At 71.7% G+C, this 53881-nt stretch carries 58 protein-coding genes and 5 pseudogenes (1 of these 63 cut by a window edge); 27 read left to right on the top strand and 36 right to left on the bottom strand.

What is annotated here, in order from left to right:
* The 4 genes from ACGFIO_RS37390 to ACGFIO_RS37375 all read left to right on the top strand — a co-directional run.
* Window positions 1–270, top strand: the 3' portion of a protein-coding gene (locus tag ACGFIO_RS37390; protein WP_392834239.1) for a carboxymuconolactone decarboxylase family protein. It extends 93 nt beyond the left edge of the window; the window shows 270 of its 363 coding nt (coding positions 94–363); its start codon lies off the left edge, out of view; its stop codon occupies window positions 268–270.
* 14 nt (window positions 271–284) lie between these two features.
* Complete coding sequence (locus ACGFIO_RS37385; RefSeq protein ID WP_392834237.1) at window positions 285–761, top strand: universal stress protein; 477 nt, start codon at window positions 285–287, stop codon at window positions 759–761.
* A 408-nt stretch (window positions 762–1169) separates the two neighbouring features.
* The gene (locus tag ACGFIO_RS37380; RefSeq protein ID WP_392834235.1) at window positions 1170–1892 is read left to right on the top strand and encodes a hypothetical protein; all 723 of its coding nucleotides are present in this window, start codon (window positions 1170–1172) and stop codon (window positions 1890–1892) included.
* Between the two features lie 92 nt (window positions 1893–1984).
* On the top strand, window positions 1985–2284 hold the full coding sequence (locus ACGFIO_RS37375; protein WP_392834234.1) for a BON domain-containing protein: 300 nt from the start codon (window positions 1985–1987) through the stop codon (window positions 2282–2284).
* A gap of 415 nt (window positions 2285–2699) precedes the next feature.
* Here ACGFIO_RS37375 and ACGFIO_RS37370 read toward each other — a convergent pair whose 3' ends face one another.
* From ACGFIO_RS37370 to ACGFIO_RS37335, 8 genes and pseudogenes are all read right to left on the bottom strand, one after another.
* The gene (locus ACGFIO_RS37370) at window positions 2700–4115 is read right to left on the bottom strand and encodes an NAD(P)(+) transhydrogenase (Re/Si-specific) subunit beta (RefSeq protein WP_392834232.1); all 1416 of its coding nucleotides are present in this window, start codon (window positions 4113–4115) and stop codon (window positions 2700–2702) included.
* Window positions 4112–4393: an NAD(P) transhydrogenase subunit alpha gene (locus ACGFIO_RS37365; RefSeq protein WP_392834429.1), complete on the bottom strand. Its 282-nt coding sequence runs from the start codon at window positions 4391–4393 to the stop codon at window positions 4112–4114. Before ACGFIO_RS37365 ends, ACGFIO_RS37370 begins: the two co-directional genes overlap by 4 nt.
* Window positions 4394–4404: 11 nt before the next feature.
* The gene (locus ACGFIO_RS37360) at window positions 4405–5517 is read right to left on the bottom strand and encodes an NAD(P) transhydrogenase subunit alpha (RefSeq protein WP_392834231.1); all 1113 of its coding nucleotides are present in this window, start codon (window positions 5515–5517) and stop codon (window positions 4405–4407) included.
* The gene (locus tag ACGFIO_RS37355) at window positions 5514–6008 is read right to left on the bottom strand and encodes a WS/DGAT domain-containing protein (RefSeq protein ID WP_392834427.1); all 495 of its coding nucleotides are present in this window, start codon (window positions 6006–6008) and stop codon (window positions 5514–5516) included. Before ACGFIO_RS37355 ends, ACGFIO_RS37360 begins: the two co-directional genes overlap by 4 nt.
* On the bottom strand, window positions 5972–6526 hold the full coding sequence (locus tag ACGFIO_RS37350) for a universal stress protein (RefSeq protein WP_392834425.1): 555 nt from the start codon (window positions 6524–6526) through the stop codon (window positions 5972–5974). Before ACGFIO_RS37350 ends, ACGFIO_RS37355 begins: the two co-directional genes overlap by 37 nt.
* A 91-nt stretch (window positions 6527–6617) precedes the next feature.
* Window positions 6618–6740 (bottom strand): annotated as a pseudogene (locus tag ACGFIO_RS37345) (universal stress protein); the annotation flags it as partial.
* Between the two features lie 46 nt (window positions 6741–6786).
* The gene (gene nifJ, locus ACGFIO_RS37340) at window positions 6787–10371 is read right to left on the bottom strand and encodes a pyruvate:ferredoxin (flavodoxin) oxidoreductase (RefSeq protein ID WP_392834229.1); all 3585 of its coding nucleotides are present in this window, start codon (window positions 10369–10371) and stop codon (window positions 6787–6789) included.
* Window positions 10368–12002, bottom strand: coding sequence for an NAD(P)-binding protein (locus ACGFIO_RS37335; RefSeq protein WP_392834228.1), 1635 nt, complete (start codon window positions 12000–12002; stop codon window positions 10368–10370). The genes nifJ and ACGFIO_RS37335 overlap by 4 nt, the downstream gene beginning before the upstream one ends.
* 167 nt (window positions 12003–12169) lie before the next feature.
* Here ACGFIO_RS37335 and ACGFIO_RS37330 point away from each other — a divergent pair, with 167 nt between their 5' ends.
* Genes ACGFIO_RS37330 through ACGFIO_RS37320 form a run of 3 tightly spaced genes read left to right on the top strand, consistent with a single transcriptional unit; the run spans window position 12170 to window position 14111 of the window.
* A complete protein-coding gene (locus ACGFIO_RS37330) occupies window positions 12170–12511 on the top strand; it encodes a glycogen/starch/alpha-glucan phosphorylase (RefSeq protein WP_392834226.1) in 342 nt (113 codons plus the stop codon).
* 25 nt (window positions 12512–12536) lie between these two features.
* Window positions 12537–13646, top strand: a complete 1110-nt coding sequence (locus ACGFIO_RS37325) for a YbdK family carboxylate-amine ligase (protein ID WP_392834223.1) — start codon at window positions 12537–12539, stop codon at window positions 13644–13646.
* Window positions 13647–13658: 12 nt separating this feature from the next.
* Entirely contained in the window at window positions 13659–14111 is a 453-nt protein-coding gene (locus tag ACGFIO_RS37320) for a hypothetical protein (RefSeq protein ID WP_392834221.1), read from the top strand.
* A gap of 499 nt (window positions 14112–14610) precedes the next feature.
* Here ACGFIO_RS37320 and ACGFIO_RS37315 read toward each other — a convergent pair whose 3' ends face one another.
* From ACGFIO_RS37315 to ACGFIO_RS37295, 5 genes are all read right to left on the bottom strand, one after another.
* A complete protein-coding gene (locus ACGFIO_RS37315; protein ID WP_392834218.1) occupies window positions 14611–15288 on the bottom strand; it encodes a DUF2202 domain-containing protein in 678 nt (225 codons plus the stop codon).
* A gap of 148 nt (window positions 15289–15436) precedes the next feature.
* Window positions 15437–15604 carry a hypothetical protein gene (locus tag ACGFIO_RS37310; RefSeq protein WP_392834216.1) on the bottom strand — a complete coding sequence of 56 codons (168 nt, stop codon included), beginning with the start codon at window positions 15602–15604 and terminating at the stop codon, window positions 15437–15439.
* 192 nt (window positions 15605–15796) lie between these two features.
* Window positions 15797–16567: an oxidoreductase gene (locus ACGFIO_RS37305; RefSeq protein WP_392834214.1), complete on the bottom strand. Its 771-nt coding sequence runs from the start codon at window positions 16565–16567 to the stop codon at window positions 15797–15799.
* Complete coding sequence (locus ACGFIO_RS37300; RefSeq protein WP_392834211.1) at window positions 16567–17424, bottom strand: FAD/NAD(P)-binding protein; 858 nt, start codon at window positions 17422–17424, stop codon at window positions 16567–16569. Before ACGFIO_RS37300 ends, ACGFIO_RS37305 begins: the two co-directional genes overlap by 1 nt.
* On the bottom strand, window positions 17421–18536 hold the full coding sequence (locus ACGFIO_RS37295) for a 4Fe-4S dicluster domain-containing protein (protein WP_392834209.1): 1116 nt from the start codon (window positions 18534–18536) through the stop codon (window positions 17421–17423). The genes ACGFIO_RS37300 and ACGFIO_RS37295 overlap by 4 nt, the downstream gene beginning before the upstream one ends.
* 130 nt (window positions 18537–18666) lie before the next feature.
* On the opposite strand from ACGFIO_RS37295, the gene ACGFIO_RS37290 reads away from it, so the two are divergent.
* Genes ACGFIO_RS37290 through hypE form a run of 6 tightly spaced genes read left to right on the top strand, consistent with a single transcriptional unit; the run spans window position 18667 to window position 25156 of the window.
* Window positions 18667–19965 (top strand): Ni/Fe hydrogenase subunit alpha, encoded by a 1299-nt coding sequence (locus tag ACGFIO_RS37290; RefSeq protein ID WP_392834207.1) that lies wholly within the window; start codon window positions 18667–18669, stop codon window positions 19963–19965.
* A 23-nt stretch (window positions 19966–19988) separates the two neighbouring features.
* The gene (locus ACGFIO_RS37285) at window positions 19989–20456 is read left to right on the top strand and encodes a hydrogenase maturation protease (RefSeq protein WP_392834204.1); all 468 of its coding nucleotides are present in this window, start codon (window positions 19989–19991) and stop codon (window positions 20454–20456) included.
* The gene (gene hypF / locus ACGFIO_RS37280) at window positions 20453–22750 is read left to right on the top strand and encodes a carbamoyltransferase HypF (RefSeq protein WP_392834202.1); all 2298 of its coding nucleotides are present in this window, start codon (window positions 20453–20455) and stop codon (window positions 22748–22750) included. Before ACGFIO_RS37285 ends, hypF begins: the two co-directional genes overlap by 4 nt.
* Before the next feature lie 5 nt (window positions 22751–22755).
* On the top strand, window positions 22756–23013 hold the full coding sequence (locus tag ACGFIO_RS37275; RefSeq protein WP_392834200.1) for a HypC/HybG/HupF family hydrogenase formation chaperone: 258 nt from the start codon (window positions 22756–22758) through the stop codon (window positions 23011–23013).
* Window positions 23010–24098 (top strand): hydrogenase formation protein HypD, encoded by a 1089-nt coding sequence (gene hypD / locus ACGFIO_RS37270; RefSeq protein ID WP_392834197.1) that lies wholly within the window; start codon window positions 23010–23012, stop codon window positions 24096–24098. Before ACGFIO_RS37275 ends, hypD begins: the two co-directional genes overlap by 4 nt.
* Window positions 24095–25156, top strand: a complete 1062-nt coding sequence (gene hypE / locus ACGFIO_RS37265; RefSeq protein WP_392834195.1) for a hydrogenase expression/formation protein HypE — start codon at window positions 24095–24097, stop codon at window positions 25154–25156. Before hypD ends, hypE begins: the two co-directional genes overlap by 4 nt.
* A 54-nt stretch (window positions 25157–25210) precedes the next feature.
* Here the strand turns inward: hypE and ACGFIO_RS37260 are convergent, their stop codons facing one another.
* Together ACGFIO_RS37260 and ACGFIO_RS37255 are read right to left on the bottom strand one after the other, a co-directional pair.
* The gene (locus tag ACGFIO_RS37260; protein ID WP_392834192.1) at window positions 25211–26149 is read right to left on the bottom strand and encodes a serine/threonine-protein kinase; all 939 of its coding nucleotides are present in this window, start codon (window positions 26147–26149) and stop codon (window positions 25211–25213) included.
* A 130-nt stretch (window positions 26150–26279) separates the two neighbouring features.
* The gene (locus ACGFIO_RS37255; RefSeq protein ID WP_392834190.1) at window positions 26280–26555 is read right to left on the bottom strand and encodes a PAS domain-containing protein; all 276 of its coding nucleotides are present in this window, start codon (window positions 26553–26555) and stop codon (window positions 26280–26282) included.
* A 138-nt stretch (window positions 26556–26693) separates the two neighbouring features.
* Between ACGFIO_RS37255 and ACGFIO_RS37250 the strand changes: the two genes are divergently transcribed.
* Window positions 26694–27344, top strand: a complete 651-nt coding sequence (locus ACGFIO_RS37250; RefSeq protein WP_392834188.1) for a phosphoribosyltransferase — start codon at window positions 26694–26696, stop codon at window positions 27342–27344.
* On the opposite strand, the gene ACGFIO_RS37245 is transcribed toward ACGFIO_RS37250, so the two are convergent.
* From ACGFIO_RS37245 to ACGFIO_RS37230, 4 genes and pseudogenes are all read right to left on the bottom strand, one after another.
* Complete coding sequence (locus tag ACGFIO_RS37245) at window positions 27306–28100, bottom strand: 2,3-diphosphoglycerate-dependent phosphoglycerate mutase (RefSeq protein WP_392834186.1); 795 nt, start codon at window positions 28098–28100, stop codon at window positions 27306–27308. The two genes, ACGFIO_RS37250 and ACGFIO_RS37245, sit on opposite strands and share 39 nt — an antisense overlap.
* Entirely contained in the window at window positions 28097–28867 is a 771-nt protein-coding gene (locus ACGFIO_RS37240; RefSeq protein ID WP_392834184.1) for an ATP-binding cassette domain-containing protein, read from the bottom strand. The genes ACGFIO_RS37245 and ACGFIO_RS37240 overlap by 4 nt, the downstream gene beginning before the upstream one ends.
* Before the next feature lie 334 nt (window positions 28868–29201).
* Window positions 29202–29622, bottom strand: a pseudogene (locus ACGFIO_RS37235) (ATP-binding cassette domain-containing protein); the annotation flags it as partial.
* Window positions 29623–29633: 11 nt separating this feature from the next.
* Entirely contained in the window at window positions 29634–29840 is a 207-nt protein-coding gene (locus tag ACGFIO_RS37230; protein ID WP_392834182.1) for a DUF1918 domain-containing protein, read from the bottom strand.
* 264 nt (window positions 29841–30104) lie between these two features.
* Between ACGFIO_RS37230 and ACGFIO_RS37225 the strand changes: the two genes are divergently transcribed.
* Window positions 30105–30416: a hypothetical protein gene (locus ACGFIO_RS37225; protein WP_392834440.1), complete on the top strand. Its 312-nt coding sequence runs from the start codon at window positions 30105–30107 to the stop codon at window positions 30414–30416.
* Here the strand turns inward: ACGFIO_RS37225 and ACGFIO_RS37220 are convergent.
* From ACGFIO_RS37220 to ACGFIO_RS37205, 4 genes are read right to left on the bottom strand one after another with little or no spacing between them, the layout of a single operon-like run.
* The gene (locus tag ACGFIO_RS37220) at window positions 30302–30640 is read right to left on the bottom strand and encodes a peptidoglycan-binding protein (protein WP_392834179.1); all 339 of its coding nucleotides are present in this window, start codon (window positions 30638–30640) and stop codon (window positions 30302–30304) included. The two genes, ACGFIO_RS37225 and ACGFIO_RS37220, sit on opposite strands and share 115 nt — an antisense overlap.
* 10 nt (window positions 30641–30650) lie before the next feature.
* Complete coding sequence (locus ACGFIO_RS37215; RefSeq protein ID WP_392834177.1) at window positions 30651–31163, bottom strand: DsrE/DsrF/DrsH-like family protein; 513 nt, start codon at window positions 31161–31163, stop codon at window positions 30651–30653.
* A gap of 14 nt (window positions 31164–31177) precedes the next feature.
* Complete coding sequence (locus ACGFIO_RS37210; protein WP_392834174.1) at window positions 31178–31492, bottom strand: TusE/DsrC/DsvC family sulfur relay protein; 315 nt, start codon at window positions 31490–31492, stop codon at window positions 31178–31180.
* A 7-nt stretch (window positions 31493–31499) separates the two neighbouring features.
* Window positions 31500–32741: an NAD(P)/FAD-dependent oxidoreductase gene (locus tag ACGFIO_RS37205; RefSeq protein ID WP_392834172.1), complete on the bottom strand. Its 1242-nt coding sequence runs from the start codon at window positions 32739–32741 to the stop codon at window positions 31500–31502.
* 180 nt (window positions 32742–32921) lie between these two features.
* Here ACGFIO_RS37205 and ACGFIO_RS37200 point away from each other — a divergent pair, with 180 nt between their 5' ends.
* From ACGFIO_RS37200 to ACGFIO_RS37175, 6 genes are all read left to right on the top strand, one after another.
* Window positions 32922–33620: a response regulator transcription factor gene (locus ACGFIO_RS37200; protein ID WP_392834169.1), complete on the top strand. Its 699-nt coding sequence runs from the start codon at window positions 32922–32924 to the stop codon at window positions 33618–33620.
* Window positions 33610–34956 carry an ATP-binding protein gene (locus ACGFIO_RS37195; protein ID WP_392834166.1) on the top strand — a complete coding sequence of 449 codons (1347 nt, stop codon included), beginning with the start codon at window positions 33610–33612 and terminating at the stop codon, window positions 34954–34956. The genes ACGFIO_RS37200 and ACGFIO_RS37195 overlap by 11 nt, the downstream gene beginning before the upstream one ends.
* Window positions 34957–35092: 136 nt before the next feature.
* Complete coding sequence (locus tag ACGFIO_RS37190; protein WP_392834163.1) at window positions 35093–36442, top strand: rhodanese-like domain-containing protein; 1350 nt, start codon at window positions 35093–35095, stop codon at window positions 36440–36442.
* A complete protein-coding gene (locus tag ACGFIO_RS37185) occupies window positions 36439–37029 on the top strand; it encodes a rhodanese-like domain-containing protein (protein ID WP_392834160.1) in 591 nt (196 codons plus the stop codon). The genes ACGFIO_RS37190 and ACGFIO_RS37185 overlap by 4 nt, the downstream gene beginning before the upstream one ends.
* Window positions 37026–37910 (top strand): sulfite exporter TauE/SafE family protein, encoded by an 885-nt coding sequence (locus ACGFIO_RS37180; RefSeq protein ID WP_392834158.1) that lies wholly within the window; start codon window positions 37026–37028, stop codon window positions 37908–37910. The genes ACGFIO_RS37185 and ACGFIO_RS37180 overlap by 4 nt, the downstream gene beginning before the upstream one ends.
* A 53-nt stretch (window positions 37911–37963) precedes the next feature.
* Window positions 37964–38233, top strand: a complete 270-nt coding sequence (locus ACGFIO_RS37175) for a metal-sensitive transcriptional regulator (RefSeq protein ID WP_392834155.1) — start codon at window positions 37964–37966, stop codon at window positions 38231–38233.
* Between the two features lie 167 nt (window positions 38234–38400).
* Here ACGFIO_RS37175 and ACGFIO_RS37170 read toward each other — a convergent pair whose 3' ends face one another.
* From ACGFIO_RS37170 to ACGFIO_RS37140, 7 genes and pseudogenes are all read right to left on the bottom strand, one after another.
* Window positions 38401–38613, bottom strand: coding sequence for a DUF2202 domain-containing protein (locus ACGFIO_RS37170; RefSeq protein WP_392834153.1), 213 nt, complete (start codon window positions 38611–38613; stop codon window positions 38401–38403).
* A gap of 360 nt (window positions 38614–38973) precedes the next feature.
* Window positions 38974–39558, bottom strand: coding sequence for a DoxX family protein (locus ACGFIO_RS37165; RefSeq protein ID WP_392834151.1), 585 nt, complete (start codon window positions 39556–39558; stop codon window positions 38974–38976).
* 324 nt (window positions 39559–39882) lie between these two features.
* Complete coding sequence (locus tag ACGFIO_RS37160; protein WP_392834149.1) at window positions 39883–40362, bottom strand: cation-transporting P-type ATPase; 480 nt, start codon at window positions 40360–40362, stop codon at window positions 39883–39885.
* 5 nt (window positions 40363–40367) lie between these two features.
* A complete protein-coding gene (locus ACGFIO_RS37155; protein WP_392834146.1) occupies window positions 40368–41342 on the bottom strand; it encodes an Acg family FMN-binding oxidoreductase in 975 nt (324 codons plus the stop codon).
* A gap of 10 nt (window positions 41343–41352) precedes the next feature.
* Window positions 41353–42222 (bottom strand): universal stress protein, encoded by an 870-nt coding sequence (locus ACGFIO_RS37150; protein WP_392834143.1) that lies wholly within the window; start codon window positions 42220–42222, stop codon window positions 41353–41355.
* Window positions 42223–42256: 34 nt separating this feature from the next.
* Window positions 42257–42604 carry a hypothetical protein gene (locus ACGFIO_RS37145; RefSeq protein ID WP_392834141.1) on the bottom strand — a complete coding sequence of 116 codons (348 nt, stop codon included), beginning with the start codon at window positions 42602–42604 and terminating at the stop codon, window positions 42257–42259.
* A gap of 57 nt (window positions 42605–42661) precedes the next feature.
* A pseudogene (locus ACGFIO_RS37140) lies at window positions 42662–42897 on the bottom strand (putative PEP-binding protein); the annotation flags it as partial.
* 44 nt (window positions 42898–42941) lie between these two features.
* On the opposite strand from ACGFIO_RS37140, the gene ACGFIO_RS37135 reads away from it, so the two are divergent.
* Both ACGFIO_RS37135 and ACGFIO_RS37130 read left to right on the top strand, forming a co-directional pair.
* Window positions 42942–43307 carry a hypothetical protein gene (locus ACGFIO_RS37135; protein WP_392834140.1) on the top strand — a complete coding sequence of 122 codons (366 nt, stop codon included), beginning with the start codon at window positions 42942–42944 and terminating at the stop codon, window positions 43305–43307.
* 462 nt (window positions 43308–43769) lie between these two features.
* Complete coding sequence (locus ACGFIO_RS37130; RefSeq protein ID WP_392834138.1) at window positions 43770–43937, top strand: hypothetical protein; 168 nt, start codon at window positions 43770–43772, stop codon at window positions 43935–43937.
* A gap of 263 nt (window positions 43938–44200) precedes the next feature.
* On the opposite strand, the gene ACGFIO_RS37125 is transcribed toward ACGFIO_RS37130, so the two are convergent.
* Together ACGFIO_RS37125 and ACGFIO_RS37120 are read right to left on the bottom strand one after the other, a co-directional pair.
* On the bottom strand, window positions 44201–44626 hold the full coding sequence (locus tag ACGFIO_RS37125) for a nitroreductase/quinone reductase family protein (RefSeq protein WP_392834135.1): 426 nt from the start codon (window positions 44624–44626) through the stop codon (window positions 44201–44203).
* Window positions 44619–44915: a hypothetical protein gene (locus tag ACGFIO_RS37120; protein ID WP_392834132.1), complete on the bottom strand. Its 297-nt coding sequence runs from the start codon at window positions 44913–44915 to the stop codon at window positions 44619–44621. Before ACGFIO_RS37120 ends, ACGFIO_RS37125 begins: the two co-directional genes overlap by 8 nt.
* 30 nt (window positions 44916–44945) lie before the next feature.
* On the opposite strand from ACGFIO_RS37120, the gene ACGFIO_RS37115 reads away from it, so the two are divergent.
* The 3 genes from ACGFIO_RS37115 to ACGFIO_RS37105 all read left to right on the top strand — a co-directional run bounded on the left by ACGFIO_RS37115 (window position 44946) and on the right by ACGFIO_RS37105 (window position 46861).
* The gene (locus ACGFIO_RS37115; protein WP_392834129.1) at window positions 44946–45380 is read left to right on the top strand and encodes an IS3 family transposase; all 435 of its coding nucleotides are present in this window, start codon (window positions 44946–44948) and stop codon (window positions 45378–45380) included.
* The gene (locus ACGFIO_RS37110) at window positions 45286–45678 is read left to right on the top strand and encodes a DDE-type integrase/transposase/recombinase (protein ID WP_392834422.1); all 393 of its coding nucleotides are present in this window, start codon (window positions 45286–45288) and stop codon (window positions 45676–45678) included. Before ACGFIO_RS37115 ends, ACGFIO_RS37110 begins: the two co-directional genes overlap by 95 nt.
* Window positions 45679–45811: 133 nt before the next feature.
* Window positions 45812–46861: an NAD(P)-dependent alcohol dehydrogenase gene (locus tag ACGFIO_RS37105; protein ID WP_392834127.1), complete on the top strand. Its 1050-nt coding sequence runs from the start codon at window positions 45812–45814 to the stop codon at window positions 46859–46861.
* A 49-nt stretch (window positions 46862–46910) separates the two neighbouring features.
* Here the strand turns inward: ACGFIO_RS37105 and ACGFIO_RS37100 are convergent, their stop codons facing one another.
* Window positions 46911–47843, bottom strand: a complete 933-nt coding sequence (locus ACGFIO_RS37100) for an NADP-dependent oxidoreductase (protein WP_392834124.1) — start codon at window positions 47841–47843, stop codon at window positions 46911–46913.
* Between the two features lie 143 nt (window positions 47844–47986).
* On the opposite strand from ACGFIO_RS37100, the gene ACGFIO_RS37095 reads away from it, so the two are divergent.
* Window positions 47987–48826, top strand: a complete 840-nt coding sequence (locus tag ACGFIO_RS37095) for a helix-turn-helix transcriptional regulator (RefSeq protein ID WP_392834122.1) — start codon at window positions 47987–47989, stop codon at window positions 48824–48826.
* Window positions 48827–49123: 297 nt separating this feature from the next.
* Here ACGFIO_RS37095 and ACGFIO_RS37090 read toward each other — a convergent pair.
* The 3 genes and pseudogenes from ACGFIO_RS37090 to ACGFIO_RS37080 form a co-directional block, all read right to left on the bottom strand.
* Window positions 49124–50239, bottom strand: a pseudogene (locus tag ACGFIO_RS37090) (DNA/RNA helicase domain-containing protein).
* A gap of 233 nt (window positions 50240–50472) precedes the next feature.
* Window positions 50473–53262 carry a M36 family metallopeptidase gene (locus tag ACGFIO_RS37085; RefSeq protein ID WP_392834119.1) on the bottom strand — a complete coding sequence of 930 codons (2790 nt, stop codon included), beginning with the start codon at window positions 53260–53262 and terminating at the stop codon, window positions 50473–50475.
* 534 nt (window positions 53263–53796) lie between these two features.
* Window positions 53797–53881: pseudogene (locus ACGFIO_RS37080) on the bottom strand (IS5/IS1182 family transposase); the annotation flags it as partial.

The raw sequence follows: 53881 nt of genomic DNA, 5'->3' as shown, positions 1-53881 counted from the left end.
CTGCATGACGCCGCGCTGGCCCCCGGTGAGCTGGACGCCCGGACCAAGGAGCTGATCGCGTTGGCGATCGCGGTCAGCAAGGAATGTGACGGCTGCGTCGCCGCGCACGCCCACGCGGCCCTCCTGCAGGGCGCCACCCCGGCCGAAGCGGCCGAGGCCATCGGCGTCACCTTCCTGATGAACGGCGGCCCGGCCACCGTCTACGGCGCGCGGGCCTATGACGCGTTCCGGGAGTTCTACGAGCAACACGCCGCCCGGGCAGTGGCCTGACCCGGGAGCCGGCCATGACTAACCTCAGCAGCGACCACAAAACCCGGTACAACGAGGCCCTCTACCGCTATCTGGCCACGGCCGGGCAGCGCCCGGAGAAGCCGGGCCCTCGGCCGCCGGCCGCGAAGGCCGCCACCGTGACGAAGACAGGCCTGGTCGTCGTGGGCGTGGACGACTCACCGGCCAGCGGCACGGCCGTCGATCACGCCGCGATCGAGGCCGAGCTACGAGGCTGGAACCTGCGTATCGTGCACGCCCAGCCTGCCGCCGGTGCGGCCGGCGAGGCCAGGAACGCCGGTGCGGACCTTCTGCAACGGCTGACCGACCGGGTGCACGCCGCCTCGGCGACCGTCGCGGTGACCAGATCGTCGGCCGCGGCGGCGGTCGTCGCCGGCCGGCACGGCCCGAGGCACCTTCCCGAGGTTCTGCTGGGCTCGGTGAGCCGGTCACTGGTCCAGCGGGCACACTGCCCGGTGTTCCTCGTCGGCTGATCGAGAGGGAAGGGGAGGAGTGGTGAGAGTTCTGGTCGCCTACGGCAGCACCGGCGGCGGCACCGCGGAGATCGCCGAGTGGATCGCCGAGGAGCTCCGCGTTGTCCCAGGAGATCGCCTCGCTCAGCCTGTACGTCGGACATCTCGCACCTCCCGTGCCGGTCCGACAGTTCGCTCAGCTCCACACTGACCGGGTTCTCCGGCGCGGCGGCAGGGCCGATCGACCTCACCCGCCCGCTGTCGATCCTCAGCGGATCACCGCATCGCACAAGGGACCTTCGGCCCTGTCTCGGCCCGCCGGCGCAATGGTCGAGTCGTGCTGTGCAGGAGAGCGATTTACGCAGGTCACCACATTCAGGAGCGGTCCCCGAGCGGACCTTGATCGACGTTCGCGCGAGCGGTCTGATCATGCCGCGCGACGCGGATGCCGCACGGCGAGCCGTCGCCCGGGCCGTCGAGGAGATCGAGCGGCCGGTCGATGGGCCGGTGCTGCGGCTCACCGTCCACTCGGGCGGCGCGCGGCCCCCTCTCGTCGTCGTGCAGGTCAACGCCAAGCTCGGAGGCCGGCTGGTACGGTCGCAGGCGGCCGCCTCCACCATCGAGGACGCCGTCCACCGCACCGTGGACGGTCTCCGCCGCCGGATGCGCCGACTGGACCGGCACCTGCGGGCGGAAGCCGCCGGTGAGGTCTCCCCGGTGCTCCATCGATGGCGGGTCCCGTTTCTCGCCGCGCCGGTGGGCCTGGTGGCGCGCCCAGCGCTGCCGGCCACACTGATCCGGACCAAGACCTGTCCGGCGGTCATCCATCACGTCGGTGCCGCGGCCTGCATCATGGAGCTGCGCGACTACCCCTTCCACCTGTTCCTCGAGGACACCACGCTGTCCCCGGCGGTGTTGTGCCACGGCGGCGTCACCGGTCTCCATCTGATCCGTTCCGTCGCCGGCGCCGCGACGTCGCCGGTGACAGCGTCGAGCCGCCTCGCCGTGCCGATCCGGGTGGCCGAGGCGGTGCGAACGCTGAACGCCGAGCCCGCCTGGCCGTTCCTTTTCTTCCTCGACCCGGCCAGTGGCCACGGCCGGGTGCTCTACCGGCGGTACGACGGTCACCTGGGGCTGCTCATCGCGACGTGACCGGCGTCGGTGTCAGATCGTGGCGGTTCGGGCGCGGGCCCCCTGCGGATAGCGCATCTGCCGCAATGGCACGCCCACGCCGTACGTGATGCATGCACGTTCGCCCGGACAGCGACATCCGCGACGACGTCATCGACGACGTGCTGATGCGAACGCTGTGGATCGACCCGGCGACCGTCACGGTGACGGTGGACCGGGGCACGGTCACGCTCGGCGGCAAGACCGACACCAGCACGCTGGCCCATCTGGCGGTGGAGTTCGCCGCCAAGGTCGCCGGTGTGGTCACGGTCGTCGACGAGCTCGGCTGGGATGTCGACGACCGCCGGCCGAACCGTTCGCACGGCTTCGCGTTCGGGGATGCGCGAGACCTGATGCTGCCCGGCAGAGACTGACCAGGGGCCGTACAGGCTGGGCATTCGCCTCTACAGGACCCTGCTCCGCACGGTATGAGCTGAGGCTGAGCGGCCGGGCGGTCACGGGCCGGCCGGGACGTCGAGGACGTCGTCCAGATCGTCGGCCCGCGCGACGGCCAGATAGTTCCGCAGCCGCCCTGGCTGGCCTGCACCTGCCGGGCGGTGGTGACCAGGTTCTCCAGGATGTCGTCGAACTGCAGCCGGGCCGCGTGGGCGAAGCTCAGGCCACTCACCGGATCGTCGGGCTTCGACGCGTCATGTGCGGTCATCTTGGACCTCGCCTCCGCCAAGATGCCACCTGCCGCGGTGGACTCTTCCACTGTGTCCGGGGAGGAGTGAACCTTTACATGTCCTCCAGCAATTACGTTTTAAGCCGACGAAACGGGCGCGGCTGCTAGGTGGCGTACTCGCGGAGGCCGGCCAGCAGCGCGCCGAGGCCCTTCTTGGCGTCAGCGAACAGCATCGAGGTTCCCGGCAGGCCGTACAGCTCGTTGTCGATGCCGGCGTAGCCGTGGCCCAGCGACCGCTTGATCACGATGACGCTGCGGGCCTTGTCGACGTCGAGGATGGGCATGCCCGAGACGGGGTTGCCGGGGCGGCGGGCGGCCGGGTTGGTGACGTCGTTGGCCCCCACGACCAGCACGATGTCGGTAGCGGGGAACTCGGGGTTGATCTCCTCGAGATCCTTGAGCTGCTCGTAGGGGGCGTCGGCCTCGGCCAGCAGCACGTTCATGTGGCCGGGCATGCGTCCGGCCACCGGGTGGATACCGTAGCTCACCTCGACCCCGCGGTCGCCCAGAGCGCGGGCCAGGGCGACCACCTCGTGCTGGGCCTGGGCCGCGGCCAGTCCGTAGCCGGGGACGATCACGACCTTGTGCGCGTACGCCAACTGCAGCGCCGCGTCCTCGGCGGTGATCTCCCGCACCGTCGCGCCGGCCGGTGCGCCCCCGACGGCGGCGGCCTCGTCCCCGGTGCCGTAGCCGCCGGCCAGGATCGCGCCGATCGAGCGGTTCATCGCCGTGGCCATGAGCTGGGTGAGGATCGCGCCGGCCGCGCCGACCAGAGCCCCGGCGATGATCAGCGGACTGCTGCCCAGGATGAACCCGGCCATCGCGACCGCGGTGCCGGTGCAGGCGTTGAGCAGCGAGATCACCACCGGCATGTCGGCGCCGCCGATCGGCAGCGTGAACAGCACGCCGACGGCGAGGGCGGCGACCGCGATCCCGGCCAGCGCGACGACGCCTCCGTGGCCGGTGAGGTAGAGACCGGACAGCACGATCGCCGCCAGGCCTAGGAGCAGCGTGATCCACCGGCCGCCGGGAGGCACGAGGGGACGGCCGGGGATCAGCCCGGCCAGCTTGCCCGACGCGACCAGCGACCCGCTCAGCGTCACGGCGCCGATGATCAGGTCGAGCACGGTGGTGATCGTGGTCTGCAGCGGCAGACCGGAGGTCGTGGAGTGGGCCATGGCGTCGCCCAGCGCGATCAGCGCCGCCGCGCCACCGCCGACCGCGTTGAACAGGCTGACCAACTGCGGCATGGCCGTCATCTGGACCCGCCGGGCGGTGATCAGACCGGCCACGCCACCGGCGGCCGCGCCCGCGGCCAGCGCGACGACCGCCCCGGCCGCGATCCGGCCGCCCTGGACCAGCACGACGACGGTGACCAGCACGGCCACGGCCATCCCGAGCGCCGAGACCTGGTTGCCGCGCCGCGCCGTCCGGGGCGTGTTCATCAGATGCAGCCCGATCACGAAGCAGGTCGCACAGGCCAGGTAGAGCAGGTGCACGGTGGTGTCGAAGCCGCTCACGACCGCACCTCCCGCCCGGTGCGGAACATGGTCAGCATGCGGTCGGTGACCACGTAGCCGCCGGTCACGTTCATCGCCGCGAAGGCCGCCGCGACGAAGACCACCACGTACCCGATCAAGGTCGTCGCGGTGGCGGCGAGCAGCATCACCCCGATCAACACGATGCCGTGGATGGCGTTGGCGCCGGACATCAGCGGGGTGTGCAGGGTCGCCGGCACCTTGCTGATCACCTCGAAGCCGACCAGCACGCTCAGCACGAACACGGTGATGTCGGCCATCAGCAGCACGCTCACGACGTGACCTCCTCGGTGATGGCGGCCGCGACCCGCGGATGCGTGATCCGGCCCTGATGCGTGACGAGCATGGCGGCGTGCAGCTCGTCGTCCGGATCGAGCGGGATTAGGGCGGCGAGAACGGCGCAGACATTTCTGGAGTACGCCGTGGACGCCGCTTCCGGGACCTGTGCGGCCAGGTCGGGTGCCCCGATCACGGTCACGCCGCGGGACGTCAGCACCGTACGGCCGGGCTCCGAGCCGGCGACGTTGCCGCCCAGATCGACCACCACCGCGCCCGGTCGCAGCCGCTCGAGCGCGTCCTCGGTGACCAGCAGCGGCGACCGTCCACCGGGGACCTGCGCCGCCGTGATCACGACATCGAATCCGGCCACGGCCGTGTCCAGCGCCCGCCGCTGCTGCTCGGCCTCCTCGTCGGTGAGGCTGCGCGCGTACCCGCCCTCGCCGGTCGCAGCCGGAGCGTCCAGCCGCAGCACGCTCGCCCCGGTGGACGCGATGTCCTCGCGAGCCGCCTCGCGCACGTCGTACCCGGTCACCACCGCGCCCAGCCGCCGTGCCGTCGCGATCGCCTGCAACCCGGCGATCCCCGCCCCCAGCACCAGCACCCGGGCCGGGCGGGTGGTCCCGGCCGCGGTGACCAGCATCGGCAGGAAGCCGCCGTACGCGTCCGCGGCGACCAGCGCGGCCTTGTACCCGGCGACGTTGGCCTGCGAAGTGAGCGCGTCCATCGCCTGGGCCCGGCTGAGCGTGCGGGGCAGCAGGTCGAGGCTGATCGCCGTGACCCCGGCCGCGGCCAGCCGTTCGGGCACGCGCGGGTCGTCGAGCGGCGCCAGCAATCCCACCAGCGTCTGTCCATTGCGCAGCGCTTCCAGATCGTCCGGCGGGCGCAGGCACACCACGACGTCGCTCGCGGCGTACACCTCGGCGCGACTGGCCACCCGGGCCCCGGCGGCGGTGTACGCCTCGTCGTCGTGCCAGGCCCCTGCGCCGGCCCGCGTCTCGACGAGCACCTCGAACCCGCCGCCCTTGAGCCGGCCGACATCCGGGGGCACCAGCGCCACGCGCCTCTCGCCGGGTGCGGTCTCGCGGATCACGCCGATGATCGTCATGAGTGCTCCGTTCCTTGTGGGTCGGTGGCAACCGGACTCCAGCCTCCCGCACCGGCGACCGCCCGGCCACCTCTCAATTCGGCCCGGGACATCGCCTCCGTCGCGGCCAGCTCGTCGCGCAGCACGCGCATCAGGTCGTCGAGCTCGGGGCACGCGTCCGGATCGGCCACCGCCGAGACGATCACCGTGTCGCGGTACGAGAACGCCTGGAAGGCCACGGTGATGTTGCCGGTCTCGCTCACTCCGACCGGGATGATCGATCGCACCGCGCGGCCGCCCAGCCGCATCGTCTCCACCGGCCCGGCGACGTAGCTCACCACCGTGTGCACGCGGTGCTGCCGGCTCATGTACCAGCGGTAGAAGCCCAGCGCCGCGGCCGCCCGGAACAAGCCGCCGAAAAGGGCGACCGGCGGCCGGACGCCGGGCCCGGGATGGCGGCGGCGCACCTGCTCGGTCACCCGCTGGATCCGGGTGCCACGATCGCCGCCCATCGGCACGCCGACCGTGATCGGGTGACCATGTTGATCTTCACGTCGGGGTATCGTCCGGCCGCGCCGGCCAGGGCCTCGGCCAGCATCCGCTCGGCCCGGTCGGCCACGGCCCAGGACTCCTCGCGGGCCGGCAGGGTGTCGTCGAACCCGGCGCCGGCCAGGTTGGTCCAGGCGTGGACGGCCACCAGCTCGGCACCGCGCAGCGAGGCCTCCCGCAGAGCGAAGTCGAGGGCCTGGCCGGCCAGCGGTGACGCGTCGACCCCGGCGACCACCGGTCCGCTCTCCGGGCCCCGGCCACGGACCACCACGACCGGTGCGGCGGCGTGCTCGGCGACCTGGAGGGCGACCGAGCCGGCCAGCAGGCCGGCGAACCCGCCGGCGCCCCGGCCGCCGAGCACCACCATGGAGGCGCCGCGGCTCTGCTCCCGCAGCACCGCTGCCGCGGACCCGGCGGCCAGGTCCGGCACAACCTCCAGGTCGGGGGCGGCCTTGCCGGCGACGCGTTCCGCGTCGGCCAGCAGCGCCCGGGCCCCGGGCCCGGAACACCGGCAGGGCGTCCGCCGGGGTGCCGAAGGGCTGATCCGCGACGACGGTCGGCCAGCCGAACGCGTGCACGATCCGCAACGGCCGGCGGCGCAGGGCGGCCTCGCCGGCGGCCCACTCCACCGCCTGCAGGCTCGCCTCCGAACCATCCACGCCGACCAGGATCGGGGCGTTCGCGTCAGCCGTCATCGTCCTCGCCTCCGGACCCATCGTGGTACCGCGGCGGGGGCCGGCGTCAGGGCCGGAAGTCCCGTACCCCGGTGGCGGCGGGACGCGCGTCGGGCGGGAAGTGCTCGGGACCTCGCGTCGCCATCTCCTCGTAGACCTGCCAGCGCCGGTCGACCTCCTCCTGCGCGAGCCGGGCCAGCCTGTCCGCCTCGACCGGGTCGGTGTCGTGCAGCCGGCGGAAGCGCAGCTCACGGTCGGTGTAGTCGGACAGGCGCCCGCGGGGGCGGGGCGAGTCGAGCAGGAACGGGTTGTGGCCGGCCGCGCGCAGCACCGGGTCGTAGCGCATCAGCGGCCAGTAGCCGGTGCGCACGGCTCGGTGCTGCTGGTCCAGCCCGTCGCGCATGTCGATGCCGTGGGCGATGCAGTGGGCGTACGCGATCACCAGCGACGGGCCGTCGTAAGCCTCCGCCTCCCGCAGAGCGGTGAGGGTCTGCTGCGGGTCGGCGCCCATCGCGATCCGGGCGACGTACACGTTGCCGTACGCGATCGCCTGCAACGCGAGGTCCTTCTTCGGGGTGACCTTGCCGGCCGCGGCGAACCGGGCCACCGCCGACAGGGGCGTCGCCTTGGACATCTGACCGCCGGTATTGGAGTACACCTCGGTGTCCAGCACCAGCACGTTGACGTCGCGTCCGCCGGCCAGCACGTGGTCGAGGCCGGCCGCGCCGATGTCGTACGCCCACCCGTCCCCGCCGACGATCCACACGCTGCGCCGGACCAGATGATCCAGAACGCTGCGCAGGTCGGCGGCGGCCGGGTCGTCCGGCGCACGGGCGTCGAGGCGCCGCCTGATCTCGGCCAGCCGGTCGCGCTGGGCGGCGAACTCCGACTCCCGGCGCTGCGGCGCGTCGAGCACCTGGTCGACCAGATCGGCGCCGAGGTGATCCCGCAACTGTCGCAGGCTGTCGGTGGCGAGCCGATGGTGCAGGTCGGCGGCCAGCCGGAAGCCCAGCCCGAACTCGGCGTCGTCCTCGAACAGGGAGTTCGACCAGGCCGGTCCGCGGCCTTCGGCGTTGCGGGTCCACGGCGTGGTCGGCAGGTTGCCACCGTAGATCGACGAGCATCCGGTCGCGTTGGCCACCATCAGCCGGTCGCCGAACAACTGCGAGAGCAGCTTCAGGTAGGGCGTCTCGCCGCAACCGGCACAGGCCATCGAGAACTCGAACAGCGGCTGGAGGAACTGCGCGCCCCGCACGGTGCCGAAGTCGACGCGGGACCGGTCGGCGACCGGCAGCGTCTCGAAAAAGGCGATGTCGGCGCGGCCCTGCTCGAGGCGTGGCTCGCGTGGCTCCAGGTTGATCGCCTTGCGGTCCGGCTCGCCCGGCGCGGTGATCGGGCAGGCCTCGACGCACAGCCCGCAGCCGGTGCAGTCCTCCAGGTAGACCTCGAGGGTGAAGCCCGATTCGGGCAGCCCGCGAGCGTTCAGCGGCGCCGACGGGAACCCGTGCGGGGCCCCGGCGAGCGTCTTGAGGTCGTAGAACGCCGACCGGATCACGCTGTGCGGGCACACGAAGCCGCACGTGCCGCACTGGATGCACAGTTGCGGGTCCCAGACCGCGACCAGGTCGGCGATGTTGCGCTTCTCGTAGGCGGTGGTCCCGCTCGGATAGGTGCCGTCCACCGGCAGCGCGCTGACCGGCAGGTCGTCGCCGTGCCCGGCCAGCATGACGCCGGTGACCGCGCGGACGAACGGCGGCGCTGTGGCCGGCACCGGCGGCGGGCGGTGCCGGGTGGCGGTCACTCGGTCCGGCACGGCGACCCGGTGCAGGGCGCTTAAGGTGGCGTCGACGGCCGCCTTGTTGCGGGCCACCACCTCGGCGCCGCGCCGTGCGTACGTCTGCTCGATCGCCGTTTTGATCCGGGCGATGGCGACGTCCCGCGGCAGCACCCCGGAGATCGCGAAGAAACAGGTCTGGAGGATCACGTTGGTACGCCCAGGAAGCCCGGTCTCCGTCGCGATGCGGTCGGCGTCGATGGCGTACACGGTCAGGCCCTTGCCGATGATCTGCCGCTGCGCCTCGACCGACAGCTCTTCCCACACCTGCTGCGGTCGCGGGCAGTTGAGCAGCAGCGTCGCGTTGTCGTCGGCCCGGTCCAGTACGTCCGCCCGGTCGAGCAGGGGCAGGTGGTGGCAGCCGACGAAGCCGGCCCGGGAGATCAGATACGGCGCTCGGATCGGCGTGGACCCGAAACGCAGGTGCGACACCGTCATCGAGCCGGACTTCTTCGAGTCGATGACGAAATAGCCCTGGGCGTGCACGGCCGGATCGGATCCGAGGATCTTGATGGTGTTCTTGTTGGCGCCGACCGTGCCGTCCGAGCCGAGGCCGTAGAACAGGGCCCGGGTGGTGCCGGGCGGCTCGATATCCAGCTCGCCGTAGGGCAGGCTGGTGCCGGAGACGTCGTCGACGATGCCGACGGTGAACCGGGGCCGCGGCCGCTGCTGGGCCAGTTCGTCGAGCACTCCGGCCACCATCGCCGGGGTGAACTCCTTGGAGCCCAGCCCGTACCGCCCGCCGATCACCAGTGGCATCCGGTCGCGCCCGCTCTCGGCCAGGGCGGCCAGCACGTCGAGGAAGAGCGGTTCGCCGTGCGAGCCGGGCTCCTTGGTGCGGTCGAGCACGGCGATCCGGGTCGCGCTGGGTGGAAGGACGGCGGCCACGGCGGCGGCCGGGAACGGCCGGTAGAGCCGGATCTGGAGTACGCCGACCCGCTCACCGGCCGCGGCCAGGTGCCGCACGGTCTCGCGGGCGGTCTGCGCGCCCGAGCCCATCAGTACGAGCACCCGCTCGGCGGCCGGGTCCCCGGCGTACTCGACGAGGTCGTAGTGGCGCCCGGTGCGCTCGCCGAACGCGGTGAGGGCGGTCCGCACCTCGTCCGGCACCCGGGCGTAGAACGGGTTGACGGTCTCCCGGCCCTGGAAGTAGACGTCCGGGTTCTGGGCGGTGCCGCGGATGAACGGGTGCTCGGGCGACAGCGACCGGCCGCGGTGCGCGCGGACCAACTCGGCCGGCACCAGCGCGCGCAGGTCGTCGTCGGTCAGCTGCTCGATCGTGGTCAGCTCGTGCGAGGTGCGGAAACCGTCGAAGAAGTGCAGGAACGGCACGCGAGTGCGCAGCGTGGCCAGCTGCGCCACCAGAGCCAGGTCGTGCGCCTCCTGCACCGAGCCCGAGGCCAGCAGGGCGAACCCGGTGGCGCGTACGGCCATCACGTCGGAGTGGTCACCGAAGATGGACAGCCCCTGCGCGGCCAACGAACGGGCGGCCACGTGGAACACTGCCGGGGTCAGCTCGCCGGCGATCTTGTACATGTTGGGGATCATCAGCAGCAGGCCCTGTGACGCCGTGAACGTCGTGGTCAGGGCGCCGCTTTGCAGGGCGCCGTGCACCGCGCCGGCCGCGCCGCCTTCGCTCTGCATCTCGACCACGGCCGGGACCGAGCCCCAGATGTTCGTCCGGCCGGCCGCCGACCACTCGTCGGCGTGCTCGGCCATCGCCGACGACGGCGTGATCGGATAGATGCAGCAGACCTCGTTGAGCCGGTACGCCACGGAGGCGGCGGCCTCGTTCCCGTCCACAGTGATGCGGCTCATGACGGCTCCGGGATCATCGTGATGGCGTGCACCGGGCACTGGTCGAAGCAGGTTGCGCAGCCGGTGCACAGGTCGTAGTCGAAGCGGTAGCGCTCACCCGGGCCGATCTTGATGACTGCGTGCTCGGGACAAGCGCCGAGGCAGCCGTCACATTCGAAGCAGGTGCCGCAGGACAGGCAGCGTTGCGCCTCGAAGGCGGCGGCGGCCCGGTCCAGCCCGCCGACCACCTCGCTGAAGTCTCCGGTGCGGGTGGCCGGCTCCCGCTCCGGCTGTGCCCGGCGGCCGGCGTCGCCGAAATACCACGGGTGGAGGTCGCCGAAGCCGGCGGTGGGTGGCCGGGCCGGTTCGCCGACCGGTTCGCCGCGCAGGTAGGCATCGATGTGCTGGGCGGCGGCCTTGCCGTGGCCCACGCCCACGGTGACGGTGCGCTCGGCCGGCACCATGTCGCCGCCGGCGAAGACGCCCGGGCAGCCGGTCATCATCGCCGGCGATACGACCACAGTGCCGTCCTCGGTGAACGTCACGCCGGGCACGTCGCGCAGGAACGCGGTGTCGGCGCGCTGCCCGAGGGCGAGCACGACGGTGTCGGCGGCCAGCGTCTCGGTGCGTCCGGTGGGCACCGGCCGTCCGCTCCCGTCCAGGTCCATGACCTCGACGGTCAGGTCGGGACCGTCGAACGCCTGGATGGTGCGCAGCCAGTTGATCCGCACCCCCTCGCGTTCGGCCTCGTCGGCCTCCTCCGGGTGGGCCGGCATCTGGGCCCGGGTCCGCCGGTAGACGATCAGCGCCTCCTCGGCGCCGAGCCGCTTGGCGACCCGGGCCGCGTCCATGGCGGTGTTGCCGCCGCCGTAGACGGCGACCCGGCGTCCGATGGCCGGCCGTTCACCGGCCGCGACGCTGCGCAGCAGCCCGACCGCGTCCAGGATGCGCCCGGCCTCCCGGGCCGGGATGTCGACCCGCTTCGACAGGTGCGCGCCGACCGCGACGAAGACCGCGTCGAAGCGCCCGTCGCGGCGCTCGGCGGCCAGGTCGTGCACCGGATGATCGCCGACGATGGTGACACCGAGCGCGCGGATGCGGTCGATCTCGGCGGTGAGGACGGCGCGAGGCAGCCGGTACGCGGGGATGCCGTAGCGCATCATGCCGCCCGGCTCCGCTCCGGCGTCGCGGATCTCCACCCGGTGGCCCCGGCGCGCGAGGTGGTAGGCGGCCGACAGCCCGCTGGGGCCGGCCCCGACCACCAGGACGCGCCGTCCGCTCGGCGCCGCCGGCGGATCGAACGCCCAGCCCTTCTCGATGGCAAGGTCGCCGAGGAACCGCTCGACGCCGTGGATGGACACCGCGCTGTCCAGCTCGGCGCGGTTGCAGACGCTCTCGCAGGGGTGATAGCAGACCCGGCCGTGGACCGCCGGCATCGGGTTGTCGGCCACCAGGGTCCGCCAGGCGCGCTCGTGGTCTCCGGCCCGCGTGAGGGCCAGCCACGCCTGGATGTTCTCCCCGGCCGGGCACCCGGCGTTGCAGGGCGGCAGCAGGTCAAGATAGACCGGCCGTCGAGTACGCGCCGGCCCGCTGCGTTCCTGGTCCAGGCCGAGATCTGGCGGCTGCGTCAGGTCGTGTCGCCCACTGTCCACCTTCGCCTCCCTCTCAGCGATGTACCTCTCCAATGTGGCGGCGACCACCGGCGTGACGACACGGCCGAAGGTCCGCGGTCCTGGAGCCGGGCGGCCGGACCAAAGACCCTCCCACAACGGCCTTCCGGCACGCAGGCTGACCCAGGAATCGTTCTGGCGGCGCGGCCTTGCGCCCGATCGGCACGACCGAGTCGGATTTCGAGCGGGATCTGATCAGCAATCACTATTTCGAGCGTGGCACGACCATGGGGTCGGCCAGTCCGCAGGACGTCCCCGACGCGTGTGCGACGTGCACATCAAGCGGTTTCGCCTGGCGGCACCAGGCCCGGTGGACGGCCATGACGATCCGCAACATCGCGTACAGCGGGTTCTTCTCGGCCGACCGCACCGTGGCCGACTACCTGGCGCGGATCTGGCGGGCCGAAGCGGTTTCGGTGCCGCACGAGCCGGGACGTTCGGCCCTGCCGGACCGGCGGCGCGACGCACAGAGTGAGAAGGAGCGCCACTGACCAAGCATGATCGCGAGGCCCGGCCATGGATGCGACCAGCGCACTGCCGACGATCGGCGTCGAGGAGGAGCTTCTTCTGCTCGACCCCGGCACCGGGCGACCGCTGCCGGTCGCGGCGGCGGTGCTGGACCGGTTGGCCGGCCGGCCCGGGCCGCGGGCGGAGCTGATGCGCTATCAGATCGAGGCGGCGACCGGAGTGTGCCGGGACCTGGCCGAGGTGAGTGACCAGCTGTGGCGAATGCGGCGCGACCTCGCGGTGGCGGCCGCCGAAGAGGGCTCCCGGCTGGTGGCGTGCGGTGTCACGCCGTACTCGAATCCCGGTCTCGCCTTTCTTACCGACGACCCGCGCTATCTCGAACTGGCCCGCCGCTATCCGGTCGAGACCGCCATGTCCGGGACCTGCGCGTGTCATGTGCACGTCGCCGTGCCCTCCCGGGAGGCCGGTGTCCGGGTGCTCGACGCCGTCCGCCCGTGGCTGGCGACGTTCCTCGCGGCCAGCGTGAACTCGGCGATCAGCTCCGGGCGGGCCTCCGGATGGCACAGCCGTCGCTTCGCCCTGCTCAGCCGGTGGCCGACGGCCCGGCCGCCGCGGCGCTGGTCGGACAGCGCCGGCTATGACGCCACGGTCCGTGAGCTGATCGCCACCGGCGCAGCCCTGGACGAGCGGGCGGTGTACTTCCTCACCCGGTTGTCGCCGCGCTACCCGACCGTCGAGGTACGGGTGCCCGACGTCTGCCCCGATATCGACACGGCGCTGCTGCTCGCGGCTCTGATCCGGGCGCTGGTCGTGACGGCGCTCGGCGCCGCCGTCCGGTACCGGTCCGGTGGCCTGGAGGAAGATCTGACCACCGCCGCCCACACCGGTCTGGGCGCGATCGGCACCGACCCGCGCACGGGCCGGCGCGTGCCCCAGTACCGGCTGCTCGACGGGTTGCGGTCCTACGTAGATGACGCGCTGGCCGAGCTCGGGGATCGTGCGGTGGCCGACCGCAGCCTGAGACTGCTGAGCGAGCGGGGGACCGGCGCCGAACGGCAGCTGCGCCAGTGGTACAGCAACGCGTCGCCCTCGGCGTTCGTGCGCGAACTCGCGCGGACGACGCTGACCGCGCCGATGGCGTCGCCCGCCTGGGCCTGAGGGGAGTCGGAGATGTCGATCGATCATCGGCCCGCGGTGCGCCGCCGTCCCGGGGCGGCGGCCCGGCGAGCCGGCTACCTGATCTCGGTCGCGGTGAATGTGATGCTGCTGTGGCTGATCAACGTGAGTCCCGGCTGGGCGGTGGTGCCCGTGCTCACCGCCGGCACGGTCCACGTCCTGACCCTGATCAACGCGTCCCTGATCGCGGGCGTCGTGGTCAACGCGCTGCAGGTCGCCTACGATCCGCCGTGGCTGGTGAACCTCGGCGGCCTGGTGACCACCGGCATCGGTGTGGCGGCCATGATCCGGCTCTGGCAGGTCTTCCCGTTCGCCTTCACCGGCTCCTTCGACTGGGCCATGCTCGCGCGGATCCTGCTGGTGCTCGGCATCGCGGGCAGCCTCGTGGCCATGGTCGTGCAGGTCGCCCGTCTGGCCGGCGACTGCGGCCGCCCGGCGGCCGTATGATCGTGAGCCGGGTGACGGGCCCGCGGCGTTCCGTCGGCAAGTTCGCCCTGTGGGTGTGCGCGGTGAGCGCCGCCTTCTACAACGTGGGCTGGTCGCTCTTCCCGACTGCAAGCGCTGTCGTCGGCCAGGGTGACGGTGTGCGCTCCGGGGTCGCGGCGATGGCGCGGTGGCGGATCCAGGTAACGCCCTTGGGTATGACGGCCGCTTCCGGGCGAGCTGCCGTGCCGATCGGGACCTGACCGGCGCCGACCAACGTCCACAGAGGCTGGTATTAGTGCACGTCCGAGGGCTTGACGACCGCCACGTCACCCGCACCGGCGCGGCGCCGGCGGGCGGCGACGCCGCGCCTGAAGGCCCTTACCCAGTAGGACCAAAGACCTGTCCCGACGAAGGAAGTCGCCCCGCTCCGACGACGCCCTGCTCCTTCAGGGCGGCGCAGACGCGCCGGGCGGTCGATTCGCCGGTGGCAGGGCGGCAGAGGCGCCCTGCCACCGGGTTGTTATCGGGTCGCCCAGCGGGTGAAGGCGTTCAGGTGCCGCTGCGACGCGGCAAGCAAGTTGGTGTAGGCCTGCTTGACGTCCGGCGCGGTCAGCCCGGTGGCGGCGGCCTTCAGAGCGGCGATGTCGTCGCGTTCCACTTGTTGCCCGGCGGCCAATGCGGCGGCCAGGCTCTGCCGGCCCTGTGCGAGCAGCTTGTCGTAGGTGGCCTGCACGGCCTTGTCGGTGAAGACGCCGGCCGGCTGGTTCGCCGTCGGGTCGGTGATGCCATAGCGCTGCAGCAGCGTGCGGACCGCGGTCTGGTGCTGGCTCTCCGCGCGGACGATGTTGTCGAAGACGACGGCGTCATAGCGGGCGGCGAACACCGCGTACAGGTCGTGCGCGAGCTTCTCCTCCTGGGCCATGGCCACCAGCGTGGCCTTCTGTGCGGCGGACAGCGTGCCCTGCTGGGCGGTGACCGTTAGCCGGTCGCAGACGCCGTCGCCGGGGCCGGTGCGGTACCCGGAGCCCATGCGGTGGCCGGAGCCCATGCCGTAGCCGGGGTTGGCGATGGTGGTGCTGGACGGGCCGGGGCCGAAGGGGCCGTTGCCGGCCAGTGCCGGGGCCGCGACCGCCAGTCCGCCGAGGCCGAGCGTGCCAGCTGCCATCAGGGTGGCAGCGCGGCGGGTGATGGTCATCATGACTCCTCCCTAGCTTGCTGTTGACTCCTTCACTGTGGGCCGCCGGGCTGGCGATGGTGTGTAACCGGGATGGAGAGCGTGTGGAGAAACCCGGTCCGGGGCCGGGCGGTGACCACGAGGGTGTCGCGGGCCGGCGCCGGAGCGTCCGTCAGTGGGTCAGGAGCCCAACGGCAGCGCGTGGGCTGCCACCGGGGGCGGCGCAACCGACGATCAGCGCCATCCCGCCGGCGTACGCGACGAACAGGCCGACGCCCTGCGCCGGTGACCCCTCGGCGAAGGAGGCGACGACCACGCCGAGGAAGGTCCTATCGTGCATCCGAGTGACGAGACAGCGAAGGACATCCCGAACCCGATCATGGAGCCGGCGTCCACGGTGGATAGCCGGCTCTCCACCACCTTCGCCGGACCGTGCGTGTGTCAAGGGGGGTCAACACTCAGGCCGACGAGCAGCAGGTGGACGCCGAGCGTGAGAGCGGGGCCGGTGCAGAGGTACGAGGCCGGAGCGCGCTCATCGCCGCCGTGCGCTCACCTGGGACAGCTCGATGAACGCCGGCGCCGCGGCGTGGAAAGTACTGGCGGCCCGGCGAATCTCGTCCTCCGACATGCCGGTCGCGCGCAGCAGCGCGGCTTCCGCCTCGGTGTTCGGGTGGGCCGTCGGGCCGAAGCAGCCGTAGCAGCCGCGCCGATAGGCCGGGCACAGCGCGCCGCACCCGGCGTGCGTGACCGGGCCCAGGCACGGCGTTCCGTGCGCGACCACGACGCAGACGGTGCCGCGCTGCTTGCACTCGAAACAGACGCTGTGCTCGGGGATGTTCGGTTTACGGCCCACCAGCAGGGCGGTGATGACCTCCAGCAGCTGGCGCCGGTCGATCGGGCAGCCGTGCAGCTCGTAGTCGACGTCCACGTGCGCCGCGATGGGGGTCGAGGTGGCCAGCGTGGACACGTAGTCGGGGCGCGCATACACCACGGACCGGAACTCGTCAACGTCGGCGAAGTTGCGCAGAGCCTGCACCCCGCCGGCGGTGGCGCACGCACCCAGTGTCACCAGGGTGCGGGACTGCTCGCGCACGTGCCGGATCCGCTCGGCGTCCTCGGCGGTCGTGATCGAGCCCTCGACCAGCGAGACGTCGTAGGGGCCGGGCTCGACCCGCGAACCCGCCTCCAGGAACTGCGCGATGTGCACCCTCTCGGCCACCGCGAGCAACTCGTCCTCGCAGTCCAGCAGGCTGAGCTGACAGCCGTCGCAGGACGCGAACTTCCACACCGCCAGCGTCGTCATCACAACTCCCGGACCTTGAGCAGGGCCTCGGCGCGGTCGTAACCGACGACCGGGCCGTCCCGGCACACCAGCAGGGGCCCGAGCTGGCAGTGCCCGCACCAGCCGGTCCCGCACCGCATGTTGCGCTCCAGCGAGATCTGCACCTGGGCGGCGGGCACGCCCCGGCCGGTGAGCGCCTCGGCGGCGAAGCGCATCATGATCTCGGGGCCGCACACGAACGCGGTGGCCCGCGACGGCACGAACCGCGCTCGCGGTATCAGCGCCGGGACCACCCCGACGTGCTGCGTCCAGTCGGCCGACGGCCGGTCGACCGTGACGGCCACCTGGACCCCGGCGTCCGCCCACCGCAGCAGGTCGCCGGGATAGAGCAGCTCCGGCGGTGTCCGCGCGCCGGCCAGCAGCACGATCTCGCCGTACCGGGAGCGCTCGCGCAGCAGCGCGTCGACGATGGGCCGTACCGGGGCCAGGCCGATGCCGCCGGCCACGATCACCGCGTCGCGGCCCTCGGCGGCGGACAGGTCCCACGCCGTGCCGAACGGGCCGCGTACACCGGCCACCGCGCCCGGCTCGGCGTCACACAACGCCCGCGTCACCGCACCGACCGCCCGGACCGTATGCACCACCCGATGGGTGCGTCCGCCGGGTGAGTGCTCCACCGCGCTCAGCGAGATGGGGACCTCTCCGATGCCGTACGCGGTGAGCATCGCGAACTGGCCCGGGGCGAAGGCGGCCAACCGCCCCGACTCGTCCACCAGCTCCAGGGTCACCGTGTCGGGCGCCTCGTCGCGACGGGACACGACGCGGAACGGCCACGGGAAGACCGGCTCGGTGGGCCGCGTGGCCACCTGCACGCTCATCGGTCCGGCCCCTCGGCCAGCGCCGCCATCTCACGGGTGATGTCGATGGCGGCCGGGCACCAGGCGATGCACCGCCCGCAGCCGACGCAGCCGGAGGTGCCGAACTGCTCGGTCCAGGTGCCCAGCTTGTGGGTGATCCACTGGCGGTAGCGGGCCTGGCCGCTGGTACGCACGCTGCCGCCGTGCAGATAGGAGAAGTCGAGGTCGAAGCACGAGTCCCAGCGCCGCCAGCGTTCGGCGTGGTCACCGGTCAGATCGGTGACGTCCTCGGTGGTGGTGCAGAAGCAGGTGGGGCACACCATCGTGCAGTTGGCGCAGGTGAGGCATCGGGCAGCCACCTCGTCCCAGTGCGGCGACTCACGGGCCTCGGCGAGTAGCGCGGGCAGATCGCCGGCCGGCATCGCGCGGCCCATGCGGCTCGCCGCGCCCGCCACCGCCTCGGCCGCCCCGGCCACGAGCTCGGCGCTTGCGGGCACCCCGGGCAGCGCCGACAGGACGTCTTCGCCGGCCTCGCTGCCGGCCCGCACCACGAAGCCGTGCCGGTCGTCGTCGACGCGTTCGGTCATCGCCAGGTCGAAACCGGAGACCGCGCCGGGCCCGGTGCCCATCGAGGTGCAGAAGCAGACGGCGCCGGGCTCAGTGCAGTCGACGGCGATGACCAGGTTGCCGTCGCGTCGCCCGGCGTAGACCGGGTCGGTGTGCCGGCCGCCGGTCAGCACCCGGTCGAGCACACCGATCGCGGCCAGGTCGCACGGGCGCACGCCCAGCAGGGCGTAGCGCGGTGGCTCCGGTTCCTCGGCCGCCGTCATGCCGCCGTCGGCCGTCCGATCGGCCGCCCACAGCCGGGCCCGTGCCGGATGCAGCACACTCTTCCAGGACTGCGGCCCGGCGCTGTGGGCGAACGCGGCCCGGTCGGTCCGAGCGCGGAGCCGGTAGTGCCCGGCCTCGGTGTCGGCGTCCCAGCCGTACGGCAGATCGGCGGCCGAATCCAGCTCGCCGATCACCACCGCGTCGTCGCGGACCATCGGTCCCATCACCGTGTAACCCCGGGCGTGCAGGGCGTCGAAGAGGTCCGCGAGGGCCGCCACGTCGATCCACATCGGCGCTGTCATGACGTCAGCATCGTCGCGGGGTGGATCCACCGGGCAGAGGCGTCCCGCCACACCACAAGGGACTTTCGACCCGTCCGCGTCCGGCCCGCGATCCCTAGCGTGGGACTGGGGCGGCCGGAGGGAGACGGCGATGAGCCATCGATCGGAGCGCGTTCTCGACGTACGGGCGCTGGCCCGGGTGGAGGGTGAGGGCGCGATGCACGTGCGCGTCCGCGACGGAGCGGTCGAGGACGTACGGCTGGAGATCTACGAGCCGCCGCGCTTCTTCGAGGCGTTCCTGCGGGGACGCGCGCACACCGAGCCGCCGGACATCACCGCCCGCATCTGCGGCATCTGTCCGGTGGCCTATCAGATGAGCGCCTGCGCGGCGATCGAGGACGCCTGCGGCATCGTGGTCGATCCCGCCGTGGCCGCGCTGCGCAGGCTGCTCTACTGCGGCGAGTGGGTCGAGAGCCACGTGCTGCACATCTACCTGCTGCACGCGCCCGACTTCCTCGGCTACCCCGGCGCGCTGGAGATGGCGGCCGACCACCGCGACCTCGTCGAGCGTGGCCTCGCGCTGAAGAAGGCCGGCAACGACATCGTCGAGCTGCTCGGCGGCCGGCCGATCCACCCGGTCAACGTCCGCGTCGGCGGCTTCTACCGGGCGCCGAGCCCGCGTGAGCTGGCGCCGTTGCGGGAGACCCTGCGGCGCGCGCTGGACCTGGCGGTCGCGACGGTCGGCTGGGTCGCCGGCTTCGACTTCCCCGACTTCCACCACGAGCACGAGATGCTGGCGCTGGTCAGTCCCGGCCGGTACGCCATCGAGTCGGGCGCCGTAGCCACGACGGGCGGGCTGACCTTCCCGGTGCGCGACTTCGAGAAGCACATCGTCGAGGAACAGGTGCCGCACTCCACGGCCCTGCACGCGCGGCTCGCCGGCCGCGGTCACTACCTGGTCGGCCCGGCCGCCCGGTACGCCCTCAACCAGCAATGGCTCACCCCGGTCGCCCGGCAGGCCGCCACCGACGCCGGTCTCGGCGCGCGCTGTGACAACCCGTACCGGAGCATCGTCGTGCGGGCCGTCGAGACCGTGCTGGCGGTGGAGGAGGCGATCAACCTGATCGACGCCTACGAGCCGCCCGCGCGCCCCTTCGTGGAGGCGCCGCCGCGGGCCGCGACCGGCTTCGGCGCCACCGAGGCCCCTCGCGGCATCCTCTTCCATCGCTACGCCCTCGACGCCGACGGCCTGGTCACCTCGGCCCGCATCGTGCCGCCGACCTCGCAGAACCAGGCATCGGTGGAGGACGACCTGCGCCGCTTCGTCGCCGCACGTCTCGATCTCGACCACGACCGGTTGACCCATCAGTGCGAGCAGGCGATCCGCAACTACGACCCGTGCATCTCCTGCGCCACCCACTTCCTCGAGCTCGACCTGGATCGGAGCTGACCATGGACGGGCACCGCAGGCGCGTGATCATCGGGATCGGCAACGAGTACCGCCGCGACGACGGCCTCGGCCCCCGCGTCGTCGCCGACCTCCTCGGCCGGCAGCCCGGCGACCCGGCCCTGGCCGGCGTCGATCTGCGGGTCAGCGACGGGGAGTCGCTGGGCCTGCTCAGCCTGTGGGCGGGCGCCGAGCTGGCGGTGGTCGTGGACGCGGTCCGGGACGGTCAGGTTCACGCCGGACGCGTGCACGAGCTGGTCCTCGACGACGGCGACGAGGTCGACCCGGCCGGTCGCCCGTCGCATGGCACCCACGACATCGGATTCGGCGACACCGTGGCGCTCGGCCGGGCGCTGGGCCGCATGCCGCACCGGCTCGTGATCATCGCGGTCGCCGGTCACGACTTCGGCTTCGGTCCGGAACCGAGCGCACCGGTCGCCGCCGCCGTCCTGCCGGTCGCCGACCGCGCCCGTGAGCTGGTGAGCCGGCCGTGACCACCGGCACGCGCGGATCGTGGCGGCTCCGGGTCCGCGGGACCGTGCAGGGCGTCGGCTTCCGTCCGTTCGTGCATCGAGTTGCCACCGGCCTCGGCCTCGACGGCGTGGTCCGCAACGTCGACGGCGACGTCGTCATCGACCTCACCGCCACGCCTCCGGAGCTGGAGCGCCTCGCCCGTGCGCTGCGGGACGACGCGCCGCCGCACGCCCGCGTCGGCGACATCACGGTCGCGGCGGTCCCGGCGCTGTCCGCCCGGACGGGCTTCACCGTCGCGGTCAGCGACGACGCCGCGCGAGCGGAGCCGGGCTTCGCCGGTCTGCCGCCCGACCTGGCCACCTGCGACGACTGCGTCCGTGAGCTGTTCGACCCGGCCGATCGCCGGTACTGCTACCCGTTCGTCAACTGCACGGCCTGCGGCCCCCGGGCCACGATCGTCGACGACCTGCCCTACGACCGGGCCCGCACCGCCATGGCGGCGTTCCCGCTGTGCGAGGAGTGTGCCCGGGAATACCACGACCCGGCCGACCGCCGCTTCCATGCCGAGCCGGTGGCCTGTCCTCGCTGCGGTCCGCAACTGGCCTGGGAGTCCGGCCCGGTCCGGGCGGCCGGCCCGGACGCCCTGGCCGCCGCGGTGGCGACCGTGGCCGCGGGCGGGATCGTGGCGCTCAAGGGCCTCGGCGGCTACCAGCTGGTCGCCGACGCCACCGACGCGGCGGCCGTGGCGATGCTGCGCCGCCGTAAGGCGCGTCCCCGCAAGCCCTTCGCGGTCATGGTCGCCGATGGTGTGGCCGCCCGGCAGCTCGGGCAGTTCTCCACGGCCGAGGCCGAGGTGCTCACCTCGGCCGCCCGTCCCGTCCTGCTCGTGGCGGCCGTGCCGGACAGCCCGCTCGCGCCGGGCGTGCATCCGGGCACCGGCCGCACCGGCGTGTTCCTGCCCTGCACGCCGCTGCACCACCTGGTGTGCCGTGAGCTGGCCCGGCCCTTGGTGGTGACCAGCGGGAACGTCGCCGACGAACCGATCGTGATCGACGACGCCGAGGCCCGCCGTACGCTCCCGGCCGTCGCTGACGGGCTGCTGCTGCACGACCGGCCCATCCGGGCCCGCTACGACGACTCGGTCGCCCACGTCGCCGGCGGCCGGCTCCGGACGGTTCGCCGGGCCTGCGGCTACGCCCCAGCGGCCCTGCCGCTACCGGTGCCCGCGACCCGGCCCGTGCTGGCCGTCGGCGCCCAGCTCAAGCACACGTTCACGCTGGCCCGTGGTGACGTGGCGCTGCTCGGGCCGCACGGCGGCAGCCTGGACGACGCCGACGCGCTGGCCGCGTTCGCCGCGACCCGCGAGCAGCTGTGCCGGTTGCACCGTTTCACGCCGGAGCTGGTGGCCCACGATCTGCACCCCGGCTACCTCTCCACCGCGTACGCGAGGGACGCCGTACCCCGCTCCTGCCGGGTTCCGGTCCAGCACCACCACGCGCATGTGGTGGCCTGCGCGGCCGAACACCACCTGCGGCCGCCGTTCCTCGGCATCGCCTACGACGGCCTGGGATGGGGCGACGACGGAACGTTCTGGGGCGGTGAGCTGCTGCTCGCCACCTACACCGGCTATCGCCGGCTGGGTCGCTTCGGCCGGGCGCCGATGCCCGGCGGCGAGGCGGCCGTACGCCGGCCGGTGCGGATGGCCCTGGGCTACCTGTACGGCGGCGAGTTTCCGGTGACGACAGCGCCGGAGGCGTTCCTGGCCCGCCTGGCGCCGGCCGAGACCCGGATCGTCCGCCGCATGGTGGACCGGGGCGTCAACTGCCCGTCCGCGTCCAGCGCCGGCCGGCTGTTCGACGCGGCCGCGGCGCTGCTCGGCATCCGCGACGACGCCGGCTACGAGGGTGAGGCCGTCGTCATGCTGGAGGCGGTGGCCTCCCGCGCGCCGGACTCGCCCGCTCTGCCCTGGGCCTTGCGCACGATGGACGGCCGGTGGGTCTTCGACTGGGGGCCGACGCTGTCCGCCCTCGCGGCCGGGGACCAGCCGGTGCCGGTGCTCGCGGCCGGCTTTCACCGCGCCGTCGTCGAGGTGACCACCGAGATGTGCGTACGGGCGGCGGAGCGCACCGGAATCGGTGTGGTCTGCCTGTCCGGTGGGTGTCTGCACAACGCCTTCCTTGCCACCGAGTTGCCGGTCGCCCTCGCCGCGGCCGGACTCGACGTGCGTCTCGGCAGCGCCGTCCCGGCCGGTGACGGCGGCATCAGCTACGGCCAGGCGGTCGTCGCCGCGGCCAGGACCGCTGCGGAAGGGTGATCGGCATGTGCCTGGGCATCCCTGGTCGGATCGTCGCGATCGAGGCGGCCGACGGACTGGCGATGGGCACCGTCGACTTCGGCGGCGTCCGCAAGCAGGTCTGCCTGGCCTACGCGCCGGACGCCCGGATCGGCGACTACGTGATCGTCCACGTCGGCTTCGCGATCAGCCGGGTCGACGCGGCCGAGGCGCAACGGACGCTGGCGGTGCTCCGGGCGATGGGCGACGCGGTGGCCACCGAGCTGGGCGAGCCGCTGCCGTGAAGTACCTCGACGAGTACCGCGACCCGGCGCTGGCCCGTTCGCTGCTGCGGCGGCTGCACGAGGTGACGACCCGGTCGTGGAACCTGATGGAGGTCTGCGGCGGGCAGACGCACACGATCGTGCGCCAGGGCATCGACGAGCTGCTGCCGCCGGGCGTACGCATGATCCACGGTCCCGGCTGCCCGGTGTGCGTCACTCCGCTGGAGGTGCTCGACCGGGCGATGGCGATCGCCGCCCGGCCGGCGACGATCTTCACCAGCTTCGGCGACATGCTGCGGGTTCCCGGCACCTCGACCGATCTGCTGACGCTGCGGGCGGGTGGCGCCGATGTCCGCGTCGTCTACTCGCCGATGGACGCCGTGCTGCTGGCCCGCCGGAATCCGGACCGGCAGGTGGTGTTCCTGGCCGTCGGGTTCGAGACCACCGCGCCGGCCAATGCGATGGCGGTGCTGCACGCGGCCGCGCTCGGGCTGACGAACTTCAGCCTGCTCGTCAGCCACGCTCTCGTCCCGCCCGCGATGACCACGCTGCTGGAGTCGCCCGCCTGCCAGGTGCAGGCGTTCCTGGCCGCCGGGCACGTGTGCGCGGTGATGGGCTGGACCGAGTACGAGCCGCTGGCCGCCCGGTACCAGGTGCCGATCGTGGTGACCGGCTTCGAGCCGCTCGATCTGCTGGAGGGCATCCTGATGGCGGTCACCCAGCTCGAGCAGGGCCGCCACGAGGTGCAGAACCAGTACGCCCGCGCGGTACGTCGTAGCGGCAACCCCGACGCGCAGGACGCCGTTCGCCGGGTCTTCCGGATCACCGACCGCGCGTGGCGGGGTGTGGGCACGATCCCCGCGAGCGGGCTCGCCCTGGCCGACGAGTACGCCCTGTTCGACGCCGAACGCCGTTTCGAGGTCGGCAATCTGCATACCCGGGAACATCCCGACTGCATCGCCGGCGCCATCCTCACCGGCGCCGCCGTGCCGACCGACTGCCCGGCGTACGGCCGGACCTGCACCCCACGCACGCCCCTGGGCGCGCCCATGGTGTCCAGCGAGGGCACCTGCGCCGCCTACCACGCCGCCGGGAGGACCAGATGACCGACGCGGAAGAGCTCTTCGCCACCTGCCCGGCCCCGCATCACGAGACCGACCGCGTGCTGCTCGGACACGGCTCCGGCGGCCGGTTGTCGGCCGAGCTGATCGGCGAGGTGCTGGTGCCGGCGCTCGGCGCCTCCGGCGTCGACGGCCCGCTCGAGGACGCGGCCCTGCTCCGGGTGGACGGCGCCGAACTCGCGCTCAGCACCGACGCGTACGTGGTGAACCCGATCTTCTTCCCCGGCGGCGACATCGGCTCGCTGGCGGTGCACGGCACGATCAACGACCTGGCGATGCGCGCCGCGATGCCGGTGGCGCTGAGTCTCGCGTACGTCGTCGAGGAGGGTTTCCCGCTGGACGATCTGCGGCGGGTGGCGACGTCGGCCGGAGCCGCGGCCCGGACGGCCGGTGTGCCGGTGGTGACCGGGGACACGAAGGTGGTCGGGAGGGGAGCGGCGGACGGCATCTACGTGGTGTCGACGGGGCTCGGCCGCTGCCTGCCGGGCCCGGCGCCGTCCGCGGCCGCCGCCGTGCCGGGTGACGTCGTGCTGCTGTCCGGCCCGATCGGTGCGCACGGCGTATCCATTCTCAGCGCCCGGGAGGGCCTGGCTTTCGAGACCGAGCTGCGTTCCGACTCGAGGCCGCTGCATGGCCTGGTCGAGGCGATGATCGCCGCGGGCGGGGGAGAGGTCCATGCGCTGCGGGACCCCACGCGCGGCGGGGTGGCGTCCTCGCTGAACGAGATCGCCGCCGCGTCGCGGGTGGGCGTCGAGATCGACGAGACCGCGCTGCCCGTCCCGTCGGCCGTCCGTGCGGCGTGCGAGATGCTCGGCCTCGACGTCACCCACGTGGCCAACGAGGGCTGTCTGGTGGCGTTCGTCGCGCCCGCGTACGCCGAGGCGGTGCTGACGGCCATGCGGGCACGGCCCGAGGGCCGCGGGGCGGTCCGGGTCGGTGCCGTCACCGAGGCCGAGCCGGGGCGGGTCTGGGTCCGGACCTCGGTCGGCTCCCGCCGCGTGCTTGACATGCTCGCCGGTGAGCAGCTGCCGCGCATCTGCTGACCGCGGCCCGGCCGGCGTCAGGCATCAGCGCTTCGGACGGCACGCTGCCCGGTGTCACGCCTCGGCCAGGAAGGCCCGGGCGAGGGTCCCGGCGACCTCCCGGGCGTCCGGGCGGGCGGCGGGATCCTTGGCCAGGCACCGGTCGCCCAGCTCGGCTACCTCCCCCGGCACCCCGCGGCGGCGCGGGAAAGGCTCCGGTTCCGAGCGTACGTGCGCGACCAGCAGCTGCGTCGTGGTGTGGACGGTCCACGGCAGTCGCCCGGTGAACAGCCAGAAGAGCAGGATGCCGAGCGAGTAGACGTCGCAGGCCGGGGTGACGAGGCCGCCGGTGAGACGTTCCGGGGCGACGTACGCCGGGGTGCCGAGCACCACCGACGGGCGAGCCGGGCTCACGCACGAGCCAGCCGGCACGGAGATGCCGAAGTCGACGACGGTGGCCCGGTCGGCCGTCACCATGACGTTGGCCGGCTTGACGTCCAGGTGCACCAGACCGGAAGCGTGCACCGCCGACACCGCGTCGGCGATCTGCGCACCGATCCGCAGCGCCCGGAGCAGGGAGAGTCGTTCGTCCCCGGCCAGCTCGTGCAGGTTGCGGCCGTCGAGCAGGTCCATGGTGATGAACGGCGTCGGCCGGGTATCGCACAGACGATCGCCGAAGTCGTGCACACGGACCACGTGCGGATGGGCGATCGAGGCCATCCGCCGGGCCTCGTCGCGCAGCTCGTCGCGGGCCCGCGGGCGGGCGGCGTGCTCCGGGTCCATCACCTTGACGGCGACCGGCCGGTCCAGGACATGGTCGTGGGCGTGCCACACCTCGGAGCCGCTGCCCCGTCCGATCGGCGCCCGTAGTTCGTACCGGTCGCCGGGCGACTTCGGCGCTGCGACCGCGGGGAGGGTAAACCGCGGCTGGACCCGGCGTACCGCCCGGCGCGACCGCGACACCGTCCGGCCGGGCCGCGTGCGGGCCGGTGGACTGAACTGCCGGGTCGTCATGATGCTGAGCTTCGCCCGCCGGGGCTCATGACCGGATGGGCCAGAGGTCCCGTTCCCAGGGGCCTTCTCGCTCCCGGTCCAGGAGCGACGTCGTGGCGCTGCTCAGCTCCTCCCGCCACGGTTCGCCCGATCAGGCGACCGTCCGGTAGCGCTCGAACCGGCCGTCGTGCCAGGCCTCCGGCGAGATCTGGCTCAGCCGATGGCCGATCACGTCCTCGACCGACCGTCCGGTGAGCTTGGCGCTGAGCTGGTTGACGTACTCGCAGACGAAGTCCACGATCGTGCCGCCCTCGCGCACCGGGTGGCCCAGCACCCAGCCCTGCGGATCGGCGTCCAGCATGGCCAGCATCTGGGCATCGGGCAGGTCCGTGAACAACGCCCCCAGACCGGCCGCCCGACGACGCACCCATCATCGCGCATCCGGCGCGACTTGCGGAGACCCCTCGCACAGGGACCGTGGTCCTTCCCTGCAGGGCGATCGGCCCTGCCCGCGCCGTCGGGCCCGGACCCACGATGGATCCAGTACCGTCCGGGAGGAGCCGGCATGTTCCGCAACCGAAAAGCCGCCGGTCACGCGCTCAGCCAACAGCTACGGCATTGGCACGGCGGCGACGGGGTCGTTCTCGGGCTGCCGCACGGCGGGGTGCCGGTGGCGTGGGCCGTGGCCCGGGCCCTGCGCCTTCCCCTGGACGTGATCGTGGTCCGCAAGATCCACCCGTCGAACGCGCCCTGGGTCACTCTCGGCGCGGTCGGCGAGGGCGGCGTCTCGTTCGTCAACCTGGGTGTGGTCGCCTCGTGCGACGTCGACCTCGCCGCGTTGGCGTCGGCCCAGCGTCGCGCCGGAGCGGAGCTCGACGGGTGCGCCGGGCCGCTGCGCCGGCGGTGGCCCGAGACGCCACTGCACGGCCGGACCGCGATCGTCGTCGACGACGGGATGGCCAGCGGCGCGACCGCACGGGTCGCCTGTCAGGTGGCCCGTAACCGCGGCGCGGCACGTGTCGTGGTGGCCGCTCCGGTGGCCTTTCAGCACGCCGTCGCCACGGTGCGTCCCCTCGCCGACGAGGTGGTGAGCCTGCCGCAGCCGGTGCGACGGGCCGCCGTCGGGCTGTACTACCACGACTTCGCTCCGGTCACCGATGCTCAGGTGGCCGGGCTGCTACAACGCTCGCCCCGGCTGTCGCGGGCCGGTGGGTAGGACGCCGGCATCCGGTGGCCCGATCCGGATCCGCTCACCGGCGCCGGTCGGGTCGAGGTAACGGCCCTCCGGGTCGGGCACCGGTTCGCCCGCGGCGTCGAGGAAGTAACGCATCGGCACGGCGGTCGGGATGTCCAGCCGCTCCACCTCCGCGGGCCCGATGCCCTCGAGGTGCATCACGAAGGCGCGCAGGCTGTTGCCGTGCCCGACGACCAGGGGAGTCCCGCCGGCCTGCACCTCGGGGAGCAGCACGTCGAACCAGTAGGGCGCCATGCGGGCCCAGGTGTCGGCCAGGCTTTCGCCGAGCGGCAGCACCTCCGGGGACAGACGGGCGTAACGTTCGTCGGCGTACATCGTGGCGGCCGCCTCGGCGCTCATCGGAGGCGGGGCGACCGCGTACGACCGTCGCCAGGCCCGGAATATCGCATCGCCGGTCTCCGCCCGGACCGCCTGCTTGTCCCGGCCGGTGAGCGCCCCGTAATGGCGTTCGTTGAGCCGCCAGGACCGATGCACCGGCACCCAGGCGCGGTCCAGTTCGTCCAGCACGATCCGCGCGGTGGTGATCGATCGCCGCAGCAGCGAGGTGTGCACGCAGCTCGGCCGGACCCCGAGGATCCGCAGGATCGCCGCGGCTCCGCGGGCCTGGGTCAGCCCGAGCTCGCTGAGCGGAGCGTCGGACCAGCCGGTGAACACCTCGGCCGCGTTGCTCACGCTCTGCCCGTGCCGCAGCAGCAGCAACGCCCCGCCGCCGGTCACGCCGCCGCCGTCGTGGTGCCGGCGGCGTCCACCCGACCGCTGGTCATGTACTGCACGACGCTACGCCGGTCGAACCGCTCCACCGGCCCCTCGGCCGCCGTCCGGCCCAGGTACATGACCGCGATCCGGTCCGCGACGGCGAACACGTCGTTCAGATTGTGCGAGATGACCAGCACGGCCAGTCCGTGATCACGCAATGCCCGGACCAGATCCAGCACTGTCGCCGTCTGTGCGATACCCAGCGCAGCGGTCGGCTCATCCATGATCACCAGCCGGGAATGCCACATCACGGCCTTGGCCACGGCGACCGACTGGCGCTGGCCACCGGACAGCAGCCCCACCGGCTGGCGGACCGAACGGACCGTGGTCACGCCCAGCTCTCGCAGCGTCTGCGCCGCGGTCTGCTCCATCGCGTCGTCGTCGAGGAGCCCGTGCCGCCGCCGCTCCCGCCCGAGAAACATGTTCTGGGCGACATCGAGGTTGTCGGCCAGGGCCAGGTCCTGGTAGACCGTCTCGATGCCGAGACCGGCCGCGTCACGGGCGGTGCGTAGATGAACCGGTCGTCCGTCCCACAGGATCTCTCCGTGGTCCGGGACGTAGATGCCGGCCACGCATTTGACCAGGACCGACTTGCCGGCCCCGTTGTCCCCGCACAGGGCGGTCACGTGCCCGGCCGGCACCTCCAGGTCGGCGCCGTCCAGCGCCCGGACCGGCCCGAAACTCTTCTGGATGCCGCGCAGGCGTAGCAGCGGCACGGTGCTGTCCATCAGAACCCGCCTTTCTTGCCGGCTCAGCGCGGATCGCGACGAGGTCCCGTACTCGACGTTCCTCCACCGGAGGTCGCCGCGCCCTGGGCGGCAAAGCCCGATCCGCCGGGACCAAGGTCCTGATCGGCGGCGATCACGTCGTGGCATGCAGGAGAGGCCGTTCAGCCCTTAACGCTGAAAACCGTGGCATCCAGAGCGATTCCTCCGTACGAAGTGGAGGGTCATGCCTGTACGCCTTCGTGTGGTCCTCGTGATCGCGGCCGGTGTGCTGTCATTGGCGGTGGGCGTCCCGGCCGTCGCGGACCGGCCGATCGCCACCATTCCCGACGCCGCGCAGCTCCTCCGGGGTGCCGATCGCGACCAGTCGCCCGGCGCGCAACACGGCCACGCGGTCGGCCAGCTCCTGCGCCTCCTCCAGATAGTGCGTGGTGAGCAGGATGGTGGTGCCGAGCCCGCGCAGCCGGCCGATGAGCCGCCAGGCGCGGTGCCGCGCGGCCGGGTCGAAACCGGTCGTCGGTTCGTCCAGGAACAGCAGGTCCGGCGCGCCGGCCAGGCCGAGCGAAGCCCAGCACCCGCACCTCACCGCTGTCCCGCCGCCGGTAGCCCTCCAGGATCTCGACGGTCGTGGTCTTGCCCGCGCCGTTCGGACCGAGCAGGGCGGAAAACCTCGCCGGCGCGTACGGTGAGCCGACGCCGTCGACGGCCTGCACCGAGCCGTACGCCCGGCGCAGGTCGCGGACCACGATGGTGTCCACCCCCGTGGACGTCAGGCCGGGGACGTCGCCGGGGTCGGCGGCTCCACGTGGGTCTCGGGGCCGGGGAAGATCAGGGTGGTGCGCCCGTCGTCCAGCCAGCGCACGCGGTAGGGCGGGGTGCCGTCGCTGCGGACGATCGCGGTGACCAGCCCGACCCGGCGGTGCTCGCCGAGCCGGGTGCCCTCGACCACGATCCGGTCGCCAACGTGCGCGATCATGACGTGCCTCCTCAATTCCTGCGCCGGGAGCGGCGCGCCATGGTCAGGATGCCGCGGCTCGCGTCGTGAAGGCAGGGCCGTTGGACCGGGGCGCGTTCCCCTTCGGCCCTGACACCACACGCTCCGGTACGGCCATGATGAGTGCATGGGATTCGTTGTGCTGACCGGGTTTCTGACACTGTCGGCCGTCCTGGTGATCGCCGTGTCGCCGCCGTTGGAGAAGTGGGCGGACCATCTGTGGCCGCACCGCCGGAGGTGACTCCGATGGAGCGCACGGCGTGGCGGGACCGGTCCGGGTTCTGCGGCGTCGAACCGCTGACCTCGCCGGTCGGCATCCCGCGACCGGCCGATCTCCGCGCGCTGTCGGGCATCGCCGGCCGGGTGGCCGGCTCCCACGACCTGCTCGCCGAGTTCGCCGACCGCTACGCCGCCTTTCCGGCGCAGCTGGTGACGGCGAGCGCTCAGCCGGGCCAGTTCGTCATCGAGCCGGCCCCGGACCATGGTCCGGTCCTCGACGCGTACACGCCGTGCGGGGTGTTGCTGCCGAACTTGCCGTCGACCCCGCCGACGTCGTAGCGCAGGGCCGTCAGACGCTGTTGCAGATAAGTGACGGCCGCTCCGCGATCACCCATGCGGATCGTCGGCCGGGCTGCGGCCGATTCGGTGACACCGGTGCCGTGAGTGCCGGCCGCCACCGCGCCGGCCGGCGCGGCGAGGCCGAGGACGGTCGCCGCGACAGCGGCGGCGATGATGACGTGGTGCGTGAGGAAGCGGACGATGCCGCTTCGCTCGGAAAGCATGACGACCTCCTCAGATGAAGAGCAGTTGGGCGCCGCCGGTCTTCACGATGAAGTCGGCGGCGTTGATGATGTCCTCGACACCCTCGTAGAGGTCGTTCTTGTCGAGGTGCATCATGTCGGCGGACATGCGGCAGGCCCAGAGGTGGCCGCCGGAGGCGACGATGTGGTCGAGGAAGTCGGGGATCTCCGGCACACCGATGTCGGCGATCTGCTTCTTCATCTGGTGTGTGGCCATGGCCGTCATACCGGGCAGGCCGCCCAGGCCTTGCGGCAGGTGGGTCGCGGTGTTGCCGAGCATCGTGAACTTCAGCTGGCCCATCCGCGACTTGGTGATCATGTCGAAGCCCCAGAAGGTGAAGAACAGGTGCGTCTCGACACCTTCCCCGAGGGCGGCGTTGGCCAGCACGAGGCCGGGGTAGGCCATGTCCAGATTGCCCTTGGAGCAGATGATGGCCAGCTTGCGTCCGGTGCTCTCCTCATCGTCGAAGTTCGGCACGAGGGCCGGTGCGGCGTCGGCGGTCATGGCGGTGCCTCCGTTCAGACGCAGCCGTGCGGCTTGGGCAGGCCGGCGATGTAGGCCATCTTCTTGGCCGGCTTCTTGGGGAAGAGCTGGAACAGTTCCTTGGTCGGGATGCCGCCGACGGTCGACACGCGGCGCAGCGTGGCGGTCTCGCCCTGAGCGGCGTAGTCGGCGCGCAGGAACGTGATCGCCTTCCAGTGCGCGTCGGTGAGGTCGATGCCGATCTGGGCCGCGAGCTGCTTGCCCAGTTCGGGATCCCATTCGTCGTACGCGGTCAGGAAGCCCTCGTCGTCGACGTGGACGTCGCGGTCGGCGATGGTGGTGACAGGCATGGCCACCTCACTCCTTTGCTGCGGGCTGGTGTTTGCCGGCCATCGACATGTGGGCCGGCAGGGGCAGGGGACGGCCGGGCAGCAGTGCGTTCCAGTAGAGCCAGCGGAACGCGAGCTTGCCCCAGTGGTTGACGGCCGCCTCGTCGAGCAGCCGGAAGGGGCCCGCGCCCGGCACGGGATAGGTGCCCGGCAGCGGCTCGGTGTCGTAGTTGAAGTCGATGAGCAGCGCCTTGCCGTCACCGGCCTCCACGAAGCAGTTGGCGTGACCGTCGAACGAGCCGGTCATCGGCTGGCCGGCCACGTGTTCGACGAAGTTGCCGACGAAGACATCGACGGCGAAGTGCGCCACGGACCCGGCCTTGGAGGTGGGGATGTCGTTGGCGTCGCCGAGGGCGAAGATGTTGTCGTACGCCGTGGACAACATCGTGTGCCGGTCCACCGGCACGAGGTTCAGCTCGTTGCCGAGGCCGGAGCGGGCCACGTACTCGGCGCCCATGTTCAGCGGCACCGTCACCAGCAGGTCGAACGGGATCTCCCGCTCGTCGTAGGAGAACAGCGACAGCCCCTCGACCCGCTCCACGACGAAGTCCGGCTCCACCGCGATCTTCCGGTCGTCGAGCATCGAGGCCAGCCGTTCCGAGGCGATCGGTTTCGTGAACGCGCCCGGCAACGGCGTCGCGTAGACCAGTTCGACCCGGTCGCGCAGGCCCCGCCGCCGGAACCAGGCATCGGCGAGGAAGGCGAACTCCAGTGGCGCCACCGGGCACTTGATCGGCATCTCGGTGATGTGCACGACCAGCCGCCCGCCGTCGAATCGGTCGAGCGCGCCGGCCAGGGCCACCGCTCCGGCGTAGGTGTAGAAGTCGAAGATCCGCCGCCGCCACAGGCCGCCGTCGAGCAGACCAGGCGTCTGATCGGGCCGCGGCGTGACCCCGGTCGCGATCACCAGGTAGTCGTAGTCCAGCGTGCGCCCGTCGGTCAGATGGACCCGCCCGGCCGCCGGATCGACCCGGTCGACCGCGGCGTCCACCAGGTCGACGCCGTCGGCGATCAGCGCGCGAGTGGGTTTGGAGACCTTCTTCGGAGCGTACGTCCGGAACGGCACGAAGAGGAAACCCGGCTGATAGAAGTGGCGGTCGCTCGGTTCCACCACCGTGATCCGCCACTCCGCACGCGGGAGCCGGCGGCGCAGCTTGTTGACCACCATCGTCCCGGCGGTCCCGGCCCCCAGAACGAGCAGCCGTCGCATCACGCTCACCTCCTGGCCTTTCTCATACCCCCGAGGGTATGAGCGCCGGTCGGCACTATGTAGGGTCCGAGGTCCCATCTCGCATGGACCCTCGCCGGCCCTCTCGGTGAGCCGGTCAAGCCTTGCGGGGAAGGACCATCGGCCCTGACGGTGAAGCACCGCGGTCGGCACGGTGGAGATATGCCAGGTGCTGTGCTGCTCGTCGAGGACGATCGGGAGCTGCGCGAGCTCGTCCGTCGCTATCTCGAGCGTGCGGGGCACGCGGTGCGCACCGTGGGGACCGGCGCGGAAGCGCTCACCCATCTGGCGGGTGGTGGTCTCGAGCTGGTGTTGCTGGACCTCGGCCTGCCCGACATCGACGGAAACGAGGTGCTCGCGGCGGCCCGGCAGGGCGGCGGCGAGGTGCCCGTGATCATGCTGACCGCGCGTAGCGACGTGTCGGATCGCATCGACGGGTTGCGGCACGGCGCGGACGACTACGTGACCAAGCCGTTCTCCCCGACCGAGCTGGTGCTGCGTGTGGAGGCGGTCCTGCACCGCGTGCACGCCGGGGCGGGAACCGGCCCGGCCGTCCTGTCCTTCGGCGACGGGCTGCTGCGGGTGGACGAGAGCCGTCATGAGGCCTCGGTCGGCGGGCGCTCGCTCGAGCTGACGCCCACCGAGTGGGGTCTGCTGACCGCGCTGGCGGCCACGCCCGGCCGCGTGTACTCCCGCTACGAGTTGATCAATCAGGTGCGGGGGTACGAATTCCCCGGTTACGAGCGCACCGTCGACTCACACGTGAAGAACCTGCGCCGTAAGCTCGGTCCGGACGCCACCCGGATCGTGGAGACGGTGCTCGGCGTGGGTTACCGGCTGGGGCTGTCGCGTGACCGGTGAGCGTCATCTGCTGACCGGGCCGCTGGGCCGGCGACTGCTGGCCGCCTTCCTCCTGGTCGCCTTGTCGTCGGTCGCGGTGCTGACCGTCGCGGCGCTGGTCGCCACCGATCGCGGTCTGGCCCGCGCCGCCCGGTCGGCGCGCGAGGACGCGGCGGCCCGGGTGGCCGCGGCGGCCGGGGACGCCTATCGCGCCGCCGGCGGGTGGGCGGGTGCCGAACTCACCACCGCCTCGGCGACCGCCGACGCGGCCGGCGCCCGGCTGGTGGTGCGCGACGCCGCCGGGAACATGATCCGGCCCGGCCGTGGCCGTGGTCCCGGCATGGGTGGCGCCGACGCCGGGGACATGATCGGCGTGGATCTCGTCGAGGCTCCGGTGGTCTCCGGCGGTGTGCGGGTCGGCAGCGTACGGCTGGCCTTCCGGGCCGACTCGATCGCGCGGACGGTGGCGTGGTCCTGGGTGGCCGGAGCCGCGCTCGCCGCTCTCGCCGCCGCGCTGGTGGTCAGCGGTTTCGTGTCGCGGCGGCTGGCGCGCCCCCTCGTCGTCATGGCCTCGGCGGCCCGCCGGTTCGCGGCCGGCGAGCGTGACGCCCGGACTCGGCTGTCGGCGCCGGGCGAGCTGGGTGAGGTTGCCAAGGCCTTGGACGTCATGGCCGACGAGGTGGTGCGGGCCGAGGCCACACGCCGCCGGCAGGCCGCCGACGTCGCTCACGAGCTGCGGACGCCGCTCGCCGGTCTGCAAGCCGGGCTGGAGGAGCTTCGTGACGGCCTGCGCCCGGCCGATCCGGCCCGGCTCACCGCGTTGCACGACCAAGCCCTGCGGCTGGGCCGGATCGTGCAGGATCTCGCCGAGCTGTCCGCCGCCGAGTCGGCGGCGCTGTCGTTGCATCCGGTCGGCACCGACCTGGCCGGAATCGTCGAGGCCGCGCTGATCGCTCATCGCCCGCGGCTGGACGCGGCCGGAGTGACGGTGAGCGCCGATCTCGGCCGGCCGGCGCCGGTGCGGGCCGACCCCGAACGGATACATCAGGCAGTGGGCAATCTGCTCGCCAACGTGGCGCGTTACTGCCGGAGGGGCGACCACGTCCACGTGACCGTGCGCACCGTGCCGGGCACCGCCGTCCTGGAGATGGCCGACACCGGGCCCGGCATCGAACCCGAGGAACTGCCACACGTGTTCGAGCGTCTGTGGCGCGGCCGTGACGCGGCTCGGACCGGCGGGACCGGCATCGGGCTGGCCGTGGTCCGCGAGTTGATCACCGCCCATGGCGGCACCGTCGAGATCGCCTCGCCACGCGGCGGCGGAGTCACCGTGCGGGTCCGCCTCCCGGCCGGTTAGTCGTCAATCAATACCCCCTGGGGTATATGTCACAGACCCTTGGGGAAGCGGAGCGCGGGGATTAGCGTGTCTTCCAGATACCCCCCGGGGTATGTGTAAGACGTCTTGAGTCACTCTCGAGAGGAGCCATCTGCTCATGCCGACGATCCTGCCGCTCGACACACCAACCCTCGGCGACCGCAGTTATCTGGTCCACGACGGCGTGGTCGCCTTCGTGGTGGATCCGCAGCGGGACATCGACCGGGTGCTGGACCTGGCGGCGGCCGAGGGGGTCCGCATCACGCACGTGTTCGAGACCCACATCCACAACGACTACGTCACCGGCGGGTACGCCCTGGCCGCGGCGACCGGAGCCGTCTACCACGTCAACGCCGACGATCCGGTGAGCTTCGATCGGTTCCCGGTGACCGACGGCGACGAGATCCAGGTCGGTGACACCATGCGGGTCACGGCCCTCGCCACCCCGGGACACACCTTCACCCACCTGTCCTACGTGCTGGCCGACGGGGACCGGACGATCGGCGCGTTCACCGGCGGATCGCTGCTCTTCGGGTCAGTCGGGCGCCCAGATCTGCTCGGTCCGGCGCACACCGACGCCCTGGTGCGCCACCAGTTCGCCACGGCCCACCGGCTCGCCGGTCAATTGCCGGACAGCGCGGCGGTCTACCCCACGCACGGCTTCGGCAGCTTCTGCTCCGCGACCCAGGCCGAGGCGACCGCCTCCACCATCGCCGTCGAGCGGACCATCAACCCGGCGCTGACCAGCGATGAGCAGACCTTCGTGGACGAGTTGCTGGCCGGCCTGGACGCCTGGCCGGCCTACTACGCCCACATGGCGCCGGCCAACAGCGCCGGGCCCGGCGCGCCGGACCTGTCGCTGCCCGAACAGGCCGACAGCGACCAGCTCCGCAAGCGGCTGGCCGACGGCGAATGGGTCGTCGACCTGCGCAACCGCGTCGCTTTCGCGGCAGGCCACCTGGCCGGCACGCTCAATTTCGGGCTGGACGGCAGCTTCGCCACCTACCTCGGCTGGCTCATTCCCTGGGGTACCCCGGTCACGCTGCTCGGGGGGACCGTCGAGCAGGTCGCGGAGGCCCAGCGGGAGCTGGTACGGGTCGGCATCGATTGCCCGGCGGCCCACGCCACCGGAACACCCGCCGAATGGGCCGGTGACGGGCAGCCGGCTGTGCTCCCCCGGGCCACCTTCGCCGACCTGGCTCAGGTCCAGCACCACCGGCCCGTGGTCGTGCTCGACGTCCGCCGCCGCCTCGAACGGGCCGAGGGCCACCTCCCCGGATCGGTGCACATTCCGTTGCAGGAGCTCGTCGGCCACCTCACCGAGATTCCCGACGGCGAGGTCTGGGTGCACTGCGCCGCCGGCTACCGCGCCTCCATCGCCGCGTCCATCCTCGCCGCCCACGGCCGCCGCGTCGTGGCCGTCGACGACGACTTCGCCAACGCCGTCCGCCCGGAGCAGCGCTCATGAGCACCGAACCCACCACCCCGGCCGCCGTCGACGCCGCCACCCTGCGCGAGCTGATCAGCCGTGGCCGAGGGCCGCGCCTGCTGGACGTGCGCACCCCGGCCGAGTTCGAGACCAGCCACATCCCGGGCGCCTACAACGTTCCGCTGGACCTGCTTCGCGAGCACCGGGAGGAACTGCGGGCCCACCTGGACGAGGATGTCGTGCTCGTCTGCCGCTCGGGCGCGCGTGCCACCCGGGCCGGCCAGAGCCTCGCCGAGGCGGGCCTGCCGAACCTCAAGGTGCTCGACGGCGGCATGATCGCCTGGCAGCAGCAACCCGCCGCGCCGGTGAAGCAGGGCCGCGCCCGCTGGGATCTCGAACGGCAGGTCCGGCTCGTGGCCGGCAGCATCGTGCTGGCCAGTGTCCTGGCGTCGCTGCTGGTCCCCGGCCTGCTCTGGGTCGCCGCCCTGATCGGCGCCGGGCTGGCCGTGGCGGCGATCACCAATACCTGCGCGATGGGCATGCTGCTGTCCCGGCTGCCGTACAACCGTCGGGGCAGCTGCGATCTGGACACGATCGTCGGCCAGTTGCGGGAGGCGGCGCGATGACCACCGCCTTCCTGCTGACCGTCCTGCTCGCTCTCGGCATCGGGGTCAGCCTCGGGTTGCTCGGTGGTGGCGGGTCCATCCTCGCCGTTCCGCTGCTGGTGTACGTCGCCGGGCTGCCGGCGAAGGAGGCCATCGCCACCTCTCTGCTGGTGGTCGGCGCCACCAGCGCGGTCGCCGTGATCCCGCACGCCCGCCGTCACCGGGTTCGCTGGCGTACCGGGCTGCTGTTCGGCGTGGCCGGGATGACCGGCGCCTACGCCGGCGGACGGCTCAGCGCCTACGTTCCCGCGGCGGTCCTGCTCACCGTGTTCGCTCTGATGATGCTCGCCACCGCCATTGCCATGATCCGCGGCCGCCGGCCTCGGCCCGGCCGGACCGTCCCGCGCGAGCTACCGGTCGGCCGGGTCATCCTCGACGGCGTGGTCGTCGGCCTGATCACCGGCCTGGTCGGCGCGGGCGGCGGCTTCCTGGTCGTGCCCGCCCTCGCTCTGCTCGGCGGCCTGTCCATGCCCGTCGCGGTCGGTACCTCGCTGCTGGTCATCGCGATGAAGTCGGCCGCCGGGCTGGCCGGGTACCTCGCCGACGTCCACCTCAACTGGCCCTTGGCGCTGGCCGTCACCGGCGCGGCGATCGTCGGCAGCCTCGGCGGCGCCCGCCTGGCCGGACGCATCCCCGAGGCGGGGCTGCGGCAGGCCTTCGGCTGGTTCGTCATCGCCATGGGTGTCCTGGTCCTCGGACAGCAGCTGCCCGGGAACTTGCGTCACAGTCCCTGGCTGTGGGCCGGTGCAGGCATCCTGGCCGTGGCCGCCGCCGCGTTGGCCACCCTCACCCGTCATCGCGATCCACATCACGGCGGGTCCCTCACCGGCGGCCGTGTCTGACCATACCCGCCGGGGTATTATTGGCGGCAGGTTTCGGAGGCCAGGAGGCATCGGTGGAGATTGACGGCGACACCCTGACCGCGGTGGTCAAGAGATTGCGGCGGGCCGAGGGGCAGATCCGCGGCGTCATCGCCATGCTGGAATCCGGCCGTGACTGCACCGAGGTGGTGACCCAGCTGGCCGCCGTGTCCCGGGCTCTCGACCGGGCCGGCTTCAAGATCATCGCGACCGGTTTGCGGCAGTGCGTGACCGCCGAGCAGGACGGCGAAGAGCCCACCGTCGACGTGGAGCAGTTGGAAAAGCTGTTCCTGTCGCTGGCCTGATTTCAGCCGGCCGGCGCTTCGAGCGCAGTCCGGAGGCAGCGGGCGGCCTCGTCGGTGACAGCCTGCGGCTCAGGCCGGCCGGTCAGCTCGACCATCGTCTGATGTCTCCCATCGCTCGGTTCAGTCCTCTACGCTGCCGGGGCCAGATCAGCCCCGGCAGCGGGTGGTCACCGACCCGCCCGTCGGGTCAGGGCGGTCAGGTGCCGGCGCGACGCCGCGAGCAAGGCGGCGTAGACCTGCCGGACATCCGGCGCGGTCAGCACTCCGGTGGCAGCGTTCAAGGCGGCAATGTCGTCGCGCTCGACCGTCTGCCCCGCGGTCAGCGCCCCGGGCAGGCTCTGTTCACCCTGCGCCAGCAGCCGGTCGAAGGTGGCTTGCACCGCCTTGTCGGAGAAAGGTGCCGGCCGGCTGCCCGGCGGTCGGATCGGGCACGCCGTACCGCTGCAGAAGAGTGCGCACCGCCGTCAGGTGTAGGCGCTCCGGCCAGGGCCGGTGGCACGAGCACCACACCGCCCAGCCTGATTACGCCGGCTGCGACCAAGGCGGCCGTGCCGCGATTGATGGTCTTCATGGCTCCTCCTCGCTGTTCTGCGCTCCACCCTGGTCCGCCGCCGTGGTGGCGGTGTGCAACCGGTGCGGAGGCGGTGTGAAGAAATCAGCGCTGAGGATCGCCACCCCGTGCGGCGGCGGGCCGGCATCGCGCCGGCCCGCCGAGGTGCGGTGGTGCTGCTGTGCGGAGATCAGATGAGCCAGCGGTTCTTCTGCACGAAGGGCAGCTGCGCCCACCAGCGGCCGAGACCCCAAGTGTGCCCGGCGTAGGTGACGGCCAGGGCGAGGGTGGCGACGCCGTAGATGAAGTGGTAATCGGTGATCGGGTTGGTCGAGTGGGTCGCCTCGCCGGCGGCGTTGTGCTGGGCGAGCGGGAATTCGGCGAACCACATCAGAGCCATCATCACGATGCTGGCGCCGGCCGCGATCCGCATGCCGATGCCCAGGATCAGGGCCACGCCGATGCCGAGCAGGCCGAGCATGAACAGCCAGTCCGCCCACCAGGTGCCGGCGATGGAGTGCAGGGTGCCCTGGAACGGTCCGACGTCCACGCCGGAGAGGAAGCCCTTGGTGGGGGATCCGCCGTTGATCCACGAGCGCTCGCCCGGGGTCGCGTAGTTCCAGCCGAAGGTCTTGTCCAGGAACGCCCACAGGAAGACGAATCCGGTGGCGATGCGGAAGACGGCGAGGACGCGCGCCGCGGTGGTGGTGATCATGGAGCCAGGCGCCTCGACCTTCTCGAGATGGCCTGCCGGGCCCCGGCCGGTGGTGGTCATGATTCCTCCTCAGTGGATGTCTGTTCTGCCCTTACGATCCACCGCCGGGCCGTGCTCGCAACCGGGTCCGCGGGCCGTTCCGGACGGGACCTAAGTCCTGAAGACGGACTCCTGCGGCGAGCGTGGCCGGCGGCGCAGCACGTCCGCCTCGGCCGGTTCGGCCCCGAGAGCTACTCCGGGCGCCCCGGGCCAGCTCGTACAGATCCGCGCCGACCGTGATCGGTTCTCCGTCGCGGCGGACCACGCCCTCGGGCTCGTACCCGGTCCCGGAGATGACGTACCGGCAACCTTCCGGGCCGACCGCCTCCTGGACCATCATCCGGTTCAGAGCAGCGAGACGGCGTTGCCGAGGGTCCGCCCCGGCCGGGTACGCGCGACCAGCTCCGCTATGCGGCCCAGGGAGCTCGCCGATTCGGTCCGGACGACGACGCCGGCCCCGCGCCCGACGGTGAGCACCGTGCCCGCCGTCGCGGTCTCACCGGGACCACGGCCGACCGGAGCCGACTCCCCGGTCACCATCGACTCGTCGAAGGCGGCCCGCAGCGCCTCGGTGAGCTCAAGATCGGCGGGCACGATGTCTCCGGCGTCCAGCCGGACCAGATCGCCCCGCACCACCTCGGCCGCGGGCACTACCGTGACGACGGCCGCCGCCAGGAGCAGGGCGACCAGCCGGTCGGCCAGCTGACGGCCGACACGGCCGGCCAGCCGGCGTGGCCGCGGCGGCGCGACCGTGTTCGGCCCGTCCGCGGCCAGCCGGTCGACCGCCTCGACCGAGGCGAGACCCGCGGTTGCCAGATCGGTCACGACATTCATTCCCCTCCGACGTGCTCGATGATCGCCGCCGCCGGAAGCCGCGGGCTGCGGGGCAGCGTGCTGTCCGGCTCGCCGGCGGCGAACCGCAGCACCAGCTGGGGATGACCGTCGCCGATCAGGTCACGGATCGCCGAACGACTCGCGGCGACCTCGATGACGCTGCTCAGCGGGAGGACGGACACCTCGATGGTGGTCGCGGTGAGCCAGCCGGCGGACAATGCCTCACCGGCCCGCAGCCGGTCCGGGCGCGTGTCCGCCGTCGTGCTGAGCACAGCCAGAACGGCGACGTGGTCGCGTACGTCGCGGATCGCTGTGGTGCCCGCGTTCTGCAGGGCCTGCCGGCGATCACCGGAACCCAGGACACCGGCCGGGATGCCGGTGCCGGACCGCCTCCCGACGCCGACCCACTGGTCGAGCTCGGCCAGCGCCGCCGGATCGTCTCCTTCCGCCTCGCAGGACTGCCGCACAGCCGCAGCCAGTAGGTGTGTCTGCGGGGGACGCAGCAGGGTCAGGCGGGTGTCCTCACGGCGGATCGCCGCGGCGATGGTCCGCAGTTTGTCGTGGTCGAGCGGGGCGCTTGGCCGGCTACGCCGATCGGTACGCCGGAGCAGACTCGCCCGGACCAGCCGCCCGGCCCGGCTGCTGCGTTCGGTCCGCCCGGCGAGCCGGATCCGGGCCAGATGGTCACCCGGATCCGTTGGCCGGCGCTCCACCTCGGCCAGCCAGCCGGACGCGGCCAGCTCCAGCCGGGCGTGGTGCAGGGCCACCCCGCAGCTGAGCACGGCCAGCCGGGCGTCGGGATCGGCGGTGGCGAGCACCCGCGACCGTTCCAGCAACAGGTCCAGCACATCCGGGCCGACCCGCCACCGCCACGGCTGGCTGTTGTGCGCGGACGGCGCCGTACCACCGAGGACTGCGGCCTTGACCAGCGCGGATGTGTGCCCGCCGGACCGAAGATCGCCGGTGACCATCGCCGGCGCCTCAGGACGGTCGGGAAGCGTGGACGACCGCGACGCTGGTCGGCGACCGGTGCAACAGGTGCCGGCTGACCGAGCCGAGCAGCATGCCACGCACCGGGCCCCGGCCGCGGCTGCCGAGCACCAGAAGACGGGCACCGGCGGTGGCGCGATCGAGCGCGGCGGCCGGGTGGTCGGGCACGACCTCGGCGGTGACCTTCACTCCGGGATGCGCCGTGCGGAAGACGGTCAGACGCTCCTCCAACCGGACGGCTTCCTCGGACAGTTCCTGGTCGGACAACGGCACGCGGACCCCGCGCCGCCAGTCCATCCGCCCCGGGCACGCGTGCAGGACCGTCAGATCGGCGTCGCGGCCGTCGGCCAGGTCGAAGGCGAAGGTGAGCACGTCGGCCGCGGCCGACGAGTCGTCGATCCCGGCCACCACCGGTCCGGTCCCGGCGCCGTCGCGCACCACCACGACCGGGCAGCGGGCGTGCGCGCTGACCGCGGCGCAGACCGATCCGAGCAGGCCGGTGACCCCGCTGTGGCCCTGCCCGCCCAGCACCACGAGCGAGGCCCGTGCGGAGCGGTCGATCAGGGTCAGCGAGGCCGGCGCACGGACGATGCTCCCGGTCGCCGGCACATCGGGATGGCTGTCCCGCGCGGCCGCCACCACGTCGTCCATCATCTGGTAGATGGCCCGCTCGGTCTCCTTGTCGGGCCACACCGAGGTGCCCGGAACATAGGTGGCGGCGGGTGCCCAGCCCGCCCACTCCCAGGCGTAGAGGAACTCGACCGGCGCTCCGGTGCGGGCGCCCTCGTCGAGCGCCCACCGGGCAGCAGCCGCGGCTCCGGCGGAACGGTCGTACCCCACGATGATCTTCTTGGCGGTCATGGCTGTTCCTCCTCTGCGGGCCGATGTTCTGTTCTCAGGCTCGGTCCCGGCGGCGGCCTCGGCACAGGGCCGGAGTGCCCGTCCGAACAGGACGGACGGCCTGCGGGACCAGACGGTGGGCGCGCAGCACGTGCGCCCACCGCGGACGCGGCGCGGCGTCGCGCGGAGGCGGCGTGCCCGCGCGTTTCAGGCTGACCCAGTCGACCGGTCCCATCGCGATCGAGCCGACCACCGGCCGCCGTCGCACGGCGGCGGCGACGGCCGTCACCGCGGCCGCCCCGAGCGTCACGACGGCGATCCGGCTCACGTCCACCGCCGGGACGAACCGCACCCCGCGGGGACCGGCCATGTAGGCGCCGATCGTGCGGGAGCCGTTGCGCACCGGACCATCGGCGGATCGTCGGCACGCTTCATGGCGTACCCCCTCCTAGCGGCTGTCCTAGCGGCTGTCCGACCCGGTGACCGACTCGGCCACCGCGGCTCGCCCGGCCTCCAGCCGGGCGATCGGCACCCGGAACGGCGAGCAGGACACGTAGTCCAGGCCGGCGTCGTGGAAGAAGTGGATGGACGCGGGGTCGCCGCCGTGCTCGCCGCAGACTCCCATGTCAGGCCGGGGTAGGATTCCCGGCCCCGGCGTACGGCGATCCGGACCAGTTCCCGACCCCGCCGGCGGTCAGCGCCGCCCGCGGCACCTCGATCATGGTGCCGATCGGGGGGCGATGGACGCACACTGGAGCCACGGCCGGGCCGGTTATCGCTTCCGTTACGGACGAAGCAGCTCCCGCGCGGCCGCGACGGACCAGGTCCCGATGCTTTACTGCCGGGAGGGCCGCGTTCTCGAGCTCGTGTGGCACGACGAGGCTCTCCACCGTACGCATCCCGCCCTGCGTAAGCGGGTTCCCGAAGCGACGGCGGCATACCTGCACGAGAACGCCATGATCTTGGTCGGCGACGAGGACGGTTCGAGCCTGGAGTCGGAAGACGATCGCATCGTTCTCACGATCACGCCGGGAGCCGCCGCGCTGGCAGCAAAATCCCCGCCCAGTAGCAATACACTTGGCCACCGATACCCGGGCGTGAACTGAGTTCCGTCCGCAACGCTAGTTTCAGCACATGTGGTAGCGGGACAGGCGTACCCGGGCTCAAGACTGTCTTCGAACGCCCAGACACTCACGACATCGCCCGGGGCAGGCCGATCCGAGTTGAGGCTGGGAGCTAGTCGCACCTCGCCCCCAAATGCGACCGTCACGGTCGTGAGCAGAATCGCAGCCGCGATCACGAAGTGTCCGAAACGCTGAAGTCGGTTGAGCTCGGCTTCTGCTCGGCGTCCTCCACTGCATCGTCCGTCATAAGCGGAGTGGTTTGGAGGGTTGTGGTTCGGGCTTGTCGTCGTTGCTGGCGGCGGGCCGGTCCGCCGCAGGCGAGTCGTTGGAGCATCTGGTTGATGGCGGCCCAGCGGATCAGTTCCTCGGAAACCTCGGGGTCGCGTTCGTGATCACGGACCAGCCGACGGTGGGCGGTCGCGGCGGTGAGCTACGACGGGCGCGGTGCCCACCGCGATGCTAGCCACGCAGACAACGGTGCTGCGGGCGATCGCCGAGTACGGCGCCACCCGGACCATCACCTACCACTCCCGACTGACCGAGGCACGCATAAGGGCGCGGACCTCAAACGCGGCCGCCTCATTGCTTCCCGGCCAACTGCCGCAGGTGTGATCGGGGCACATCGACGGCAGCCAGCGGGCCGCTATCCGCCGGCAGGTCATCGGCCGCCTCGAAATCCGCCGGCGACCAATTGGTCACGGGATCTTCGCAAACGCCATGATCACCAACGGGCCGCACCCATCCTTCATGGACCCCAACACCGACAGACCCGACCCAACCTTCCAGCTCAAGCCCCCTGAAACCCCACCACGCATTAGCCCTGGCATGCTGGACCCCAGTGACGGTTCATTTTCGACTCGGTCCCGACACCGAAATCAGCTTCGCCGTTCAAGCCGGAAGACCGCGAAGTTGAGGATGTCGTCCTCGGTGGGATTGCCGAGCCCGCTCATGAAAGCGCGAAACTTGCCGAGGACCTCGGTCCTTTCCTCGCCTTCCAGTGCGCGGGCCCTCACGGCGACGAGGTCGATCCCGACCTCGAGGTAGATGTCGGGGTTAACACGCAGGTTCATCGCCCAAGTCGGACCTCCCGATGGAGTCGGAACTCCAACAACAATCCATGAGTCCTCGTATGGCATGGCTCCGAGCGGCGTCACTCGCATACGGCCGGTCCTCGCGCCGATGTGGTGCAGCAGGACGACTCGGCTCGCGAATCCGTGCGACTCCACTCGGCCGCTGCTCCGTCGAAACTCAGCGATGATGCCGAGATTGAAATCGTTCGGACGAGATATCTGCCTAGACATGAACATCACTCTCAGTAAATATATTGGCGGAGGGCCTCACTGGTATCGCGATCGTGCCTGCCGTTCGAACGACGACCATGAGTGTGAGCTGATCGTGAAGGTGCAGTGAGCCGCCTTTCGGGGAGATGTTCACGACCCGAGTGCCGTCGGTGCTGGCGTACACGGCCGCGCCACGGGAGCCCGACTGGTTGCGCATGACGGCGCCGGTCGTGTCGATGGCGGCGATCATGTCGTCCTGGCGCTCGGGGGTACCGACGGAGAAGATGCCGATCATGGCGACTGGTTCCATGTCAGCGATCCTGCCGACTGACGGCATGCGGTGCCTCTGACAATTGGTCCGAGGCTAGGGTGCGCACCCCCAGCCCGTTGTCCCGTGCGGGACCGGCCAACGGCTCCCCGGCGCCGCGGCCTCAGCGGCCTACGAGGTCGAGAACCCCGACCGGACCGATGTCGTACTCCGGCGCGGTGCCCGTATATCAACGGCTTCCGGCAGGCCTCCGGGTTCACCCACGGCGCCGACCGGGTCCACCGTCAGCTGCGCCGTGACGGCATCCGGGTCGGCCGTAAACGCGTCGAGCGGCTGACGGCCGCCTACGGCTGGCGCGGGGCGTTCCCGCGCCGAGGCTGGCGCGGCGGCTCGACCAAACAGGACCCGCGGCATACACCGGCGCCGGAGCTGGTCAACCGCCAGTTCACCGCTGGAGCGCCCGAACCGACTCTGGGTCGCCGATGCCACCCGGATCCCCTGCGGTGAGGGCATGTTCTGGCCGGCCGCCGTCCGCGACGTCTTCTCCCGCCGCATCGTCGGCTGGAAGACCTCGAACCGGTGCGACACCGATCTGATCCTGGCCGCGCTTGAGTACGGCATCTTCTCCCGCGACGTCAGCGACAGGCCACTGATCCACCACTCGGGCAGGGACCGCCTGGCACCCAGACCGAGCCAGATAACCTCACCCCTGCCCCGACCGGAAGCAGGTAACCACCGCTCCGTCAAAGCGGGGGAAACTCAGGCGGTGCCCGGGATGCTGGCCAGGCTGCGCTCAGCCAGCTGAAGGTGGTCCTGCCGGAACCAGGTGCAGGGGAACGATTCCAGCCCGCCGCCATCTCCGGAAACGTGTGTCGCGCGGCGGATGAGCCGCCGGCGCCCGCCGTCGGGCGCCGACGACACGGAACCGGAGGTTGCCCATGCAGACCGACACGATGAGGAGATGGGTGCTGGTGCCGCGGGCAGGCGGCGGGCACGAGCTGGTGTTGCGGGTGGTCGCCATTCCGGAGCCCGGCCCGGGGCAGATCCGAGTCCGGGTTCACACTGCCGCGATCAACTTCCGGGACCTTCTCGTACGCGACGGCCGGTACGGCTCGGCCGCCGCGCCGGAGCTCGTTCCCCTCAGTGACGGCGCGGGCGTCGTTGACGCGATCGGCGCGGGCGTCACCTCCTGGGCGGCCGGTGATCGGGTGGTCAGCGTCTACTTCCAGGGGTGGGCCGACGGTGATCCGTCATCCGGCAAGGGACTCGGCCTGGGCTCGGGAACCGAGAACGGCATGCTGGCCGAATACGTGATCCTGCCGGCCGATCGGGTCACGGTCGCGCCCGGCACCCTGAGCCTGACCGAAGCGGCGACGCTGCCGTGCTCCGGCCTGACGGCGTGGACGGCGCTGCACGGCAACCGGCCGTACGGCGCTCGGACGCTCGGGCCCGGCGACACCGTGATGGTTCTCGGCACGGGCGGCGTCTCCCTGTTCGCGGCCCAGCTCGCCCTCGCCTCGGGCGCTCAGGTGTGGGCGACGACCGGCGACGCGGGGAAACGCGAGCGGTTGTCTAATCTCGGGATCGCCGGTGTCGTCGACCACACGGAGGTCGAGGCCTGGGGTGAACGGGTGTTCGCGGCCACCGGTGGCGCGCAGATCGTGGTCAACGCGGTCGGCGGGCGCTCAATGGACCAGGCCCTGGCGGCCGTCGCCTACGGTGGCGAGATCGCGTACCTGGGGTTGTTCGACTTCGTGAGTACGCCCCCGGACCTGCTCACGTTGATGGACAAGGCGGCGAGCATCCGCGGCGTCGCGGTGGGCAGCGCCGCCGCCCAGGACGACCTGGTGGCCGCCGTCGACCGGCTGGGGGTGCGTCCGGTGATCGATCAGGTCGTGGACTTCACCGACGCCCCGGATGCGTACGAGCGGCACCTGGCCAAGGGCGTTCTGGGCAAGGTGGTCATCGAGATGGACACGGCCCGCTGACAACGGCGGGGACGGGCCGGCCTGAAGCGTGGCCGGCCCGTCCCCCGTTTCACGGAACCAGCACGATCCGGCCGCGCAACCCTCCGTCCACCAGCGCCTGCTGCGCGTCCGCGACCCGGTCGAGCGGATAGGTGCGCGCCACCCTCAGCGAGATGAGACCGGCGCCCGCGTACGCGGCGAGCTTGGCCAGCCGGTCTGGGTCGGTGTGCCAGGCCATGTTCGTCATCGTCACCTGCCGGCGCGACATTGGCGCCGAATTGAGCAGCGACACGAAGGCTCCGCCGTGACGGACGGCGTCGGCCGCGCCGGCCGCGAGGTTGGCCGCGTCGATCGCCCCGTGAACGCCGCCCGGAACCAGCCGGCGCACGGCGGGAACGAGGTCCTCGTCGCGGGCGACGAACAACTCGGCTCCGGCCGCGCGCAGCAGCGCCTCGTCGGCCGGCCCGGCCTGGCCGACGACCCGCAGGCCGCGGACCCGGGCGAGTTCCACGGCGTACAGGCCTACGCCTCCCGCCGCCCCGGTGACCAGCAGCCAGTCGCCGCGCTCGAGGCCCAGGGTGTCCAGGGCCTGATCGGCCGTGGTGGCGTTGAGACCCAGCGTGGCCAGTTCGACGAGGTCCTTTCCGACCGGAGCCGCTGCCAGTTCCCAGGCCTCGAGCACAACGTACTCCGCCTGCGTGCTCAGCGGACGATCCAGCCGTTCCTGGGTCCCGACGACGGCGTCGCCGATCCGGAACTTCGTCACACCGTCGCCCACGGCCGCGACCGTGCCGGCCAGGTCGGTGCCGAGCCCGAACTGCTCGCGGGCACCGGTCGCGCCGTACTGCACGTTGATCCCGGTCCGGACCATGATGTCGGCGTAGTTGACCGAGGCGCCGGCCACCTTTACCAGCACCTCGCCTGGTCCAGGCTCGGGGGCCGGAACGTCGACGACCGCCAAGGCCTCGGTGCCGCCGAACTTCTTCACTACCACCGCACGCATCTCGTACCTTCCTGATCACTCATCCGGCCCGGCCGGATACCGCTGACCACGGTCTTCGATCGCTCGGCACTGCACCAGGCCCGGGTTCACCTGGTTCCGGCAGGACCACCCTCGCCCGCGCACCGGCGCCTACTCTTGGGCGAATGGAGATCACCATCGGCGCGTTCCTGCGTAGCCGGCGCGACCGGATCACCCCCGATCAGGTCGGGCTGCCGGGCGGCGCCACGCGCCGGCGCGTGCCGGGGCTCCGGCGCGAGGAGGTCGCCCTGCTGGCCGGGGTGAGTCCCGACTATTACGTACGACTCGAGCAGGGTCGCACCGCGCACGTGTCCGACCAGGTGCTGTGCGCGGTCGCGCGGGCGCTCTCGCTGTCCGAGGTCGAGACGGAGCACCTGCGCAACCTCGTCCGACCGTCGTCCCCACCGCGCACGGCCAACGCCACGGACGAGCCTTTGGCCCGGCTCCTGGACGCCATGGCCGACGCGCCGGCGATGCTCGTCGACACGCGCCTGGACATCCTGGCCGCGAACGCCGCCGCCGAGGCCGTGTTCGAGGTCTCGAACATGGTCCAGCCGGCGAACTCGGCCCGCCAGCTGTTCCTCGCCGCGGACGCCCAGGAGCGTTACGGGAACTGGTCGGTGGCGGCCGAAGAGATGGTCGCCCACCTGCAGCTGATGACCGGCCGGTGGCCCGACGACGCGCGGCTGACGTCGCTGATCGGCGAGCTCGCCATCCACAGCACCGAGTTCCGCCGCCTCTGGGCCAGGGGTGATGTGCGGGAGAAGCGCATCGGTGCCGTCCGGCTGAACCATCGCGTCGCCGGCCCGCTGGAGTTCGAGTATCACGTGCTCACCGTGCCGGCCCGCTCCGACCGCTCTCTGCTGGCCTACCTGCCCCGCCCCGGCACGACGACGGGAGACGCGCTGCAGATGCTCCTCAGCTGGGTCGCGGAGACCCGGCAGGCCCCGTCCGCAACCCGCTGAGCGGACACACGCGACGTTCACGAGTGACCGGCTGTGCTGCCACGGACCACGCTCGGACGGACTCCGGCCGGGCCGGGTGCCGCCGCTGGTAGACGTCCGGGATGTAGTCGCCGTCGCCGTCGGCAGTCTCGGCGTCATGGATCCGCCGGTGGGTGCGGTTACGCAGCCGCAGGATGATCGTGGCCAGCAGCGCGGCGGCCAGGGAAGCGGTCAGCATGGTGGCAGCAGCAGGACTGTGATTCTGTAAGCCGCCTAGCGTATGTGCGGGAATCATTGAAGGTGCAGCGATAAATCGAATCAGGGGTTCACGACTTCTTTGAGGAGCGCTTGGGTATCAGGATCTGTGGAGTACACGACTACTTGGCGCATGGCTCGGGTGAGCAACACGCGGTACTGATTGCGGATCTTCTGTGACGCGGTCTCGTCCGAGCGATGAAGGGCCTTGAGCTAGCCGTACTCGGAAGCATCGATGTTCGTCGTGAGGCGCTGCGTTGCGGGGTCGATCACCAGGTCTGTACCCATGATCACGCCGCATCGGTCGAACTCGAAGCCCTGCGCAGTGAAGGTGGAACCGACCTGCTCCGCCCCGCCTGGTCTCGCGGCCCAGTCGGTGTCTTTTGGGTAGCCGCTGATCGGTTTCTTGAGATTCCAGCGTTTGCGCCAGCCGTCGATGTCGATGTCGAAGGGAACATCGTCGATCGACGAGACCTGATCGGGCCACGGCTGCCACTTCCAGCAGAACCCGGCGAGCAGGCGTGCGCTGCCGGGGGAGCCGTCGAACACCAGCTTTTCCAGTTCTTCCGGCGAGTTCGCCACCCGTACGGTGAAGTCGGGCTCGTCGTGCCACTCGATCGGGGTGCCGTCGATCAGGGCGTCGACCCAGGCTTCGTAGGCTTGCGAGCCGCCGCTGCGGTGTTGCTCGCCGAGCTTCAGGTATTGATATGAGGCGCCCGTCCGGTCCGCGATCAGCTCGGCGTGGCGGGTGGTCGCGTAATCCTTGGAGGTGGCGGCCTGCCCCTCATCGATGAACAGAACCAGAACCTTCGCGCTCTTCTTCAGCTCGTAGAGCTGCGTGACGTCCCCGGCCTCGAGCCGTTGCTGAACCTCGCGCTTGTTGGCGTGCTTGCCCCTGGCATTCCACCGCTCCAGTCGGTGGGCTTCGTCGACGACGAGCAGGTCGAGAGGGCTGTTCCACCGGTGCTGCTCCTGCTCGGCCTCGTCGCCGTGGTAGACCCGGGCAGACGTGATGAGCCCCTGAATCGGCACATCGCCGGCCTGCGCGTTCTTCCGAAGCGCGGAGCACAACGACGCGGAGTTCGTGGCATAGCTGATCTGCCGTCCCGCGCCCGCGTTCGCCGCCAGCAGATGCATGGCGATCCACGTCTTGCCCGTGCCCGGTCCGCCCTTGACCACGGCCCGGACATGAACGCGCCGATCTCACCGGAGACGAACGCCGGTTCCAGGGCGCCTTCCGGTAGTTCCTTGGGGGTACTTCTCGCCGATGCCCGGGGTCGAGCCTCCGCCGGAAGGCGGCGAGATGGTCTGGGCGGTCGGCCACCACGGCGCACGGGACGGTGCGGTTCCTCGCGAGAGGTCACCCGAATGGGGATCGCTAGGGCCATTCGGGTGACCTATCACTATGGATTTCAGCCGATCGCGCCGTAAACCCCTACCTCGACGGTGTCGACGTACGAGCAACCGCTCCAGTCGCCGGGGCAGGAACCGCCCTCGTCGGCAACCTGCGTGCCCAGCATCGTGTACCGCATGAAGCGCACGCCGGTCGTTCCGGCGGTCAGCGGCACAGCGTTGGCCCGGTTCCGATCGGCCGGGCCGAAGTGCCCGCTCGCCGCCACCGTCCAGGCGGTGCCGTCGGGTGACGTCTCCACCCGGTAATCGCCGGTGGACGAGCTGGGGTCGTCACCGCAGGTGCCGGATGGATCGATCTCGATCGACGTCACGTCGATGGGCCCCGGCAGCTGGACCGTGAGGAATCGGGGGCCGGCCGCGTCGGTGCTCCAGCCGGTGCCCTGGGACATGTCGATCGCCTGGCCTGGGCCGCAGCCGAAGTCGCTGTAGTCGTCGCCGTTGAAGTCGACGAGCTGCGCACCGCCCTGCGACGCGGCCCAGTCCCGCCGGACCGTCCAGTCTACGGTGCTCGGCTTCGCGGTCACCGTGACCGTCTTGATCTGCCGTTCGTAACCGGCGCCGCTGGCCTCGACCTTCGGATACGTACCCGGGTAGATGTTCTTGATCAGGTAGTGGCCCTTCGCGTCGGTCACGGCGGCGTAGGAGCCGGCGAAACCGGAGCTGTGCCCGCCGAACGTCACCGCCACCCCGGCGGCCGGCTGCCCGGAGCTCCGATCAGTGACCGTGCCGGCGATCGAGCTCTTGGGCGAGCCGGGCGCCGGCGGTGTCGAGAAGTCCTCGATCGGCGCGGTGTCCGAACCGTCAACGGTGGCGGCGAAGAAGCCCATGCCGCGCTTCGCGAAGACCTTCCAGATGTCCTTCTGGTGCCGGCCGCCGGCCACCACCCGGTCGGCGATCAGGATCGCGTTGCGCATGTCCAGGTAGGACGGATCCGCCGGGGAGAGTTCCATGGCCCGGGTCACCAGCGACTCGGAGAGCCGGTGGCCGAGCGCGGTACGCAGGTCCCACAGGGTCTGCGCCCAGATCTCACCGTCCGCGTGCACCTCGGCACCGCGCCGGGAGATCTTACCGAAGTCGCCGTAGGTGTAACCGCCGGAACCCGCGGTCGCGGTGCCCGGGCAGACCGTGGCCGGGGCGCCTACCGTGCAGTCCAGCGGCTCGGTACGGATGGTGTTCGCCCCGCCCGTCGAGTACTCGAACACCACCAGCTCGCCGGGGGCCTTCGTGTCCTTCTCCAGGCCCTCCTTCTGGAGGTAGTCGTAGGCGTACCAGTCGCTCCAGGCCTCGCCCATCGCGCCGGACTGCGGCCCGTTGAGGGTGGAGACGCCGGAGGCGTCGACGACCAGCCGGTTGGACAGGCCGTGGGTGTACTCGTGGTAGACCGAGGAGGCCTCGTTGGCGGTGTCGGACGGCACCCACGGGTCCTCTTCCGGCGTCGTGTGCGCGGCCGGCTGCAGGTACATCTGCATCGTCGGCGCGGTTCCGTCCGGCGGGGTCGCCATGTTGGCGTTGTCGACGTGGTTGTCGTCCGGGAAGCCGTCGGCCGTGTTCGCCCCGTCCAGGTCATTGGCCTGCACCGCGTCCCCGTCGCGGGCCTCGAAGTTGCCGGCCGCCCGGGTGAACCCGATCGGCGCGGCCAGCAGGTGGTCGTGGAACACCGAGTTGAAGTACAGCAGCTGGGTGGCGCCCATCGCGCGGTTGTCCTGCCACGAGTACGCCACGTCCGGGTCCCAGGTGCACTGGAATCGCGCCGAGCACATCGGGCCGGTGAACTGCTTCAGCGGATAGACGAAACGGCCCGGCGAACTCGGCCCGACCTCCTCGCCCGGGTCGGCGACGTCGTTGTCGTTCAGGTCGGAGAACACATGCGTGGAGGTGCCGTTGAGGGTCGTCGCGGCCGGGCTGAGCCACTTGCGCAGAGAGACCCGCCGCTGCTTGCCGCCGGCCGGCGCGCCCGGGTAGTTGTCCCAGACCAGCGCGTCCGGCCCGGATCCGTGGTCGACCAGGCTCTGCCGGTAGAGGATGCGGCCGTTCTGCGCGTCGACAACGTGCAGGTAACCGGTCTGCATCGTCAGCGTCTGATATCCCAGGCGCAGGCCGCCCGCTGTCGGGAAAGCCACCACGTGGGCGCTGTCGCGCGGCGTGGACCGGGTCTCGCGGGCGTCCTTGCGGGCGGTGTCCAGCGCCTGCGCGCCGGTGAGCCGGGCGCGGCCCAGGGCGGTGGGCACCTGCCGCACCGGAGAGCCGGTCATCTGGATCAGCGAGCCGTTCTTCGCCACGTCGGCCCGGATGCCGTTGCCGAACACCGGCACCTCCCCGGCCTGCTGCCGGAAGCTGAGGTGACGGGTGCCCTCGATGTCCCGGTAGTTCCGGCCGAGCGTCAGCGTCGCCGGGTCGACTCCGAACAGGTCGGCGTGCGCCACCAGGTAGTCGCGAGCGACGCGCTCGGCCGGTTTCCGCGACGGCCCGGTGAGGAAGCCGTCCAGCCGGGCCACCTGCCGGGGTGTGCCGGTCAGCGGGTCAATGTCGAGGATGCCCTGCTGGCCGAGCGCGGACCGCATGCCGCTGACCGCCGCGGAGGGCTTGGGCGCGGTCGCCTTGGCCGTGAGCGACCCGATAGTGGCCGGGTCGCGTCGTGCGTCGTAGTCGTCCGGAGCGGGGGTCACCCGATCGTTCCGGGCCGGTTGGGGGGCCGCTACCGCGGGGCCGGTGCTGGTCGCGGCCGGGATCAACCCGACCGCGAGCACCGAGACGCCGGCGAGAAGCGTACGTCTGAGGTCTGTCGTCACCCGGCCAGCCTCGCAAAGGCATCGACTCGGATCAACTACTTGCCAGCCCCGTCGGCTTCGCAACGTGGCTGCTGCCGGGTCGGAGGACGGCGCGCGCCCGTCAACGCTGAAACGGGGTTAACCACGAGGTGCTGTGCGGCAGCCTGACTGCTTCGACCAGAGCGCAGATCTGCGGACTCGAGAAGTGATCGGCACCCACCCATTGAGAAGCGCCCAGCCGTGGGGTTAGCCGCCCGCGTGTGCTCGTCGATGCGGCCCCTGAGATTCGTCGAGCGCCCGAACATGACGTATTGACGGTTAGGCCCTTGAAACCTTACCGGAAGTTTCACCAAAACTTATCCGGACCGCGTCGCCTCCTGCTTGGCCTGCCGTTTGGGCAATGCTTGAAGAGAACGCCTTGGTGTCGGTTTGCCGGGCGCTGCTCAGCCACTGGGCGTCGAGCCTATTGGCCAGACCGGCAGGGGCAGGCGAGCTGGTGTGGGCCAAAATGGATCCGCCGATCGCGGCAGTTGCCACCACGAGAATGAGCGTTTTTCATCCTGCGTAGCGGTCGGCTTCAACGTGGTGCAGAACGAGGATGGCCTGCAGGATCGTGGTCGCCCGGCGTGGGCAGCAGCGC

The organism is Actinoplanes sp. NPDC049265 (assembly GCF_043197135.1).
GTDB lineage: Bacteria > Actinomycetota > Actinomycetes > Mycobacteriales > Micromonosporaceae > Actinoplanes.
Note: the sequence above shows the minus strand (reverse complement) of the source record. Positions and strands in the feature narration are given on the sequence as shown.

What these genes read in the sequence shown, in the direction of transcription:
- ACGFIO_RS37150 (WP_392834143.1), bottom strand. Translation starts at nt 42,222, where the DNA reads ATGACCGCCAAGAAGATCATCGTGGGGTACGACCGTTCCGCCGGAGCC.
- ACGFIO_RS37220 (WP_392834179.1), bottom strand. Translation starts at nt 30,640, where the DNA reads ATGCTTTCCGAGCGAAGCGGCATCGTCCGCTTCCTCACGCACCACGTC.
- ACGFIO_RS37305 (WP_392834214.1), bottom strand. Translation starts at nt 16,567, where the DNA reads ATGACGACGCTGGCGGTGTGGAAGTTCGCGTCCTGCGACGGCTGTCAG.
- ACGFIO_RS37275 (WP_392834200.1), top strand. Translation starts at nt 22,756, where the DNA reads ATGTGCCTGGGCATCCCTGGTCGGATCGTCGCGATCGAGGCGGCCGAC.
- ACGFIO_RS37320 (WP_392834221.1), top strand. Translation starts at nt 13,659, where the DNA reads ATGTCGATCGATCATCGGCCCGCGGTGCGCCGCCGTCCCGGGGCGGCG.
- ACGFIO_RS37325 (WP_392834223.1), top strand. Translation starts at nt 12,537, where the DNA reads ATGGATGCGACCAGCGCACTGCCGACGATCGGCGTCGAGGAGGAGCTT.
- ACGFIO_RS37260 (WP_392834192.1), bottom strand. Translation starts at nt 26,149, where the DNA reads ATGACGACCCGGCAGTTCAGTCCACCGGCCCGCACGCGGCCCGGCCGG.
- ACGFIO_RS37250 (WP_392834188.1), top strand. Translation starts at nt 26,694, where the DNA reads ATGTTCCGCAACCGAAAAGCCGCCGGTCACGCGCTCAGCCAACAGCTA.
- ACGFIO_RS37200 (WP_392834169.1), top strand. Translation starts at nt 32,922, where the DNA reads ATGCCAGGTGCTGTGCTGCTCGTCGAGGACGATCGGGAGCTGCGCGAG.
- nifJ (WP_392834229.1), bottom strand. Translation starts at nt 10,371, where the DNA reads ATGAGCCGCATCACTGTGGACGGGAACGAGGCCGCCGCCTCCGTGGCG.
- ACGFIO_RS37290 (WP_392834207.1), top strand. Translation starts at nt 18,667, where the DNA reads ATGAGCCATCGATCGGAGCGCGTTCTCGACGTACGGGCGCTGGCCCGG.
- ACGFIO_RS37105 (WP_392834127.1), top strand. Translation starts at nt 45,812, where the DNA reads ATGCAGACCGACACGATGAGGAGATGGGTGCTGGTGCCGCGGGCAGGC.
- ACGFIO_RS37385 (WP_392834237.1), top strand. Translation starts at nt 285, where the DNA reads ATGACTAACCTCAGCAGCGACCACAAAACCCGGTACAACGAGGCCCTC.
- ACGFIO_RS37135 (WP_392834140.1), top strand. Translation starts at nt 42,942, where the DNA reads ATGGACGCACACTGGAGCCACGGCCGGGCCGGTTATCGCTTCCGTTAC.
- ACGFIO_RS37315 (WP_392834218.1), bottom strand. Translation starts at nt 15,288, where the DNA reads ATGATGACCATCACCCGCCGCGCTGCCACCCTGATGGCAGCTGGCACG.
- ACGFIO_RS37185 (WP_392834160.1), top strand. Translation starts at nt 36,439, where the DNA reads ATGAGCACCGAACCCACCACCCCGGCCGCCGTCGACGCCGCCACCCTG.
- ACGFIO_RS37225 (WP_392834440.1), top strand. Translation starts at nt 30,105, where the DNA reads ATGGAGCGCACGGCGTGGCGGGACCGGTCCGGGTTCTGCGGCGTCGAA.
- ACGFIO_RS37190 (WP_392834163.1), top strand. Translation starts at nt 35,093, where the DNA reads ATGCCGACGATCCTGCCGCTCGACACACCAACCCTCGGCGACCGCAGT.
- ACGFIO_RS37165 (WP_392834151.1), bottom strand. Translation starts at nt 39,558, where the DNA reads ATGACCACCACCGGCCGGGGCCCGGCAGGCCATCTCGAGAAGGTCGAG.
- ACGFIO_RS37380 (WP_392834235.1), top strand. Translation starts at nt 1,170, where the DNA reads ATGCCGCGCGACGCGGATGCCGCACGGCGAGCCGTCGCCCGGGCCGTC.
- ACGFIO_RS37215 (WP_392834177.1), bottom strand. Translation starts at nt 31,163, where the DNA reads ATGACCGCCGACGCCGCACCGGCCCTCGTGCCGAACTTCGACGATGAG.
- ACGFIO_RS37375 (WP_392834234.1), top strand. Translation starts at nt 1,985, where the DNA reads ATGCACGTTCGCCCGGACAGCGACATCCGCGACGACGTCATCGACGAC.
- ACGFIO_RS37295 (WP_392834209.1), bottom strand. Translation starts at nt 18,536, where the DNA reads ATGACAGCGCCGATGTGGATCGACGTGGCGGCCCTCGCGGACCTCTTC.
- ACGFIO_RS37355 (WP_392834427.1), bottom strand. Translation starts at nt 6,008, where the DNA reads ATGGGCGGCGATCGTGGCACCCGGATCCAGCGGGTGACCGAGCAGGTG.
- ACGFIO_RS37100 (WP_392834124.1), bottom strand. Translation starts at nt 47,843, where the DNA reads ATGCGTGCGGTGGTAGTGAAGAAGTTCGGCGGCACCGAGGCCTTGGCG.
- ACGFIO_RS37120 (WP_392834132.1), bottom strand. Translation starts at nt 44,915, where the DNA reads ATGGAACCAGTCGCCATGATCGGCATCTTCTCCGTCGGTACCCCCGAG.
- ACGFIO_RS37210 (WP_392834174.1), bottom strand. Translation starts at nt 31,492, where the DNA reads ATGCCTGTCACCACCATCGCCGACCGCGACGTCCACGTCGACGACGAG.
- ACGFIO_RS37365 (WP_392834429.1), bottom strand. Translation starts at nt 4,393, where the DNA reads ATGGCCGACATCACCGTGTTCGTGCTGAGCGTGCTGGTCGGCTTCGAG.
- ACGFIO_RS37360 (WP_392834231.1), bottom strand. Translation starts at nt 5,517, where the DNA reads ATGACGATCATCGGCGTGATCCGCGAGACCGCACCCGGCGAGAGGCGC.
- ACGFIO_RS37230 (WP_392834182.1), bottom strand. Translation starts at nt 29,840, where the DNA reads ATGATCGCGCACGTTGGCGACCGGATCGTGGTCGAGGGCACCCGGCTC.
- ACGFIO_RS37095 (WP_392834122.1), top strand. Translation starts at nt 47,987, where the DNA reads ATGGAGATCACCATCGGCGCGTTCCTGCGTAGCCGGCGCGACCGGATC.
- ACGFIO_RS37125 (WP_392834135.1), bottom strand. Translation starts at nt 44,626, where the DNA reads ATGTCTAGGCAGATATCTCGTCCGAACGATTTCAATCTCGGCATCATC.
- ACGFIO_RS37300 (WP_392834211.1), bottom strand. Translation starts at nt 17,424, where the DNA reads ATGAGCGTGCAGGTGGCCACGCGGCCCACCGAGCCGGTCTTCCCGTGG.
- ACGFIO_RS37180 (WP_392834158.1), top strand. Translation starts at nt 37,026, where the DNA reads ATGACCACCGCCTTCCTGCTGACCGTCCTGCTCGCTCTCGGCATCGGG.
- ACGFIO_RS37205 (WP_392834172.1), bottom strand. Translation starts at nt 32,741, where the DNA reads ATGCGACGGCTGCTCGTTCTGGGGGCCGGGACCGCCGGGACGATGGTG.
- ACGFIO_RS37310 (WP_392834216.1), bottom strand. Translation starts at nt 15,604, where the DNA reads ATGCACGATAGGACCTTCCTCGGCGTGGTCGTCGCCTCCTTCGCCGAG.
- ACGFIO_RS37240 (WP_392834184.1), bottom strand. Translation starts at nt 28,867, where the DNA reads ATGGACAGCACCGTGCCGCTGCTACGCCTGCGCGGCATCCAGAAGAGT.
- ACGFIO_RS37155 (WP_392834146.1), bottom strand. Translation starts at nt 41,342, where the DNA reads ATGGTCACCGGCGATCTTCGGTCCGGCGGGCACACATCCGCGCTGGTC.
- hypE (WP_392834195.1), top strand. Translation starts at nt 24,095, where the DNA reads ATGACCGACGCGGAAGAGCTCTTCGCCACCTGCCCGGCCCCGCATCAC.